Below are 56,175 nucleotides of genomic sequence, written 5' to 3'. Positions count from 1 at the left end.
ATCCGCTGCTGGACAATTTCCAGATATTCGGCTTGGGTTTCCTCGGGCAGGTCGAAATCCTGAAGCATCTGGATATAGCCTGATGCGGAGGTAAGAGGGGTTCGCAGGTCGTGTGAAATGCTTGTAATGCTGTTTTTAAAGCTGCGGTTGGCCTGGGTCATACGGATTTCAAACTGGCGGTGAGTTTCGAGAAGGGTGTTGATGCTTTCGATCAGGGCCTCCACCTCTTTATCCGGCATGGCGGCTGTAATGGGCAGGTTGGTGTCCTCGTTTTGTATAAAATGATTTTGCCGTATGATATCCCGGAGCTGCTTTTTTAAAAGCAGGATATGGGTGACGGCAATGAGAGCTGCCGCCCCAAGGATCGTGCAGAATATAATGAGTGGTGCTTCCATAAAAACCTCACATAATGTCTCTTTTTTTGAAAACAGCAATGCCCAGAAGTGTGGGCACCAGGATATAGACCACCATAAGCGAAATGGTCTGAATCACTACCAGACTGTTAACCGTACTAAAATCAAGGCTGTTCAGTGCCTCGGCGATCCAGAGGGTGATCAGGTTGAAGTCTGTGCCATGAAAGGTATTGCCCACAGATAAAAAGGCAGTGACAAAGATGAGCAGGCAGATATTGACGGCCACAGCGGGGCCGGTCTGCCTGATGAATACAGCGGTCATAACAAAGAAAGAGGCCAGACCCAGGTGCAGCAGGGTCTGTAAAAAGAGGCGGTAGGCCAGCAGGCAAACAGCCTGCGGATCCAGAGAGCCAAAACCCCAGCAGATACCGCTGAACAAAACCGCGCTCAGTATCACCAATGCGATGAGAAGAAGGGTTGCCGCCATGACGGTGATCAGCTTTGAAAGGTAGATGTCCCGCCTTTTAAAGCCTTTAGACACTGTGTTGCGGAGGGTACCGTCCCTGAAATCTGCGCCGATGTATAATGAAATAAAAACCGCCATCAAAATCGTGGTGACGCTGCCCCCAAGCGCCGTTTCGATGAAGGTGTTGGCGTTGTAATTTTGCATGGCTTCAATGGTTTTCGCCAGATTTTCTGAGTTGTTTGACAACCCAAAACGGATACCGAAGCGGTTGTTTTCTTCAATACGATTTTCAGATTCCTGTAGAGCGGCAGGGGACATACTGGAAAAAAGATCAGCGGAATAGAGCTGTCCAACCGTGACAAAGGCCATGAGCGCTACACAGAGAATCATACAGACCCTGAAGGATTTGGCTTTAAAAAGTTTGAAAAAGTCAGAACGCAGCAGGTTAAGCATGATCTTCGCCTCCCATCATGGACATAAAATAAGCCTCAATATCCTGGCCGACTGGCGTGATGGATTCCACGAGAATACCGTTTTGGTTGAGCTCCCGGTTGACAAAGCCGCTCTGGTCCACATAGTCAAAAAGACGGATGGTATTTTCGGGTAAAATGTCATAATTATCTGTACCCAAAAGAGTTTCAATGAGCATCGCGGCTTTTTTGGGTTGATCCACCACGATTTTCAGGCAGCGCTGACAGCGTGTTTCCAGCTCCTCCCGGTTAAACTCGTCGATGAGCATGCCCTCGCGCATGATGCCGTAGCAGGTGGCCAGCTTTGACAGCTCGCCAAGGATATGGCTTGAAATCAGGACGGTCACCCCCCGTTCCTGGCTGAGGCGTGTCAGGACAGCGCGGATTTCCGCAATGCCTCTGGGATCAAGACCGTTGGTGGGCTCATCCAGAATGAGAAAATCCGGACTGCCGAGCAGGGCAATGGCAATGCCCAGGCGCTGGCGCATACCCAGGGAATAGTGCTTGACCTTTTTGCGGTCTGTACTGCTCAGGCCCACGGCCTCCAACGAGTCGGCGACAGCCCTGCTGCTGGTGATGCCGAGTAAACGCCGGTGGGCTTCCAGATTATCCGGGGCACTCATGTTGCCGTAAAGCCCGGGCGCCTCAATAATACAGCCTGTCCGTCTGCGGTGCCGCTCCAGATCTGGGCTGTCAAAGAGTTTCAGCGTCCCGTCGGTAGGGGGCATAAGGCCTGCGATCAGGCGCATGAGGGTGGTTTTTCCCGCGCCGTTTCGCCCGATAAGACCGTAAATATCACCCTTTCGGATGGTCATATTCACATGGTCGACGGCGTGCCGGCCCTGGGCTTTTCGTTTTTTAGGCCAGCTTAATCCCGCCGGTGGGAAAACTTTTGTAAGGTTGTGGGTTTTCAGGATAGTGGACATGGGTTTGCATCCTTTTCTATTTTTATTCAGAAGGCTTTCAAGGATATTGTAGCATGCTGTTTTTTAAATTCTGTAAGCCAATCCTAAAGAAAAGATAAAGATTGCCCTATTTCATTTTAAAACCGATGCCCCAGACCGTTTGGATATAAGCTTCATCGGGGTCAATTTTCGCCAGCTTCTGGCGGAGATTGCTGATATGCACGTTGATGGCGTTATCTTCGCCGAGGAATAGATCGTCCCAGACGGTTTCGTAGATAACATTTTTGGAAAAAACACGCTGTGGGTTCTGCATCAGAAGCTCTAAAATTTTATATTCCCTCTTTGTCAGTGACAGGGGCTGTCCATTCAGATAAACCTCGTAGGTGGAGGGATTAAGGGTGAGCCCCTTATAGGCCAGCGTTTTGCCTGAAGCGCCCGCATTTCCCGAATTACGGCGTAAAAGCGCCTCGATACGGGCCAGAAGCTCTTCATTGTTAAAGGGCTTGGTGATGTAGTCATCGGCGCCGCCCTTGAGCAGGTTGATCTTTGTAGAGGAATCGTCCTTTGCGGAAACGGCGATGACCAGGGTGTCCGAGGTTTGTCGCAGGCTTTTGAGGACCTCCTCGCCGCTCATTCCGGGGAGCATTAAGTCCAGAAGAATTAAATGATAGCTCTTTTTTTCAAGACACAAAAGGGCCTCGGTGCCGGAGTAGGCAGTATCCGCCCCATAGCCGCTGTGCGTCAGCAGATCCATGAGCATGTTACTGATGTTGACATCGTCCTCGACGATTAAAATATTGATGGATTCCATTTCGTTTGTCCTTTTTATTTAAATAGATTGATTTTCTTAAGCTGCCGGTACAGAAGGTCGGCCGCCACTCCCACCACAATCCCTGTCGGGACGGCGAGCAGCATGAGAAAGGGCAGGTAAGACCAGAACAGGTTTATGTTCTGCACCACCGCGGCCGCCACGATCAGCTGGCCCAGATTGTGGGAAACAGCGCCGAGTACACTGACGGTGATGAGGGACAGCTTTTTACCAGCGGTTTTCAGGAGCAGGGTCATTACTCCCAGGCTCAGGTAACCTCCGGCCAGAGCGTAGAGAATGGCACTCATGCTGCCAAATAAAAAGCCGGATAAAAAGATCCGCGCAGTAATAATGAGCACGGTCAGCGGAGCGCCCAGCGTTAACAGCGAAAGAAGCGTAACAATGTTGGGCAGTCCTACCTTTGCCCCGGGCACCGGCATGGGAATGGGCACCAGGGATTCCAGATAGCTGAGAATCAAAGCCAGGGCAGTGTACAGGGCAATGATGACCAGGCGGTGCGTTTTGTTTTCCATTTTAAGGCTCCTGTATGATTTCGAGAATCAGCCGGTGGGGCAGGCAGGCGATGGTTTCACCCGGAGCTTTGATGGCCGGGCTGTGCACACACACCTGGTTATCACAGTCTGCACTTTCGACTAGAGCGCTCTGGTCTTTAATGATAATGGTGTTGCTGCCAAGCGCAGTGGTGATGGTTTCGGTATGGTCCTGATCCAGCGGCAGGGTACGGATAACCTCGCCATTCTGGCTGACCCGGAGCAAAAGGCCGGAGCCTTTATTATTCATCAGGTGAAAGATGCCGAAAGCCACGAGGGCAATGGCCACGACCCCGGCGATAATGATCAGATCATGTTTTTTCATGTTTTTATCCTTTGGTTCATTCTAGACTCCATTTTAACGAAAAAAACAGTCTTGGTAAAGAGCAACTTTTTTGATATAATCACTTTTTAAGACGGGAGGCAAGAATTTTATGGAAAATTATGAGGATATCCGGCAGCTCGAGGTGACCACTGACGGCTATGTGGGAGAAGGCTATTCGGCCTGTATTGATTTTGAAACAGGTATGGCTTACTGGTCCACCAGCGCGCTTTTTTATCAGCAACCCAAATATCTGAAAACATTGGATAAAGAGGCTCTTGAAGCCTTTAGAGCAGGTGTGGAAACGGCAGGTGTGCTGGAATGGAAGAAAAAATACTATGACCTGAAATGTCTGGACGGGCCGATCTGGGAGATGCGGCTGATTTTTGAGGATTCTGAGAGACGGCTTGGCGGCACAGCGGCCTATCCTGAAAGCTGGAACACTTTTTGCGCCCTGCTCGCTGAAACGCTGGGAAAAGCTTTTAAGTAATGGAGAATGAAAGATTCTCCATTTTTTATTTGGGGAAAATCAGTTAATGAAAGGGAGAGGTGTAAGAGGAATGATGGGGACAAAAAATAAAAAAGCAGATGTTATTTTAACATCTGCCTGATCACCAATTAAATGGTGCGAGAAACGGGAGTCGAACCCGTACGTGCGTAGCACACACGCCTCTGAAACGTGCTTGTCTGCCAATTCCAACACTCTCGCACATCGCTCGTTTTCTTTGAGCGGCGACTCATTTCCTGAGTGCTTGTATATAATAACTTTTTTTGTCCGCTTTGTCAACACTAATTTTAAAATTTTTTAACTTTTTTTTCGAAAAAGCTTTTTTGCATAAAATAACATGATTTTTGTGCGTCTTAGCTTCAAAAATAAAGCGTTGTATTTGAAGAAAGTCAATTAGTAATTGTAAAGCAGAGCAAGCTGCGATAAAATAACCTTATAGCAAAAGGGGGAGATTATCATGAAAAAATGGGAAGATTCTTTTACAAGAGATATTTTAGATAGTGGCTATGACCTTTTTAAAAGCGACCAGGTTCTTGAAGCGGTGCGCTGTCATAACGGTTATGAGGCGGTCGTGCGGGATACCAAGGATTACCGGGTGGTGATCGAAACAGAATTTGGCGAGATTACTGCCATGCGTTGCGATTGTACCTTTGCGTCGGAGGGGGCGCCCTGCAAGCATATGGCAGCGGCCCTTTTTGCCCTTACAGAAAGTGTGGCGGACGATTTTAAGGACCCGTGGCAATATGAAAACACAGAGCTGTACGCCCTTGTGCAGGGAGCGCGGGAAAATGAGCTCAGAGATTTTATCTATGAGCTGGCCTGTGACGACAGGAACCTTTCAAACCGGCTTTGGCTGAGGTTTTTCAAGGGAGAGAGTATCGAGGAGCTTCGCCCGCTGGAGCGTTCTTTAAATGCGATTTGTAAAAAATACCTTGGCCTGGAACAGTTTATCCCTTATTGGGACGCCACGGACTTCTGTGATGAGATCGAGCAGTTTTACTCCGATAATCTGGAAGCCCTTATGGACAGAGAGCATTACGGGAGCGCTTTTGATTTCACCACCATGGTTTATACCAAGCTGTGCCAGCTCGAGATTGACGATTCGGAAGGCGATGTTGAATACCTTGCCGAGGAGTGCGCTGATGGCTGGATGAAAATACTGTCAAACATCGATGATGAGGCGGAGGAGCGCAGAATGCACCGGTGGTTTATGAATCATCTTGGCGGTGACACGCTTTACTATCTTGAGGATTATGTGTTTGACGTTTTTATAAAATGGAACTGGAGGCCTGTGCTGCTCACAGAGAGCATTAAAACAGTGGACTGGCTGATCCGGAACGCGACACCGGAGCGGCTTGAATACTGGCTTGAGACCTACGCGGTCTGCCGGGTCCAGCTGATGGAAATGCTGGAGCTGCCAAAGGAGGCCATCGAGGCCTATCAGGAAAAGTACTGGCACTTTTCAGGCATCCGGAACATGGCCATTTCCATGAAAATCCAGAACGGCGAAATGGATCTTGCGGTCAGGCTGATTAATGAAAGCATGGAAATGGATAAGGACGATCCTGATAAAATCAGTGAATACCAGCGCGTGCTGGTATGGCTTTATGAAAAACTGGGCAAACCCGAAGCGCTGAAAAAGGTGCTGGCGGACAGTCTGGTGGGGGAAGACTTCGTGAATCTGAAGGATTTCAATAAGCTGAAAGCCCTCTGTCAGGAGGAAGAATGGCGTGAGCTTCGGGAAGCCATTTTCAAGGGGATTGACTATGATCATAACCTGCGTGACCTGTATCAGGAGGAAGGGCTGAGCGAACGCCTTCTGGAAAGCATCCGCAGCCAGGGAGACCTCTCCGATCTGGCCTGTTATGAAGAAACATTGAAGGCAGGGTGCCCTGAGCGTACGCTGGAGCTCTATGCCGAGCTTTTAAAGGATATGGTGAAAAAGGCCACAAACCGGCGGAAATATCAGCAGATCGCGGATCATCTGAGAAAAATGCAGGATTATCCCGGAGGGCCTGAGAAGGTTCGTCTGCTGACCGCAGACTGGCGTCTCCGCTATGCCAAACGGCGCGCGCTCATTGAGGAGCTTGGAACACTATAACCAATTAAAAAAGTCATGACGCCACCCTTGAAAGGAACGCCATGGCTTTTTTGTTTTTTATAGAAACCATTCCGGTTCGGCCCGGCGCTTCAGCCCCTCCTCGAGCTCATGCTTGTGGTAGAGATAACCGGCGTCGTCATAGTAACGGGCATGAACCGGACATTTTTTGATACATGCGCCGCATTTTATGCAGATTCCGGTATAAATCCGTACATCGTCGTGGTCGATCGAGCCCATTGGGCAAACCTCAGCACAGAGCTTACAGTCCGTACAGGTGTCGTCTGTAAGCGGTTTTACCTTTCGGATATCCACCGGGTTACCCTTGCGGTCCCTTGGCTGGTAATATTCACGGTACGGGTTGGGGGTGCCTTTGATATGAAGCCGCGAGGTATCCTGAATATCGGTGACAGCCGCTGCCTTTTCGTAGGTTAAGCCGGCAAATTGACGGGCTTTTTCCATATCCCGTTCATCGGGCCGGCCGGATGCCAGTGTATCGGAAAAGGAATGCTCCCCGATAAAGGCTCCGGCTGTGAGAGGATAAAAGCCATCCTTTTCAAGAATATCGCGGAGCTCAATGAGGGCATCGTCGTAGTCGCGGTTGCCATAGAGTACCAGCGGGACGGCCATGGCTCCGTTACCCTCCAGGGTCAGCAGGTATTTCAGCAGCACGTTGGGCACACGGCCCGCGTAGACAGGCGTGCCAAATACGACCAGATCATCAGGCTCAAAGCTTTTGGGAGCTTTTCTTTCCTCGGGCAGTGTAAAGTCAAAAGACTCATAGGCTACTCCGAGCTTCTGTGAAAGCGTGGCGGCGACCTGCGTTACCAGCTTCTGGGTGGTTCCCGTAGCGCTGAAATAGACAGCCCATACTCGATTGATTTTCATTTTTTTCTCCCTTGCGTAAAAGAGTGGTCTTAATGCCTTAACTATATCAGAGGGTGTGATGGTTTTCAAGGGGGGAGTTGAAAAAATACGAGATGCGCAAAACGGCGTATCTGCGCCGCAGGTTATCCACAGATCAGAGCTGTTGTGAAAGCTGCCCGGACACACAGATATTTATGACAGCACATTCCCATAAAGAGACAGAACCTCAAGTATTTGAACTTTTAAAAAATCTGGGAACCCTATGGAATTTTTGACGAGTATATTAAGTGCGGAGCCGAATATAAAAAGAGTTCTGCTGTTTTCATTACAGCCAGCGGATGTTATAATACAGGTAAGCTCAATTAACGATTGAAGGTGAAAGGAGCAGTACCTATGAAAATGCCAAATGAGATTGATCCTGCCATGTTTGCCCCGTGCGGAATGAACTGCATGGTCTGCTACAAGCACTGTTACCATAAAAAGCCCTGTGCGGGCTGCCTGAACGGTGATAAAGGAAAGCCTGAGCACTGCCGGAAGTGCCGGATCAAGGCGTGCGCTCTGGAAAAGGGGGGTCAGTACTGCTTTGAATGCGAAGCGTATCCCTGTAAGCCTGTTAAGTCCCTTGAAAAAAGCTACAATACCCGTTACCATGCCAGCCTGATAAAAAACAGCCGTGTGGTTAAGGGGTCAGGTCTGAAGGTATTTATGGCACAGCAGAGGCAGCGCTTTACCTGTCCGGACTGCGGCGGCGTCATATCACTACACGACGCCGAATGCAGCGAATGCGGGCGAAAGACCGAAGAACCGGACTGGACATAAAATGAAAAAACGGACGATCCGGCAATGGGAACAGTCCGTTTGAAGATCAACCTGCAGCATACGCGTCAGCTGGGTTTGCCTGTAAAGGGATTTCGACCTTTGACAAAGCAGAAAATAATGTGGATCATGCCCAAAACAATGCCGGCAATGGCAATGCCCTCGGCAAAACCAAGCCAGAAATCAGGCAGCAGCCAGCTTAAAAATAAGGACAGGGTAAAACACAGCAGCCCTACCAGGTACAAGGCCATCACAAAAGAACAATACCCCTTTTTTTCAAAAAACTTCATCCAAAAATCCCTTCCTTTCCAGCGTTCCTTCTACTAAATATTATTATAGCATAGGGCCGCTCAAAAGTCTAAAGCGATTTCATCGGGATATTTTGGGTATTTTAACCAATAATAAATACGTGATATAATCAATCCAATTAAAAAAAGTAAAGGAGATCAAGTGATGACAGGTGTAGAAATTGATATGGTGGTAAATGACAGTCTGAAGGCCCTGGAGGTGTATGAAAAAATATTTGAGGTCAAGCGTATAGAAGTGACTGATTACCCGAAGGGAAGCAATGAAGCAGTCTTTACCATTTATGAAACCCGTTTCCACATGCTGGATGAAAACCCGGAGTACCAGCTGGCTGCGCCACAGCCGGGCCAGCCCCAGTCCATCTGGTATAATGTTCTGGTGCCGGATATTCTCGCAACCTATGAAAAGGCCATGGCGGCAGGATGTACCCCGATCCAGCCCATTACCGAAATGCCTGAAATGGGCGCTTCCAACGCCATGTTCGCCGATGCCTTCGGCTATGTCTGGATGCTCCATCAGATTCACCGGGAAGTCCGCTTTGAAGACCGGTGCAAAGCCATGGAGGAAATGCACAAATAAGCAGAATTTAACGGAAAGCAGCCGGGACCCGGCCGATTTTCAGGTTTGGAGATCGGCTTTTTTGTTGGCAAAAATGAACCGGCTGCCAATGACGGCAATGACAGAGGCCAGAAGCACATAGGCCAGGCGAAGTTCAAAAACCTCGGACTGTTTCATGAACAGAGTGCTGAGGGCAATGGCGTAGCAGGTCATATAGGTGGCGCGGAACAGGTAGTTGTTTACCGCATAGCCCAGGAAGGTGCCGATGGAGAGAATGATCATGTGTCCGGTAAAGCCGGTAACATAGTGGAGCAGAATGGCGGATATGAAAACTCCGGCGATGTTGCCCCCCACACGCTGTTTGATCTTGACCATGCTGTCCTCATAAAAATTGAGAGTCATGATAAAAACATTGAGGGGCAGCCAGTAGCCCTTTGGAATATTAAAGACCCGTTCCAGGAAAAAGCTGAAGGTGACCAGCAGAGAAATCCGGATGGCAAAGCGGGTAAGGCGGAAATCAAAGGTACCAGATTGGAGGGGCTCCGAAGGGTCCCAGAACAGATGAAAGCGCAGCATGGCCGCCAGGTTTTTAAAGGACCGCGAAACGCCTTTCAGAAAGTCCAGGGTTTTGCCGCCAAGACGGACAAAAGGATTGAAAATCTTCAGGTCAAGCTTAAAGCCTGTCTTTCTGCGTGTCACAAAATACATGATGACAAGCCCCAGAGTGGCGATGACGCTGGAGACGGCGATGGACATAAAGCGCAGCCTGAGCTCGGGCAGAGTGGTGGAAAAGCTCTGGTACAGCACAAGCCCGAAGCCGTAGCTGTAGTAAGCCTTTGAGGTATCGGAATCGGTGAGAAGAAAGACCATGAGATAGGTGGTGACAAAGTCCACACTCACGCAGAGCCAGACGTTCATGCTGGCCAGGTGGGCGGCCACGGCTAGCAAAAGGTTGATGAGCATCACGCTGTAGGGGTGCCAGCGCTCCGGCGAAAAATCCTTGAGACGGTTGAAAATAATGGTGAGTGGAACAGCGATGACCGCGTTCTTATAGCCAAATAAAGCCATGTTCATAAAAAAGAGCAGCAGACAGAGCGTGGTGGCCGGAATGGATTTCTTAGTGCCCTTCCAGGCAGACTGGCCCAAGTGCTTAAGGTTCAGGCGTTTTATTTTTTCACTCATTGGCAGGCTTCCTTTCATCATCATCGCTACCATAGTTTTTACCCAAAAAGGGAATTTTATTCGATTTATGTGCGTTAAACAGGCGGAATTGTGGTACAATATTTAACGGCCCCTTTTTATGGGAATCCAAGCATCATTGATTGTAAAAGGAGATATTGAACATGCAAAATACAAACGATATTCCAAAAGGCCCCTTACAGCGGGTGGCCGCGATTCACGATATATCCGGCTTTGGGAAATGCTCCATGACCGTTGTGCTGCCGATTTTATCCGCAGCAGGTATCGAGGTGGTCTGTATGCCCACCGCAGTGCTGTCCACCCATACCGGCGGCTTTGAAGGCTTTACCTACCGTGACCTCACCTCAGATCTTCCGGCGATTACCGAGCACTGGAAGTCTCTGGACCTGCACTTTTCATCGATCTACAGCGGTTTTTTGGGCTCACCGGAGCAGGTGGACATTGTATCCCATTTTATTGATACCTTTAATTCTGACAGCACACTGGTCTATGTGGACCCGGTAATGGCTGATGAAGGCCAGCTTTACAGTGTGTTTGACGACCATATGGTAGATAAAATGCGTGAGCTGTGTGAAAAGGCCGACCTGCTGCTGCCAAACATTACCGAAGCCTGTTTTCTGCTGAAACAGCCCTATCATCCTGGCCCGTATACCAGGGACTATATTGAAAAGCTTGTGCGCGATTTATCCGCCATGGGGCCGGAAAAGGTTGTGCTGACCGGTGTGTATTTCGACGATGAAAAGCTGGGCGCCGCCTGCTATGACCGCGCAGAGGACAAGGTGGCGTACGCCTTCTCTGAAAAAATACCCGGACAGTTCCATGGAACCGGCGATATTTTCGGCAGCTTCTGTCTGGCGGCTCTGCTGAACGGCGAGTCACTTCTGGATGCCACACAGTTTGCTGTCGATCTGACCACGGCCTGTATTCTCAGAACGGTTGCCCGCGAAACCGAACGCCGCGAGGGTGTGGATTTTGAAGGTGTGCTGCCGCAGATGATGAAACGGCTGGAGCTGCTCTAGGCAGCGGCGGAGATTAAAAAAGCAGGTGCGTCGTTTCGACGCACCTGCTTTTTGTATGGCGCATAGCGCTGCTTTGTTTATTTTTCATCGAGCGTTTTGATCAGGGGGATCAGCTCGCTCAGGTCCTGAATAACATAATCTGCGCCGGCATCTCTGAAGGTTTTGGTTACCCTGTTGATGGCGGCGGCCTTGTCGTCGTCACAGAGCTGGTTGAATTCATCCTCGGTCAGCCCCATCTCAGAGCTGCCGCATACTACGCCGATGGAGACCACACCGGCGTTTTTTCCCTCCAGAATATCGGAGACTGTATCGCCGATTTTTACAGCGTTATGGACAGAATGCACACCCAGGGTCTCCAGGTTTTTAAAGAGCATAAAGGGGTAGGGGCGGCCATAATTTTCCACAGCGTTAGGGCTGTACCAGCAGTCCGGCGCGTAACCCTTTGCGGCCGCGATGCGGGTAACCACAGCCATCATTTCATCGGTATAGCCAGTGGTTGAGCCAATCTTGAGGCCCAGGCCGCGCAGTTCTGCCACAATATCCAGCACATGGGGCTTGGGATCGGCAAACTGGTCCAGAATACTCATGAGCTTTTCCTCAAACTGGGCGTACATGGCGTCAATATCCTCTTCGGTGTAGCTACGTCCGTACTTTTCCTGCCAGAGGCTGCTGATCCGCAGCATATCCATCATGGTGCGGATATGGTCGCGTTTGAGCATACCCATGGGCTTTCGGGTTTCCTCTATGGTAGGCTCGATGCCGAAGCCTTTAAAAACCTCCATAAATGCCTGTACCGGGGCAAAACATCCGTAATCGATCGTGGTACCGGCCCAGTCAAAAATAACAGCTTCAATCTTTTTCATCATCATGGCCTCCTAAGCGCTCTGTTTTAAATAATCATAAAAGATATTATAGAGATTTTCAATATCTTCTTGATATATTTCTCCGATATTGCCCATGCGGAAGGTGTCCACCCTGGTCAGCTTGCCGGGATAGATGGCATAACCGCGGGCCTTGACAAAGTTATACATGTCGGTAAAATCAAAGCCCTGCTGTGGGTAGAGGAAGGTGGTGATAATGGGCGAGCGGTAGGGTTCGTCAATATAGGCATGGATTCCCAGCTCCGCCATTTTTTCGACTAAAAGCTTATTATTGGAGGCATAACGCTGATAACGGGCTTCGACGCCGCCGCGCTCCTCCAGCTCATCCAGAGCCTTGGAAAAGGCCAGGACCGTATGTGTAGGGGAGGTGAAGCGCCATTTTCCATCCCTGTTCATGGTTTCCCACTGGTCGTAAATATCCAGTGACAGACTTCGTGCCTTGCCCTTCGAAGCCTGAAGGGCAGCGGTGCGGGCAATGATAAAGGAAAAACCCGGTACGCCCTGGATACATTTGTTGGCACTGCTGATCATAAAATCGATGTGGTGCTCCTCAACCGGGATGTCGATGCCGCCAAAGCTGCTCATGGCATCGACAATATAGGTTTTGCCAAACTGCGCGCAGAGTTCGCCGATGGCGTGAATGTCGTTGAGAATGCCCGTAGTGGTTTCACAGTGAACCATGGCCACATGGGTAATGTCCGGGTTTTCCTCCAGAAGGGAACGTACTTTAGCAGCATCGGGGATCTTATCGTACGCTTCGTTATAGGCTAGGCTCTTGAGACGGTGATAGCTGGCAATGTCCAGCATACGCTCGCCATAGGCGCCGTTTGTGATGAACAGCACCTTATCCTCATCGCCGATTACACTCGAAAGCACGGCTTCAACGCCAAAGGTGCCGCTTCCCTGCATGAGAATGGCAGTGTGGGTATCCTCGCCGACGTGGGCGATTTTTAGCAGCTGCGCCCGGATTCTCTGGGTGATGGCTTTATACTCATTATCCCAGGTGCAGTGGTCAAAAAGCATTTCGGCCTTTACCGCATCACTGGTTGTCAGGGGGCCGGGGGTCAATAATTTATATTTTTCCATTAATTTTTTATTCTCCTTATATTTTTTGATTATTTATTCAGCTTACACGCCACTGAAAACTCCTGATGCCTTTGTAAAAGATCCACGGTCAGAGCTTCCGGGAAAATCCTGGGATTTTTAGTGCACAGGACGGGATCGGCGGTTTCTCCGGGATACAAGGGCAGCGGGTAGGTGTTGAGCAGCTCGGTTCGGGCATTTTTCACAATACACTCTGCCATCTCCATGGCTTTGGCGTTGGACTGATTGCCTTTATTGATAACGGCAATGGATTCAGTCAAAGAATAGCTGCCTTCGGACGGATCGATGTAGTCGATGGGAAGGCCCTCGTTTTTAGCGGCTACAGCCTGATGGCGCAGGCCGAAGGCCAGGGCAACCTCGCCGGCCTTTACCTTTTTAAAGGGGCCGGAACCGGAGCTTTCCATATGCGGGCCGGCATTTCGGATAATTCCGGTCATGATTTCCGCGCCCTGCGTTTCGCCGTAAGCGCCGATGACCGCCTGTACCAGCAGCCAGCCAGTTGAGGAACCCTCGATATCCGGAATGGATATCTGTCCCGCGTATTGTGGATTGGCCAGGTCCTTAATGGAGGCAGGCGCTGGCAGGTTTTGCGCTTTCATCACCTCGGTGTTGACCATGATGGCCCCTTCCTGGGCTGTAATGGGCGAGGAATAGGCGGGCGAATCACCACTCAGGGTGGTGTGGTCAAAGCTCAGGTCAGAAAATATTCCAGATTCCTTCTGGGCGGTATCCAGATAATAAGTGCTCATGGTCACCAGGTCGGCTTCAATTTTGGCGCCTTCGGCCATCATCCGTCCGCCTAGTTCAGAGGTGGCAAAGCTCTGGATAATGTACTGCCCTTCGTAGCCCCCAGTAGTCAGCGCGTTTTCCATGGCGGTCAGGGCTTCGTCATCGGCATTGGAGTAGATAACGACCCGGTTGTCTGCGCTGGCGGTGCTGCATCCCGCGGCGGTTAGGGCTGTGGCGGCAATGAGCAGCCCTGCAGTGAGTGCTTTTACGAGTTTATTCATCAGGCGGCCTTCCTTTCTGTTTTTTTTGATAAGGCTTTTAGAATCATCTTGACAGCCAGGTTGGTGGCAAGGATGAGCAGGGATAAAACAAAAATCTGCTCAAAATCGCCAAAGTGCTGAAGCTGTTTGATTTTGGTGGTGACAACCATGGTGCGGGCCCCCACAATAAAAATGACAGCGGAAATGGTGACCATGGCATTGATAAAGTAATAGCTGAACATTTCAAAAACCGTGGACCAGGAGTTGGGGATCACAACTCTGAAAATGGTTTTTGTCCAGCTGTCGCCCATGAGCATGCCCGTGGTTTCCCAGGAGGCGTTCATCTTGGACAAAGAATTTTTGATCATCAGGTAGGGGGTCGAGAAATAATGGATAATGTTGCAGATGATCAAAATAATAAAGGTACACTGAAGGCTGGTGCCGGAAAAAGCCAGCAGAAAGGCGATGCCGAGCACCATACCCGGTACGGTGTTGGTGGTCTGGACCAGGCCGTCAATGGCGGCTTTGGAGGGCTTGCCCATCTTGCTGCGGGCTGTGACCAGCGCACTCAGGTAAGCGACGGCTGTTCCCAGCACGGCTGTAAGGGCCGCCACCCATATCGAATTGAGATACACACCGGCCAGCTGGCCGCCAAACAGAGTTTCTTTGATATTATCCAGCGAAAAGCCAAGCTCATAGGGCCAGCTTTGAACAAAGGGAACAATAAAAATAACCGCGAAGATGGACAGAATGCCGATCATGACCAGAGCGGAGAGAATGCTGAACAGTCCGTCGCGCCCTTTGTTTTTTGTGAGCTCGATCTGCGAGATCTTATTGTACCGAAAATTGTATTTTTCCAGGTAGCGCAGCATCAGAATGCTGAAAACCGAAGGGATGAGCATCATCATGGCCACTACCGCGCCCTTGCTGAAATTGGGAATGGAGCCCAGCATCTGGTTGTACAGCGTGGTGGCGACCACCTTGTACTCGCCGCCGACCGAGGCAGGAATCCCAAAGTCCGTAAAGCTCAGGAAAAAAGCCTGAATAAAAGAAGCCCCCAGGGTGGCGATCAGCGGTTTAAAGGTCGTGGTGAAAAAAGTTTTAAAGCGATTGTCCCCGAGCACACGGGATACCACAGAAAACTTCTTGTCAATGTACTTAAATGTATTGTTGATGAGCATAAAGGCAATGGGCACTGTATAGATCACATAGCCCAGCAACAGTCCGTTAAACCCGTAAATTTCAAAGGGCTGAAAGCCCAGCAGCTTGGTGATAAGGCCCTGCTTGCCAAAGGAATAGATGATGGCAAAGCCGTAGGTAATGGTGGGCAGGAGCATGGGCAGCACAGCCACGCTGGAGACAGCGCTCTTATACCAGCCGGGTACGTTGGTGCTGTTGACCGTATAGGCCAGCATAAAGGCAATGACGGTGGTGACCAGCGCGCTGACGCATGCGATGACAAAGCTGTTGAGCAGAGCGTTTAAAAAACCAGCGCTGGTTAAAACAGCGGCGTAGTTGGCTAGGCTGAGACGGCCGTCTGCATTGAAGGATTTGATGAGCAGCAGTACCAGCGGAGTGATAAGAAATACCGCAAAGATGACAATGATGATCCAGAAAATAACCTTCAGCTCCAGAGGGGTGCCGGTGTTCGCCCGGCTTCTCAGCCGTGGACGGGCCTTTTCTCCGGCGGAATTACTGGGCATAGCATTCTCCGAATAACGAAAAGATATTGTTGCGTTTGATGATGAGCTGATTCAGAATAAACTCCTGAACAAAGCTGTTGCCAGGGCGGGTGATGATTTCCTGAGGCTCAGCATACTGTGAAATTATACCGCCGTTTAAAATGAGCACCCGGTCCGATAAGGTAAGGGCTTCTTCAGGGTCGTGTGTTACAATGATCGTTGTCAGATCAAATTCCTTGGCAACGGTTTTGATCCGGTCCTTGATAGATTCCTTGATCACGCCGTCAAGGGCGCTCAGCGGTTCGTCTAACAGCAATACCTTTGGCTTCATTACCAGGGTGCGGGCCAGAGCGACACGCTGCTTCTGACCGCCTGAAAGCTGATCGACAGGCTTGTCCAGGTGTGGCTTTAAATCCAGAAGGCCGATGAGTTCATCCACCTCATCCTGGGTGGAAATCCCCGGCTTGTTTTTGAGGCCGTAGACGATATTATTGTAGGCGTTCAGATTTGGGAAAAGGGCATAGTCCTGAAAAACAATGTTGAAATCGCGCTGTTCCATAGGCACGCGGGTAATATCCTCGCCGTCGTATAAAAGCTGTCCTTCATCAATATCGGTGATGCCGAGGATCAGATTGAGCAGTGTGGTTTTGCCGCCGCCGGATGGGCCTAAAATGGAAACAATTTCGCCCTTTCCGATGTCCAGGGTGATACCTTTCAAAATTTCTACGCCGTCATAGGCCTTTTTTACATTTCTTAAACTTAACATGTGTTATACTCCTTTGTATTTTAGTTGAGATAAATAGCGGATTGAAAAACAGGGCTCTTTTAAAAGCCTAGGCGTATTTTAAATCTAAAAATCGTTCAATTCAATAGACTTAACAAAGAGTTAACGGAATTTAACCGAAGCTTTACACAATCATTGATTTTACAAACAGCGGCCCGATTGGTATAATATTAAAAGAATGAGAGAAAAGAATGGAATCTAAAAAAACCGCTATGAAAAATAAACAAACTATTTGGTGGAGCATCCCTTTTCTGGCTGCTCTGGCGGTGGTCTTACCACTGTGTCTAAAGGAGGGGATTCCCTTTGGAAATGATGCGAGCTTCCATCTTTCCAGAATTGTTTCCATCGCGGAGGGGCTTAAAAACGGTGTTTTTTTACCAGGGGTCTATGCCGATTACTTTAACGGCTATGGTTACGGCAATGGGCTTTTTTACCCGGATTTGTTTTTGTATATTCCAGCCCTGCTGATGCTTTCAGGCATACCATCTATCACAGCCTATAAAATTTTTTTGGTAATACTCACAGGCGCCATGGCCTGCACCATGTATTTTTCGGTCAAAACAGTATGGCGCTCAGACTTTGCGGCATCGGTTTCCACGGTGCTGTATCTTCTGTGCTCTTTTCATACCACGGATTTGTACCAGCGGTCATCGGTGGGGGAGCTTCTGGCCTTCGTATTTCTGCCGCTGATTGTGGCCGGCTTCTGGGAGGTGGTTTACGGCGCTCCTGAAAAGTGGCCATTGCTGTTTGCCGGCTTTACCGGCCTGGTGCTGTCACATGTTCTGACCGCTGTGATGATGGGAGTGTTTTCCGCTGTTTTTCTGCTGTTTAGCTTACCGGCTCTGGTCCGTGAACGGCAGCGGCTGGCAGCGTTTGGAAAAGCAGTGCTCTGGAGTGTTATTCTAACCATGTTTTTTCTGCTTCCAATGCTGGAACAGATGCTGCTTAACCCCGTTTGGGGTGACACCGGATTGCTCGGCAGCATTTCGGACTGGGCTGTGCCATTTAAAGATTTGATTCTGGCAGTCCCTCAGAGCGTCGGGGAAAAATATGTCCCTCCGGCGGGTATCGGCCTGGCCCTGACCCTGCTGGTGACAGCCGGCTTGTTTGTTAACAGGTCAGACAAGCTGGTACGGCTGCTCTCGGTGTCCGGGCTGCTCTTGCTTTTCTGCGCTTCGGCGTACTTTCCCTGGCACCTGCTTGAGGGAGTCCTGTCAATCCTTCAGTTCCCGTGGCGGCTCTACTTGTTTATTTCGGTTTTCTGGTGTTTTGCCTCGGGCAGAATCGTTGAAGGAATCGCGGAGAAAAGAGAAAATCAAGCGGTCATCGCAGCGGTGACTGCGGGAATTATGCTGATTGGCTATTTTGTAAATGTTGCCTATACTTATAAAAATTATGCTGAAATGTTGGTCAACACCTATCCTGCTTTTGCGGCTGGATGCGAGTATCTTCCTGAGGATGTTACCTTGTCACATCTTCAGGAAGTACAAACAAATCCCCGGAACATTGCTAAACGCACTAATTATAATTTGTATAGCATGAATTTAGAGCGAAACGCTTCTTATGAACTGCCGCTTATTTATTATAGCGGTTATGAAGCAGTGCTAAACGGAGTGCGTGTCACGGTCAGTCGAAATTCAAATGGCATGGCAGAAGTAGCGGTTAATGAAACTGGAACCTTGATGGTCCAATACAAAGGGACTCTGCTCAGGCGTGTCAGTGAGACGGTCAGTCTCCTGGGCGTCATCGTCGGAACGGCCCTGCTTGTAAAAAACAGAAGAAAGGAAAATGATCAGAATGACAGAAAAGTTTTATCATCTGAGTAAAAAGGAAATCATTTTTCTGGTAGCGGTAATCCTGATTTACGGCGTTGTAGGCTACTGGAATCTGGGCTCCAGAGTTGAGCCCCAGACCTATTATGATATGGAGGAGGGGACACCTGCCGCAGAATTTGAGCTTCAAAAACAGCCGGTCTCCATCGCGCTGTATCCGACGGTCAATGATTCCTCAAAATATGTGGGCATCGAGATATTGTGCTCGAGCGACGGAGTAAACTGGACACAGGCCTTTGATACACGTGACGACGACACCGACTACACGGCCGCCATGATCTGGTACCACTATCCGTTGAAAACGGATGAGAGAACCCGCTACATCAAAATTAAAAAATTGGACACCGCCAACCGCTTAGTCTTAAGCGAGGTGGCCTTTTACGATGAAAAAGGGAACAGGCTGGCGGCAACGCCCCTTAACGAGGGCTCCGCGCAGCTTCTGGATGAACAGGACACTGTGCAGACCAGCTCAGACCGCCTGAACAGTGCATACTTTGATGAGAGCTATTTTCCATCTTCGGCGCTGGAGATGCAGGACGGACTAAGTGTGGCCGAAATGGACCACCCTCCGGTAGGCCGTCTGATCATTGGCCTGGGAATGGACCTTTTTGGCAGAACACCCTTTGGCTTCCGCTTTATGCAGGTACTTTTCGGCATCGCCATGCTGCCCCTGCTCTATTTCTTTGGTAAAGCTCTGTTCAAATCGCCCCTGTGGGCTGGTATCGCTACGCTGCTGCTGGCTTTTGACTTTTTACACTATGCCCAGACACGGATCGGGACCCTGGATGCCTTTCTCGTCTTTTTTATTCTGGCCATGTACGCCTTCTTGTACTTTTTCCACATCAGTACTGCCAAGCCTGCCCGGTACGTGTTTTTACTGCTCAGCGGGATTTTCACCGGCTTTGCCATTGGCACAAAATGGTCGGGCTGTTACGCGGCCCTTGGACTGGCGGTTCTGTATTTTTACTGGTTCATCCGTGATATGGTAAAAGGGGACAAAAGCGTCCGGCGTCAAAGACTGGGCGAGTCCTTTTTCTGCTGCCTGGCTTTTATTGCGATTCCTGTGACCATCTACACACTGTCCTATATTCCTTACGCAGGCACTATACCGGAAAAAGGCTTTTTCGAGGTGTTTTTCGGTCATCAGCAGCAGATGTTTGGCTATCATACCGGGGCGTCAACCCACTACCACCATCCCTATTCCTCCAAGTGGTATACCTGGCTTCTGGCTCTGAAGCCAGTATTTTACTATTATCAAAAAGCGCCGGAAACCATTTATCTTTACGCGACAGGCAACCCGATGGTCTGGGGAATCGGTCTTCTGGGTACGACCTTTGCGCTGGTGCACGGGATATGGAGGCGCCACTCTGCGGGCATCGTCATCGGGGTCGGGTACTTTTCCCAGATGATCCCCTGGCTTTTTATCACGCGGGATACCTTTTTGTACCACTACTTCCCCATGATTCCTTTCCTGATGCTGGGAGTGGGCTACCTGTTTAAGTACATGGGCTGTACACCCCAGGCAAAGCCCTGGAAAAAGGCGTACATCGAGCTGTTTATGGTGCTTGCCGTCTTTTCGTTTATCTGCGCTTTCCCGTTTATTTATGGTAGCCCTATGAAGTGGGAGACGGTGCTGTTTATGCGCCAGCTGTTCATGGTATTTGCCGGTGTGATGGGTGGCGCTCTGCTGCTGCTCATGGTCTATGACGGCTATCATCTGCGGCGCATAAAAAAAGAAACCAGTCTGCCGGATGAAAATAATGGAGATGTGCTTTAAGACCGGGCCTGATTATGTTATAATGCAGTGGGAACCATAAACAGGAGGAGACAATGCAACATAAAATTCAAAATAAGCTTTTGGGCTTTGTACGGATACTGGAGATTTTTATCGCCATCCTCATCGCCATTGCCATTATTATTTCAGCCCTTGCTCTGATTCCCGATCTTTGGCAGTTTATTGGAAATTATGGCGACTCGCAGGCCTTTAGGGTGTTTTTGGGCTATGCCTTTAACACGCTCATCGGGATTGAGTTTCTCAAAATGCTGATCAAGCATTCGACAGCGTCGGTTATAGAGGTTTTATTGTTTGCCATTGCCAGAGAATTGATCGTTGAGCACACCACGCCCTTCGAAAATTTATTGAGTATCATATCCATCGCCATCCTGTTCGCCATCCGGCGTTTTCTGTTTGTCACCACCTTTGACGACGGGGAATGCAAAGATGGCGTGTCCCAGGGTGGACTGATGTGGTTTAAGCACCGCTTTAAAAAGCGTGAGGCCCCGTCAAATGATAGCATTTTAGCGGTTTCTGAAGGTCCGGAAAACATTTTAAGTGACGACAAAGGAGAAAACAACCATGAAAACAAAAGTAGCAACTGATAAGGCTCCGGCGGCCCTTGGCCCATATTCACAGGCCCTGGTAGTGGACGGTACCCTGTACGCCTCAGGACAGCTGGGCATCGACCCGGCAACGGGTGAAATGCCGGAAGCCTTTGAGGCTCAGGCAAGGCAGGTGATGGTCAATATGGGCGCGGTTTTAAAAGAAGCGGGATACCGTTACGCCGATGTGGTCAAAACCACGATTTTTGTCGATGACCTTGCCAATTTTTCTGTGCTGAATGACATTTACGGCGAGTACTTTACAGAAAATCAGCCCGCCCGTTCCTGCGTACAGGCAGCCAGAATACCAAAGGATGCCAAGGTTGAGATCGAGTTTATCGCGGTAAAATGACGAATGGGAGAGCTGCTGCACAGGGTGCGGCGGCTCTTTTTTAACTGAGAAAGGAAGGAAGCTATGACCCGCTTACTGATACGCCTGTTTGTCAAAAACAGTGATAAGACCGCAGATCCGGATGTCCGTCAGGCCTATGGCATACTAAGCGGCAGCGTGGGCATTGCCTGCAATCTGCTGCTGTTTTTGGGAAAGATTATACTGGGCTTCATGACTGGCGCTATTTCCATTGTAGCCGACGCGGTCAACAATCTGTCCGATGCCGGTTCCTCCATCATCACACTACTGGGCTTTAAAATGGCAGGAAAGCCTGCTGACCACGGACACCCCTATGGGCACGGCCGCATCGAATACCTCAGCGCGCTTTTTATCTCCATTGCCATAATCCTTATGGGGTTTGAGCTGCTCAAATCATCTGTCGATCGGATTTTAAACCCGGCGGAGACTTCAGTAAGTCTTGTGGTCTTTGTTATTCTGGCCGCTTCGATTTTAGTGAAGCTCTGGATGTTCTTATTTAATCGGAGGCTTGGCCGAAGCATCAATTCCTCAGCCATGGAGGCCACCGCCTTGGATAGTATAAGTGACAGCCTGGCCACGCTGGTGGTGCTGATCGGTATGGCCATCAATTATTTTACCGGTTACGATCTGGACGGCTACATGGGCATGATCGTGGCCGCCTTTATTCTGGTAACCGGCATTAAATCCGCCAAGGATTCGGTCCAGCCCTTAATTGGAACGCCGCCGGATGAAGGCTTTGTCGAAAAAATTCATCGTATCGTCATGGCGCATCCAGAGATCAGAGGCGTGCACGAGCTGCTCATTCACGACTATGGCCCGGCCCACGCCGATGTCTCTCTTCATGTGGAAATGTCCAGCCAGCTGGACATGGTGACCGCCCATGATATTATTACCAGTATCGAGGATGAGCTTAAAAACCAGTGCCATTGCGATGTGACGATTCATATTGATCCGATTGAGGAGAATAAGACAAATGAACAATAGGCTCATCACCGTGGGAGACACGCCGTTTTGACATATCTGTTCTGGCGCCCTTGACTTTTAAAACAGCTTAAGCTATGCTTAACCAATAGAGGAGGGAGAACGTTGAAAAATCCACGATTGGAACAAATTGTTCAGCTATTGCAACAGCAGGGAACGGTTAGCGTTTCCCAGCTCAGCGAAATATTTCAGGTTACCACAAAGACCATCCGCAGAGATTTGGAGCTTTTGGAATCCGAAGGCGAGCTTCTGAGAACTCACGGAGGGGCACAGCTGGTCAAGGAGGATATCCTCAGAGAAAAGCCTCTGGAGCTTCGTCTGAATATTGAGGCAGATAAAAAGAAGCGGATGGGGTTAAAGGCCACAGAGCTTATCGAGCATGGCCAGAAGATTTTTATCGGCGCAGGCTCATCGCTTTATCATTTCACAGAGCATATTGACAATACCAAACGGCTTTATGTAGTGACCGACTCTGTCACGGTAGTCAACCAGCTCAACAGCCGCAGTGAGATTGGTATTTTTCTGGTGGGTGGAGAAATCACAAAGCATACCCTCAGTACCTCGGGTACCATTGCGGAAAACACATTGCGTGATTTTTATTTTGACCTGGCTTTTGTATCCGCCACAACAGTGGATGAGCAGGGAAACCTGTTTCACCGCGGCCCGGCCGAGTATGGCGTGTACCGCCAGCTGGCGGATCATTCCAAAAGACTTGTGGCGCTGATGGACTCCGGTAAGCTCTTTAAACGTGATTTCATCAATGTATCAACACTGCGGCCGGGCGATGTCCTGGTGACCGATTCGGAGGCCAATGAAGAAATGGTGAAGCATTACAATGAAATAGGTTTAACGGTTATGATCGCTGAATAGCCATTTGTTAAACCAGTATGGGAAAACACAGAATTTCCCATACTGGTTTTTTTAGTGCAAAAAATCTTAAGAAATGTTCAAAAAGGAAATACAAATCAAAAAAACCTTGACAAAAAAGATGAAATGTCCTAATATGTCCTTAAAAATAAACCTAAATGGACACGAATGGCTGATCTGGGAGAGAAAATATGAACAGCATAAAAAACGCAGTGGAAAAAGAAATTACAAAGCAATTTTCCGGGCTGGATATTAAGGTTTCTGTCGATGGACGGAAAATTGTAACACTGGCCGGAGAATGCGGGGACTGGCAGCAGTTAATTGATGTGGGGCACATGGCAGCCAATGTGCCGGGAGTAAAGAATGTCGTCAGCGATATGTGGGTAAAGGGACTTGAAATTCCCCAAAAAGATTATCAGACCGGAATAGAAAAAGGCTTTGAAGCTGGCCTTGCAGCAGAGGCCGATGTGGTCATTGCCGGAGCAGGGGTAATCGGCTGTGGAATTGCGCGGGAGCTGGCGAAATATCCGCTTAAAATTATCGTTGTCGAAAAGAATGACGATGTCTGCACAGGTGCGTCAAAGGCCAATAATGGAAATATCCATCCGGGTCACGCGGCTAAAACAGGAACCCTTAAAGCTAAGCTCAATATATTGGGAAATCGGATGTATGACAGGTGGGCCGACGAGCTGGGCTTTGTCTTTCAGCGTAACGGCCTTATGTATATTGCGTGGGAGGAGGCTTACATCCCAGCCCTCAAGGAGCGCTATGACAAGGGTGTGGAAAATGGTGTGGACGGCATAGCGATGCTTGACGGAGAACAGGCAATGGCCATTGAGCCGGAACTCAGAAGGCTGGATAATCCGCCCATCGCAGCAGTCTGGCTGCCGAGTCTGGCCCATGTGGAACCCTATGATGTTACTGTGGCTCTGGCTGAGAACGCGGCCCATAACGGTGTGGAATTCTGGTTTAACACGCCAGTCTGTGATGTGCTGAGACATGACGGCAGGGTTGAAGGCGTGGTCACGCCAAAGGGGATCATCGAGGCCGGCTATGTCATCAACTGTGCTGGTGTTTACGCCGATGACCTTTCAGAAATGGCTGGAGACCGCTCCTTCACCATTCATCCCAGAAAGGGCACCATCGCCATTCTGGATAAGGCCAGGCAGTATCCCTACAAGCCGCAGATGGGCTTTGTAGGAAGTGCCCTTGAAAACCGGATGAAAAATATCAAAAATGTTGAATCAAAGGGCGGAGGCTGCTGCAAAACGCCAGAGGGAAACTACCTTCTCGGTCCGTCAGCCAAGGAGGTCTGGAACAAGGAGGACACCGCGACTGATCCAGACGGCCTGGAGTATGCAATGAGCTGCAATCAGCATGAGAACGTAAGCCAGCGGGACCTGATCCGTGTTTTTACAGGTGTACGGGCAGCGGATTTTAAAGAGGACTTTATCATTGAGATGTCTCCGGTGACTGACGGATTTATCAATGTGGCAGGTATCCAGTCGCCCGGGCTGGCTTCGGCGCCGGCCATCGCTAAAATGGTTGAGGACATCGTGCTGGAGGATTCTGAGAAGAAAAACAAGAGTCTTAAAGTCCGCCAGGACTATCAGCCGCGCGAAAAGCCAAAAACCCTTTTCAGAAAGCTGCCACCAGATGAGAAGAGGAAGCTGATCGAAAGAGAACCTTCCTTTGGGAGAATTGTCTGCCGCTGTGAGACCATTACAGAGGGTGAGATATTGGAGGCGCTCGACAGCCCGGTTATGCCGATGTCCATCGAGGCCATAAAGCGCCGTACGAGAGCGGGCATGGGCCGTTGTCAGGGAGGCTTCTGCCAGCCGCGCGTGATCGAAATCCTCGCCAAAAAGCTGGGCAAGGACTGGAGTGAGATCAATTTTTCAGAACAGGGGACCAATTTTCTGAAAAAAATGCATGAATAGATACAAAAGCATGAGGGGTAAAGAGTAATGGATAAAAAATATGTGGTAGGTATTGACAGCGGGACACAGAGCACAAGGGTGATCATTTTTGATACCAGAGGCCAGAAGGTTTGTATGGGGACAGCGGTCCACCCGCCGTTGATTGCTGAAAAGGCAGGTTATGCGGTACATGACTATGAAGATTTATGGAACGGCCTCTGCCATGCCTGCGACGATCTGTTTTCGAAGTTCAGGGGAGACAAACGTGAAATCGCTGCAATCGGTCTGTCCGGACAGCGGGGGACCACTTTTTTTGCCGGCGAGGATAACCGGCAGCTTTGCAGGCCCATTAGCTGGATGGATTTGCGGTGGCGCGAAAACGCTGATCATTTACCACCGTCCACTGATGAAATAGATCCCTGGTGTGACTATCTGAGGAACTATTCAAGAATGAACTGGATGAAAACGAATTCTCCAGAGACTGCCGAAAAAATACACAAATATCTGACAGCTCCGGGCTATATGGGCTACCAGCTTTTTGGCGACTATGTGGACACCCTGGCCAACAATCTGGGGATGCCTGTAGACAGGGAGCACTGGGAGCTGTATGAGGACGATGAAGTCTTTGAAAAGATGGGGCTGAAGCGCAGGCAGCTGGCGAGGTTTGTAGAGCCGGGTGATGTGATGGGCCATGTCACAGCAGAGGCGGCAGCACTTACTGGTTTTCCGGAGGGCTGCCCTGTGGTGGCCTGTGCGGGCGATAAGCAGTGTGAGGTTTTAGGCTCTGGCTCCATCATCGACGGGCAGGCCTACATCACTCTGGGAACCTTGAGCGGCCTGGACATTGTGGGAGAAAAATACATCCCGGACGCCTATAAAAGGCTGAAGCACCGCACCTATCTGGCGTCTGTACCTGGCACATGGCACGCTGAGGCGGCCATATCCAAGGGCTTCTGGCTGGTGTCATGGTTCAGAGACAATCTGGCCGAAGGACTTGATGCCAGGGCGGAGCAGCTTGGCATGACTATTGAAGCCTATCTTGATCAGGAGGCGGAAAGCATTCCAGCTGGCAGCGAGGGGCTGGTGACCATTCCAGACTGGAAATCCAACTGGGACAAACCTGCCGCCAAGGGCATGTTCATTGGCTTTGACCACCGTCATAAAAGGGCGCACATGTTCCGCTCGCTGATCGAAGGCATTGTGATGCAGCTTAAGGTGAACACCGATGAAATGTGTGGCATCATTGGAAAATCCATCACAGAGCTTCGCGTGGGAGGCGGAGGGAGCAAGAGCGTCACAGCTGTGCAGACCATTGCCGATGTGTTCAATATCCCGGTTAAAAAATCTGTCGAAACCGAAACCTGTTCCTTGGGCTGTGCTATCTGTGCAGCGGTTGGCGCAGGGATCTTTCCGGATTTTCAGCAGGCTGTCGCAGCCATGGGGCAGCAGACCGAAACCTACACTCCGATTGCAGAGAATCACATGGTGTATCAGAGACTCATGGACCGAGTGTTCAGCCAGTGCTACACCATTAATGAGAAATTATTAAAGGAAATCGCTCAAATAACGGCCTAGCCGTTTTAAATAAAATACATAACAGATTGGAGAAAGTGCATGAAACAGGAAGAGATGATTTTAGGTCTTAAAAAGGTGGTTGGCGATGAGCGGGTAATCACAGATGACGCCAGTATTGAGGTAGCGTCCAGAGATTATATTGGTTTTCGCCGTTACCACCGGTCCGATGGAAAAATATGGGTGCCGAAGGCCGCCTGTGTTGTAAAACCCGCCGACACCCAGCAGGTCTCAGAGGTATTAAAGTTTTTGAACACAAACAAGGTCGATGTGGTGCCCAGAACCGGCGGTTCCAGCGTTACCATGGGCTTAGAGCCAGTGGAGGGCGGCGTGATTTTAGACGGCTCAGATATGAATGAGATCATTGAAATTGACGAGGAAAACCGGATTGTAACCGCCAAATGCGGCACCCCTCTGGAATACCTTGAAGAGGTGCTGAACAAAAAAGGCTTTACGACTGGTCACTATCCGCAGTCACTGCCCCTTGCCAGTCTTGGCGGTCTGGTGGCAACCCGAAGCATCGGCCAGTTTTCAACCCTTTACGGCGGTATTGAGGATGTGATCGTCGGGCTGGAAGCTGTGCTGGCAGACGGCACCGTTGTACGTATAAAAAATGTGCCAAGACGCTCCACAGGGCCGGATCTCAGGCACCTGTTCATCGGTAGTGAGGGGATGCTGGGCTTTGTGACAGAGGTTTCCTTAAAGCTGTACCCCTACAAGCCTGAGAACAGGTGGATGCACGCTTATGGTGTTATCGGCATGAAGCGGGGCCTGGATTTTATCCGGGAAATCATGATTGCAGGCTACAAGCCGGCAGTGGTGCGCCTTCATGACAAATATGAGGTAGCAGAACGTATGGGGGCGCCCGCGCCAGAGGGTTATGCCATGCTTCTTTTTATCGCGGAGGGACCGGCGGAAATCGCAAGGGTTACAGGTGAAGCCATTGAAAAGCTGGCAGGAGAGTACGAGCTCTTAGACCTCGGTACTAAGCCGGTAGAGGTCTGGCTGGAAACACGAAACGATTCCTGCCCGAACATTGACAAGCCCATCAACTACAATAAGGGACTGGTTTCAGATACGACTGAAATAGCCGCTAACTGGACTGAAATCGGGGAAATCTATGAAGCAATGATCGAGAGAATTCAGAATGAAATCAGCAATATTTCTTTTGTAGGTGCACATTCCTCGCACAGCTACCTGACAGGGACAAATATTTATTGCCGGTTTAATTTCTTAGCGGACAAGGGGGTCGATGCCGTACAGAAAGATTATATGGACTTGGTCAGCATTATTATGGAAGAAACACTGAAGCGAGGCGGGAGCATTGCACATCATCACGGTTCCGGAAAATACCGGACAAAATGGATGCCGCAGGAGCACGGCTCATCCTACGAGTTGATGTATCGCCTCAAGGATGCGCTTGATCCAAACCACATTATGAATAAGGGCGTTTTGTTAGTCGAAAGATAATTTTAGGGGTAAAATTAAATATTTATATGAGGAGAGATAAAATGGGGAAATATGTATTAGTAATTGATGAAGGCACCACCGGCACCCGGGCTTTGATTTTTGATTCAGATTTCAATATTGCCGCGCAGGCCTACCAGGAATTTACGCAGTACACGCCGCAGGAAAATATGGTCGAGCATGACGCCATGGAAATTTACGCCAAGAGCGTGGGTGTCTGCCGCGAAGCCATCGAGATGGCAGGTCTCAGCAGTGAAGATATTGCCTGTATGGGTATTACCAACCAGCGGAATACCTGCGTTATCTGGGATAAAAACACCGGCGAACCGCTGTACAATGCCATTGTATGGCAGGACAGCCGGACCGGGCAGGCCGTGGATGCCATTAAGCAGACCGAATGGGCGGATAAAATTTTGAATGAGACGGGCAAAGTCATTGCACCGCATAATAACGCCCTGATCATCAAATGGTATATGGACAATGTGCCGGAGATTAATGAAAAAATCAAAAAGGGCGAGGCCCTGTACGGCACCATGGATACATGGATGATCTGGAAGCTGACTGGCGGGAAAACCCATGCGGTCGCCTGCTCTAACGCTTCCAGCAGCGGTTGTATTGATCTGCGGACCGGGGAATGGCACAAAGCATTTCTGGATTATGTTGGTGTTCCGATGGATCTTTTTCCAGTTATTCAGTCAGAATCCTCCGATTATGGAACCACCGAGCTTTTTGGCAGTCCGATTCCAATCACCGGCGCGATCGCGGATCAGCAGTCCGCGCTGTTTGCCCAAGGCTGTCTTGAGCCCGGGACTATGAAGTGTACCAATGGCACTGGCAGCTTCATGGATATCAACATTGGCTCAGACTTTAACATTGCCTCAGGCGGAGTGGACAACCTGATCGCCTGGAAGATTGGCGATACCATCACCTATGCGGTTGAAGGTTTTGTGTCTGTTACCGGATCAGCAGTCCAGTGGCTGCGCGACGGCCTGAAAATCATTCGCAAATCATCAGATATTGAGGCGCTGGCGGCTTCAGTTCCAGATACCAACGGCGTTTACTTTGTACCGGCCTTGGTGGGGCTGACCACACCGCATAACGATCCTTTTGCCCGCGGTATGCTCATCGGCATTACCCGCGGAACCACAGAAGCCCATATCGCCCGCGCGACCCTTGAGTGTATTGCTTTTGGCATCAAGGATATTTTAGATGTGGTGGAGCGGGAATGCAGCGTTAAAATTGAGGAAATCAAAATCGACGGCGGCGCTTCTGAAAACAATCTGCTGGTTCAGATGCTGGCAGACTACTGTGACGCCAGAGTTTCGCGCCCGGATACCCTGGAGGCCACCAGCCTTGGAGCAGCGCTGATGGCAGCACTGTACGTGAACATGATCGGTCTGGAGGATGTCAAAAATGTACTGAACACAGACCAGGTTTTTGAGCCTAGAATTGATCCCGTGCTTCGCGATACCCGCAGTATGGAGTGGAAAGAAGCTGTAAAACGTTCGCTGAACTGGATTAGACACTAACACTTAACCCCTGTTAGTATTTTATATAAAAAGGTTCCTTCCGGTTAATCGCCGGCAGGAACCTTTTTTAAATTGTTATGTTCAGGACGAGCTGCATCGTTTCGACGTAGCTGTCTATGCTGTGACAATATCCCGCTTTGTCAGGCGGCGGATTGCCAGCCTTGTGAAAATAAAAATATACACATCGCAGAGGATAAAGAACAAAGTGAGCTCAAAGAGGCTGAGTGCTGTCTGGTTTAGAGCGCCAAAGCTTTTGACCAGCAGGGAAGTGGGATAAAGCATCCACAGGCCAGTGACGCAAAGCCCCAGACCCAGCACACAGGTACCCAGACAGATGCCGATGGGCAGGGCAAAGCTTTTAATGACCATGGATAAGTAAAGCTGTACACTCGCCACTGCGAGGGAGGCCGTAAAGCCACAGAGGCAGAAATTTAAAATATCTGGTGGAAAGCTGCCTTTTACACCGAGCAGCAGTCCGGCTGTCAGATAGAGTATGATCAGAAAAGCCTGGACAATCAGGCTGATGACACCAATGATAATAAGCTTTGACAAAATAACCGTTCCTGGGCAGACTGGATAGGTCATGACCGCGTTCCAATTATGATTGTTCTTTTCAAGCCGCATGGTGTACGCACAACAGATGGAAATAATGATGGGATAAAAGAAATAGCCATAGAACAGCGCGACCTGTGTCCAGAGACTGTACCACCCATTGGTAAGCTCGTGAGGATTGACAGCGTAGTTCCCGCTGCCAAGCAGAACACTGATCAGCGGCAAAAGGATTACTGGCAAGGCGACTTTTGAACCCTTAAGCTTCAGGCCTTCAGCTAAAACAGCATTTTTTAACATGACAGACTCCTTTCAAAACTCTTTTTTACAGATATAGTAACGCCCGGTAAAATAAATGATAAGCCCCAGAAAGAGTGCAAGGGCAAAGGGCCAGACTGGCACTGCTGTCAGCAGGATTTCCCCTGATGGATAGGCCATGGCGGCAGGAGACAAATCCAGATAGTAGCAGGAAAGAATCAGATGTCTCAGAGCATCGGGCAGAAGACTGCCCATAATGCCCAGAAAGCCAAAGATAATACCAGCCACCATCACAATCAGCTGGTTTTTAAAATACAACGAAATCCCCTGAAAAAGCGTAATCAAGGCCGCGTTAATGATGGCTGTCCCGATAAGGGCAGTAAAGAAGGCCGCGGCGGGGAACGGTTCCGCAAAGCTTCTAATGAAAAAGCCATAAATACCCAGGCTGACAAAGGTGACGAGTGAGGACAAAAGCAGCAGCAGGTTGCTGACCGCAAATTTCGCGAGGTAAAGTCGGCTCCTGGTTTCAGAGGTGGTTTCCAGCCATTTCAGCGTATTGCCCATATGTTCAATATCGCATATCCGACTGCTGAGCACAGCAGCGGCAATAGGAAAGAAAATCACCTGCATGGAGGCAAAGGTCATGAGCAGGGATTCCCAAGGATAATCAAGCATTCGCCCCTTTGCCAGATACTGGTCTGTGGCGGCAATGACCCAGACAGCCTGGATTAGCAGAATGGCCGTAGTGGAAAGAAAGACCCTGCGGCGTTTCAGCTTGTAGAACTCCAGTTTAAGATAGGTCATCATAACGCGCCCCCTTTGCCGGTAAGCTTCAGGAAAATATCCTCGAGGCTCAGTGCGTGTTCCTCAATGCGGTAGACGTCAATCCCCTTTTCCAAGAGCAATCGGTTGATCCGGGCAGTCATGTTATCGTCAATGCCCCGGATGAGAACAGCATCGTGCTCTATCTTTGGCTTCATACGGTGCAGCAGTGCCTCTGTCCCGGCTGGATTGCTTGTTTTAAAGGATACACTGGCGCTGCTGTAGGCGTGCAGCGACTTTAAGCTGCCCTGAAAGATAAGCTCTCCATGGTTGATGATACCGCAGGTGGTGGCCATCTGGTCGATTTCGCTGAGAAGATGGCTTGAAATCATCACGGTGATGCCGTATTTTGCAGGAAGGGATTTGATCAATTCACGGATTTCCTGGGTTCCGGCTGGGTCAAGGCCGTTAGTGGGCTCGTCGAGAATCAAAAGCTTGGGGAACCCCGCGATGGCCATGGCAATGCCAAGGCGTTGTTTCATACCAAAGGAAAACTGGCTGACTTTTTTATCCAGCTGGTTGTCAAGCCGCACGATGCGCAGAGCCTCGAGGGTGTCCTTATCAGAAACATTTGAAAGCTTTTGTAAAATGTGCATGTTTTCGCGGGCAGTCAGATGCCCATAGTAGGATGGGGACTCGATGAGAGAGCCGGTGTGATTTAAAATATCCAGTCGATTCTGGGCTGTAAAGGGCTTGCCGAAAACAGTGATATCGCCAGAGGTGGGGCGCACAAGGCCCAGAAGCATCTTCATGGTGGTGGATTTTCCGGCGCCGTTTGGCCCCAGAAAGCCATAAACCTCTCCCTCGTGCACTTCAAGGCTTAAATGATTAACACGATAGACCGAATCATATTCCTTGCAAAGCTGTTTTGTTTCAACAATGTTTTTCATTTTTCTGTACTCCTTTTTCTAAGCTGTTTATACTTTACCACCTTCGCTTTACACCTGCTTTACGTCTGGTCTACTTTTAGTCTACTTTTTTGTCTGTGATGCCAGCAGTCACTGAAAATGTGGTATAATCCCTTTAGAACGGGAGGTAAAACGATGGATTACATTAAGGATAAAGGCATTCTTCTGGTCGATGATGAACCAGAGTTTTTAAAGCTGGTGCTTAAGATACTGAACAATGAAGGCTTTGTAAAGGTCTATACAGCGTCGAGCGTGGCCGAGGGAATGACGGTTTTTCTGGAAGAAGCCCCGGATATGGCCGTTCTTGATGTGATGCTGCCAGATGGAGAAGGCTTTGAGCTACTCAAATTTATCCGGGCATCCTCCGATATCCCTGTGCTCTTTTTATCGGCCAGAGGTAATGCCGAGGACCGGTTCACGGGCTTTGGCCTGGGAGCAGATGATTATATCATCAAGCCCTTTTTACCCCAGGAGCTTGTATTCAGGATCACGGCTATTCTAAAACGCGTTTATAAAAATGAAGCGCCAACCTTTACGCTGGCTGACGCCACAGTCGATCTGGACCGCGCTGAAATTATCAGGGGAGGGGAGAAATTGCCCCTTACTGCCAAGGAGCATGCTATCCTTCAAAAGCTTTATGAAAATGCAGGGAAAATCGTGACCATCGGCGCCCTCTGCGATTACGTGTGGGAGGGTGACAGTTATGGCTATGAAAAGCCGCTCATGGCGCATATCGGGCGTATCCGGGAAAAAATAGAGACAGACCCCAGCCATCCCAAATCCCTTGTGACGGTCAAGGGGCTGGGCTATAAGCTGCTAGTGAATAAATAGAGGAGCAATAGCATGTTTAAGCATATCCGATTTTTTTTCAGACGCTGTGTGGTTTTGATCATACTTTCCATTGTCGTCCTCTTTGTCCTTAATCTGTACTTGGGCTACGCCATTGCTGTCAACCCGGCGACAGGAGACTTGAAGGAATCGCCAGGCACAATCATCGAAAAAGTATCCGAAGGGCTGGTAAAAAGTGAAAGTGGAATGCTGGAACTTTCAGAGGAAGGAAAAACATTGCTTACAGACAGTGGTGCGTGGGCAATACTCATTGACAATACAACCAGTGATGTCGTCTGGGGTGATTATGTTCCGCCAGAGATACCGAGCCATTTCACCCCAACAGATATCGCCGGTTTTTCCCGCTATTATCTGAAAGATTATCCGGCATTTACCTGGGAGCATTCCAATGGTCTGCTGGTTTTGGGTTTCCCGAAAAACAGCTATCTGCGACTTGGGGATAAATATTACAGTATAGCTGTGCTTCAGAAGACCATTACGCAGGCCCTGCCCATTATGCTGGCGCTCAATCTGCTGGCGGTGATGGTGATCTATATCATCAGTGGAACACGGATGATGCGCCCTGTCAAGAATGTGGTAGCAGGGTTAGAAGCACTTTCCAGAGATCAGCCTGTCTGGCTAAAAGAAAAAGGCGCTTTTTCAGAAGTATTCGCAAGCATTAACCAGACCTCGTCTATTTTGTCCGAAAAGAGCGAAGCACTCAAGAAAAAGGACAGCGCCCGTGCTAACTGGATTGCCGGGGTGTCGCACGATATCCGAACGCCTTTGTCCATTATCCTTGGCTATGCCGAGGGTCTTAAAACAGACAGAGATACCGAAACCCGGCAGGCAGGGGAGATTATCAGCCATCAGACGCTGCGGATACGATCACTGGTCAATGATTTAAATCTGGCGTCTAAACTGGAATATGAAATGCAGCCTGTGGACCTGGAACCTGTCGACGTACTGGAAAGCCTGCGACAGGTCATCAGCGACACATTAAACAACGGGCTTCCAGAGCAGTATACCATCGACTTCAGCTACAATGATAACTGCCGCGGATGTCTTGTAAAGGGAGACGCCAGACTGCTTGAACGAGCTCTGGTCAATCTGATTCAAAACAGTATCCGCCATAATCCAGAGGGCTGTGACATTCTGGTGAAGCTGCAAAGAAAAATGGGTGAGCTGGAAATAATAGTTTCAGATAACGGTGCAGGAGTGGACACAGAAAAGCTCGAGCAAATTCGGAATGCCACACACTATATTCAGAACGAGGAAGAAGGCCGCATACAGAGTCATGGACTTGGCCTTTTTATTGTCAAGAAGGTCGTGAGCGCTATGTCGGGCAGAATAGCTTTTGAAAGCGAAAAAGACAAATGCTTTTTGGTCAGAGTAACACTGCCGGTGCTTTCCGGTCAACAGGCGGAATAGCATTCATTATCAGAGAAAATGAAACATAAAAAAAGAACGCTGTAGAGAACAGGCTGTACAGCGTTTTTTTCATTATTTTTCTTCTGTAATACGCACATAAAAGTGACGGTTTCTGGGGCCGTCGAACTCACAGAAGTAAAGATCCTGCCAGGTGCCCAGCAGTAAATTACCACCCACCAGCATAACCGTCTCACTCACACCGAGGGTGCTCGATTTTAAGTGTGCGGTGCTGTTGCCCTCCGCGTGCCGGTATTCAGGAAGATCGGGATAGGTATGGCGCAGGCCGGCGAGGATATCGTGAACCACATCCGGGTCAGCGTTTTCATTGATGGTGATGGCCGCTGTTGTGTGTGGTGCAAAGACCGTTACAGTACCGTCTTTAATACCGCTTTTTTGAACAGCCTCCCAAACCTGAGGCGTAATATCATGCATGTTTTCACGGTCAGTTTTAAGTTTAAATTCGTAGAGCATTGTCAAAACCTTCTTTCATCATTAATGATCCGTTCACTTTTTCAGAATTTATATATTTCTGAAATAAAATAACTTTTTAATATTATACAGGGTATTCTTAAAAAATATCTTTAGAATGATCCGTGATTTTTTCAGGAAAAAAGAATTGACATCTTGAGTAAAGTAGATTAGGATATTATAAGATAAATTTTGTCTGGAGAAGTATCGAAGTGGTCATAACGAGCCGCACTCGAAATGCGGTTGCCTTCCGGGGCACGTGGGTTCGAATCCCACCTTCTCCGCCAACAGCAAATTGAAACGCCTGAAGCCTGTCTAAACAGAAGGTTCCAGGCGTTTTTTTGAGTTGTCTTTCGGGTCAGCTTCTTAAGCCGAACCCTTTTTCAATCAAATACCAGCAAATGGTGTAGAGCGCAATGATGAACAGGATAAGGATTATCAGAGACCATACAATTGGGACATCTGTTACGCCGAGAAATCCAAAACGGAAACCCGAGACCATATACACAATGGGATTCACCTTTGAAACGGCCTGCCAGATCGGCGGCAGCATTGAAATGGAATAGAATACCCCGCCCAGATAGGTTAAGGGCTGTAGTACAAAGGTTGGCACAATGGAGACATCATCAAAGGATTTTGCGAAGATCCCGTTCAGCAGACCGGCTAAAGAAAACAATACGGCGGTCATAAGCAAGGTAATGATAATGATGGACCAGGAAAAGACATGAAGGGGGACAAAAAATAATGAAATCCCAGTGACAAGGGCACCGACCATGATGCTGCGCCCCAGTCCACCAGTGACAAAGCCCAGGATAATGACCTGAGTCGGTACCGGTGCCACTAACAGCTCCTCAATATTTTTCTGAAATTTTTGAGAGAAGAAGGAGGACGCAACGTTAGTGTAGGAGCTCGTGATGACAGACATCATAATGAGCCCGGGCACGATGAATTCCATATAGGAAAAGCCACCCATTTCTCCGATTCGCCCACCGATCAGGTTTCCAAAAATGACGAAATACAGTGAGGTGGTGATGACTGGCGGCACCAGGGTTTGTACCCAGATGCGCAGATAGCGGTTGGTTTCTTTTGCGGACAGACGTTTTAGTGCAGTAAAATAAAGCTTAAACATTTTTTTCCTCCGATTGATGTTTTACATCGGTAATTTTTAAAAACAGTTCCTCTAACCGGTTGGATTTGTTTCGCATAGAAACAACTTTTATGCCCTGGTTTGTGAGTTGATCAAAAATATTATTGATACCCTGGTCACGCCGGATTTCAACGACAAGGGTCCTGTCATCCTCAAGATAATTTTTATATCCGCTGATGACCGGTCTGTTTTCAGAAGGCTCTAAATCAAAAATAAAAGTCTCGAACTGTAACTTTGACAAAAGCGTCTTCATGCTCGTGTTTTCAATTAGTTCACCTGACTGGATGATCCCGATATGGCGGCAGAGCATTTCTGCTTCTTCAAGATAATGAGTTGTCAGGATGATGGTCGTTCCTTTTTCATTCAAGTCCCTCAAAAAATCCCACATTTCCCGTCTCAGTTCAATGTCTACGCCAGCGGTGGGTTCGTCTAAAATAAGCAGACGCGGTTCGTGCATCAACGCTCGCGCAATCATCAAACGCCGCTTCATCCCGCCGGAAAGCATTCGTGCCCGTTCATGTCGTTTTTCTAACAGGCCGGACTGCTTCAGATATTTCTCACTGCGCTTCAGCGCTTCCTTGTGCGGGACGCCGTAATAACCAGCCTGATTGACAACGATCTGTTCCACTGTTTCAAATGGGTTGAAGTTGAACTCCTGGGGAACCAGGCCGATCTGCTGCTTTGCCTGCACAATATCTGTATCCAGGTCATAACCGAACACCTTTACAGTTCCAGCCGTTTTATTGACCAGTGAAGTAATGATTCCAATGGTGGTGGATTTTCCTGCGCCGTTTGGGCCAAGGAGGGCATAAAAATCTCCCTGTTCCACCACTAAGTCAATGCCGCGTAAGGCCACGACCCCCGATTCATATGTTTTCTTTAAATTTTTTAGTTCAAGTGCAACTGTCATAGTATTTTCTCCTCATTAACAAGCATTCTGCTCTATCAACTATAATTCACAGGATGCAAGCCGTCAAGCAAAAAATACGTTTCGCTTTCCACCCTTATTCTAAAAGATTACAGAAGACAATCAAAAAACTTTTTTTGGAATTGTTATTAGTTAAAAATATATCCTATTTAATAATAGACAAGATTTACAATCGGTGCTATAATGATATCGTTAAAATGTGCGTTGAAAAGCGAAGGAGGAACAATTTTATGAAGATTAATATGGACAAAGCGATCGTTGAATTTATTCCGGAAAACCCGATTGAAACTGCTGAATTAGAAGCCTTATGGATTAAGATGGGAAACTGTGTGGGGGATAACAAAAAATTATCGCCAATTGGCGTCTATATCCCGACGGAAAATAATGTGGCTCGCTTTCATATTGGTGGATTAACGGATGCAGAAGCAAAGGCAGCACCGGAACTTCGGGCGCCGTTCGACTGTAAGGTTTATTGCTTAACCTGTAATAAAATCCAGACAGTAAAAGAAGGAGAGCTGATTCCTTTCTGCTGCGGAAAACCAATGGAAATCATGGATTAATTTTTATAAAGCCATTCTGAATGAAAGCGATTTGTGCTTCATGGAGGAAAGGCTTTTTTATTGGGGGAGTTGTGTTAACTGAAGATAAACGCTATAATTAAAAGAACATCGTTTAACCAGATCAGCATTGAAACAACTTTATGGAAAGCTTTAGCACTGTGAGAACAGAAGAGGGTGTCGTTATATTAAGACACATCGCCAATATTATATTGATAAAGAAATTATAGTGCTTTGCGAATAAGAACAGGGAATCGGAAAGGGCAGGGATGAAGAAAATGGCGGTTAGAGTACAGTATTCAACAATGATTGTTAAAAGCCTGGATGAATCTGTGAAATTTTACAAAGATATATTGGGTTTTAAAGAAGGATACCATGTAGATCTTGCCGGTGGCGGCAGCATTACTATCATGGAAAGCGAAGGCGCAAGTGTGGAGCTTATTGAGAATACAAACTTTCCGGTAGGGCTGTATTCGATCGGGACAGATGTCGATGATATTGATGAGACAATCAGACATTTGGAGGAAAATGGTTATCAGACAACCGGCCCCATAATGCCTACTACAGTAGGAAAACAGACCTTTGTGCTGGACCCGAACGGCGTTCGCATCTGTCTGATCGAGCATACACATGAGTATAAAGAAAAATATATGCTAGAGGATTAAAATAAAGCAGGACCAGTCTTTTCAGGCCGGTCCTGCTTTTAAATCACAGAATTCTTACAGAGCGTCGAGTCCAGCCTGGGCAACACTTTCATCCTCTGCGACACTGCCTCCGCTGACACCGATGGCACCAATAATCCGATCGCCTTCCTTAATGGGGAAACCGCCGCCAAACGTGACGATTCTTCCCTCACAGCAGTTACCAAGGCCAAAAAGTTCACCGGCTTCTTTTGCAGCATCCCCTGCGACTGAACTCGGCATTTTCAATGATGCAGCTGTGTAGGCCTTGTTTTGTGCAATACTGATACTTGCAAGAAGAGAATCCTCCATGCGGTGCACCAAAACAGTATTGCCGCCAATATCACATACCGAAATAACCATCGGTACATCAATTTCAACAGCTTTTTTTTCGGCTGCTTCGGCCATCTTTTTGGCCATTTCCAATAGTTTACCTGTCTGTGTCATTTTTAATCTCCTTTTCTAATATAATCTACCAATTTGCCAAACAGATATCGAATTATTTATATTATATATTGTTTGTCGTACGATTACAATTCTTTTCAACGCGTCTTAAGTATTCTGAGGATATGAACGCAGCAGCTTAAATAAAATAAGCGCTGCCTATACATATAAAAACACTGGTTTTGAATCTTTATAAAAAATGGTATAATTAGATTTATAAATTTGGTGGTGCGAAGGGGAAAGCGAGAATGTACAATATATTAGTCGTTAATGACAGAGAAGTTTTTAGAAGAAAGCTGAAACGCATGCCTTATTGGGAGGAATGTAGTGCGAAATTCAGGATCAGCGACGAGGCCTCCAATGGGCTGGAAGCCCTTGAGCTTCTCAGAGAACAGGATATTGATCTGGTGCTGACAGATATTCGGATGCCGCTGGTTGATGGAATTACACTGCTTAAGCAGATTAAACAGGAAAATCTTTGCAACTGTGTTATCCTGCTGAGTGAATATGCTGAATTTTCATACGCGCGCGAAGGTATTTTAAACGGTGCTTTTGACTATATTGTAAAGCCCATCGATAACGCCAAGGTTGAGGACTGCTTTGAACGGGCATACGTCTTTCTCAGCAGCACTAATGAAACGGCACGGGTCAGCGTGCACCATACCGAGGCTTTAGCAGACTACATGTTGAGCGGAAACCTGGACGACGCCATGGTCTATGCAAGACATGTCGATGCTGAGCTGGAAGTCGAAACAGAGGGCCCGGAGTCGAGCGTTATCCGCATGAACGAACTGCTGAAAAAGCTGAAGGCAATCATCCGCGCTAAAAAGCCATATCTGGAAAAATACTTGATGATGGACGATCTGTTTCAGATTGACCTTCGAAAAAGCGCATGTAAAACGGAGGTAATCACTTTTTCAGGGTGCATTGCCAGAATTTTTGAACAGCTGAAACCCTTCATGCTGCAATCTGATAACAAGATGGTCCAGGAGATGTGTATACTTGTGCTGGAAAAGCCGGAGGAAAGACACAGCCTGGCCGGTCTGGCCAACACTTATTTCGTCAACCAGAAATATCTGGGGAGTTTATTTAAACAGGAGATGGATCTCAGTTTTTCACAGTATCTGACTTTTTTAAAAATGCGGCGGGCAGAAATACTGTTGGCGGATAAAAGCCTGAAAATCTATGAAATAGCTGAAGGGCTGGGGTATGAGGATGTGGAGTATTTCAGCCGGATTTTTAAAAATACAGCCGGCCGGTCGCCGAGTAGCTACAGGGAGAGTCTGACAAAAAAAGAAAAGAACACCGTAAAAAAATAATCCAACATAAAAGCAGTTTCTGGAAAAAAGACAGATTTTACATGGAATTATTTCCAAGATTTTTCCTGCGCCTGTCTTTTTGAAATAATCCTTTGCCCAAACTGCATTCACTTTTGATAACCTTTCCAGTATCATTTAACCATAAGAAGAACACTGGTTATTTTGTTTTTATCATTCAGGAGGTAATTAAAATGTGTGATACTTTTGTAGCGTTGTCTGATATTTCGGCCTTAAATTCAGTTATTCTGGCAAAAAACAGCGACCGTCCGGCCTTTGACTGCCAGCCGATGGCTTATCATGAGGAAAAAACCTTTAGCGGCGGCGAGAAGCTGCAGCTTGCGTATGTAACGATTGATCAGGCTAAAAAAAGGTACAGAACCTTTGGTTCATCACCTTACTGGTGCTGGGGATATGAAGAGGGCATGAACGCGTTTGGCGTGACCATCGGCAACGAAGCGGTTTACACCAAGGATCTGACGGAAAACACAGAATCAGAGGAGGCCGGAAAACCGGTCGAGCGGGGAATCCTGGGTATGGAACTCATCCGCCTGGGACTTGAGCGGGGAAAAACCGCAGAGGAAGCCCTTGAGGTTATGACAAAGCTGGTTGAGACCTACGGACAGTGGGGCTCTGGCGTGCCAATGTCTGATACCATTTCAGGTTCATATAACAATTCTTATATTATCGCCGATAAAAAGGAAGCCTACATTCTTGAAACCGCTGGTAAGCGCTGGGCTGTCCGTAAAGTGGAAAAAGGCTACGCGGCCATCTCCAACGAAGTCAGTATCCGTACCGACATGACAAGGGGCTGTGAAGATCTTGTCGATCATGCGATTGAAAAAGGCTGGTGGCCAGAAGAAAAAAGAGATGCCTTTGATTTTGCAGAAGCATATATTAATCAGAACAATCCGCGCCAGGTTTCCCATATCCGTGTTCAGCGCGCGCGCCAGCTGCTTTCTCAGGCGGCAGGACGTGACGAAAAAATTGGCGTTATGGAAATGAAGCGTATTCTGCGCGACCATTATGAGGATACCTTTTTAGAAGGGCCGTATTTTAACGCATCGTCACCGGATTTTCTCACAATCTGTATGCACGACTCAACACCTGGTTTCACCTGGGGGAATACAGCCTCCTCGATGGTAGCAGTTTTACCGGACAATGATCAGAAGCTGCCAGTTATGTGGTGGGCGCCAGTGGTTCCGTGCTGCAGTATCTATATTCCGTTGTTCATTGATGCCAAGGGTTTGCCGGAGTACTTACAGAAGGCGGGAACCTTCGGAAAGACCATGTGCGCGCCGTCAGATGTTGACCGCGAAGATACCTATAAGGAAGGCTCCTTCTGGTGGGATATGCGTTCGCTGCTGGATGAAATTAACGGTGACGCAGAGGGCGCAACCTATGAACAGCGCCATGCCATAGTGAGAAGCCTGTTTGATGAGCTGGAAAGCAGATGGCTGACAGAAGTCGATGCGGTTGAAGCACGAGCCGTTGCGCTGAAAAAGGAAGGTAAAGAGCAGGAAGCGGCCGATATGCTTTACGCGTATACCGAAGCATGTGTCAAAGAAGCGCAGACAGCTATTGAGCGCTCTAAAAAGATGTTTCGCATTTAAGCGAGGCCTTTAGCTTTATAAAACAGTAAGACAGTCGTGGCAATCCGGAAATGTCCAAAATAAAAATAGAGGTTAAGAAAATGTCAAGTATCAGAGAAGACGCAGATTATATCATAAAAAAATCAATTAGCGCCGTTTTGCCAGACGAAGCGGTCAAAAGGGCACTTGAAAACAAGGATTTTGGAAATGGCCGGGTTCGGCTGGTAGCAGCAGGCAAGGCGGCATGGCAGATGGCACAGGCGGCAGACAAGGTGTTGGGAAAACGCATTGAGTCAGGAGTGGTCGTCACAAAATATGGCTATGATAAGGGCCCCGTCGCAGCCTATACCTGTATTGAAGCAGGACATCCCGTTCCGGATGAAAATTCATTTAGGGGAACGCAGGCGGCGCTGGAGCTGGTACAGGGCATGACACAGGAGGATACGGTTTTGTTTTTACTCTCGGGGGGTGGCTCAGCTTTATTCGAGGACCCGGTGATCCCTGGAGAAGAACTGGCTGATCTTACTGAACAGCTGCTGGCCAGCGGCGCAGACATTGTCGAGATGAACACACTCCGCAAGCGTGTGAGCCGGGTAAAGGGCGGGCGGTTTGCGCTGGCCTGTATGCCGGCGCAGATATACTGTATTGTGCTGAGCGATATTGTGGGCGACCCTCTTGATATGATTGCCAGCGGCCCGGCTTATCCCGACTCCTCGACAGCGGCAGATGCAAAGCGCGTGGCCCGGAAGTACAGCCTCAAGCTTTCTCCCGCTGTATGGGATGCTCTGGAACAGGAGACACCAAAATGTCTTGACAATGTTGAGACAGTGATAACCGGAAGCGTGCGTGAGCTCTGTTCTGCGGCAAAAATTGCTGCGGAGGAACGCGGATATAGAACCGAGCTCTTAACCGATCATCTTGATTGTGTCGCGCGGGAGGCAGGGACAATGCTGGGGGACATTGCCCTCACACATCAGGACACGGCTGAAAGCCGCGCCTGGATTGCCGGTGGAGAGACAGTGGTCCGTCTGACCGGTAAGGGCAGAGGCGGGCGCAACCAGGAAATAGCACTGTCGGCAGCGGATAAAATTTTCGTTTGTCGTGATACGGCTGTTTTCAGTGTCGGCTCAGATGGCACAGATGGCCCGACAGACGCGGCAGGGGGCTTTGTGGATGAGCACACAAAGCCGGCGTTAACGGCGCTGGGAATCTCGATTTTTGACATCCTTCAGGAAAACGACGCTTACCGCGCCCTTAAGGCCTGCGGCGGTCTGGTCATGACCGGAGCCACCGGTACCAATGTCAATGATGTCGCGATGGTTTTGGTAAAACGTTAAGGTGGCCTGTAAAATCTTTGTTTAAAAACAGTAAGTGGTTGCCTGTAAACATGAAGCGTGATAAAGTATAGTCAGGACTTAACAGCCTGAAGAAACGGTGCCGGCGTTAAGCCGGCATTTTTTTATTTTATTCTAAGGGTTTAATCATGTGATTGACAAAGTATATGGAGATATAAACCATGGAAGATAAAAAACAAATGGATGAAAAAGCGGCTGAACAGCTGAATTCGTTTATTTATACCGTAGCCCATGAATTAAAAACACCAGCCCGCGAAATCAGCCTGTATGCGGAGTTTATTGAGGAGGATAATAAGGAAAGGCTGGCGCCTCAATCCATTGAGGACCTTCATTCCATCCAGAAAACCTGTGAGGGAATGACCGATATGGTGAGTCGGCTGATGGAATACTCTAAAGCTGATCTTAAAGATATCGACCGGATACGCATCAATACACAGCTGCTTATCCGCCAGTGCTTTGAGGAACTGATGCGGGCCGCGCCGGATCGCAGGGTCACTTTAAACATGGCAGATTTGCCGGAGATTACAGGTGATATGTTTCTGATCAAGCTGATGGTTACCAATATTCTTTCAAACAGTATTAAGTTTACCCGAAACAAGTCAAGGGCGCGGATCAAGGTTTTTGCCACGTACCATGATGGCTGTGTGGCATTTCATTTTCGCGATAACGGCATTGGCTTTGATATGAACTATGCAAGCCGGATATTTGAGGCGTTTGAACGGCTTGGGAGCCATGAGGCATATGAGGGAAATGGCATCGGTCTGGCCACTGTGCGGCGTATCGCGGAGCGTTTTGACGGTAAAGCCTCGATTATGGGTCAGTCGGGAAAAGGCTGTGAGGTTACCATTTGCTTTCCGGAAGAAATGACCTATCTCGATGTGAAAATCCGACAGGACCGTCCCGTCATTAAAATTGGCATTATCGGAGATCTGACGGGTATTGCTTCAAAAGAAGAGCGGAGCAAGCAGGCCGCCTACCAGCTGGCAGTGAAGGAAATAAATGAGGCGGGAGGCGTTGATGGAAAACAGATTGAGCTGCTGATCCGAGACGACCGCTCACAGTCTGACCGGACCACCAGGGCAGCGCTTGAGCTTACGCAGCAGGAGCATGTGGATGTATTGATGGGCTCAACGCTGTCGCCCTCAAGAGATGTTATGCAGCGCTGCGCTCAGAAGACAAAAACCCTGTACCTTAATACGCAGCAGACTGAGGGCGGAGTGTCAGGTCATTATGTTTTTTGTCTGTCTGCGATGCCAGAGCAGCAGATGGAAAAAATGCTGGCTTATCTTTTTAAAAAGCACGGGCCCAAGTGTTATATTGTAGCCGCAGACTACAACTATGGCATTTTATCTGCCGAGTGGGTAAAATACCTTGTCCCCAAATTAGGCGGTGAAGTGGTGGGAATTGAATATCTGGATGAAAAAATGATGGATTTTACGTCCGTTATTGACCGTATCCTCCAGGTGCAGACCGATGTACTGTTTTCCATGTGTGTTTACCCAAACCAGGACCGTTTCTATCTTCAGTGGCATGAGCGCGGTTTAAACCATATCCCCAATGCAACTACACAGGTCGCTGCGGAGTATCCGTTGAATGTGGAGCTGAAAGCCCCGGTGCTCAAAAATATGTATGTAATGGCTTCGTTTATCGAAGAGCTTAAGACCCCCAAGGCACAGCAGTATGTAAAAAAATTCCGGACTCTGTACAATCACCGGAATGTCCCGTATATGAATATGGATACAGAAACAGCCTATACGGCCATGTATTTATATAAGCGGGCTGTCGAGATGGCCGGGACAACAGAGACTGAAGCGGTTATCTCGGCGCTGGAAAGCGGAAACGTTTATTATGACGGTCCCGGAGGACGAGTCACTGTTCGGGGGGAGGATCATCACACCACCCGTACCATGTCCTGCTTCCGAATAGATAAAGACCATCACGCAGAAGAAATTTTCCGGACAGAGCCTCAGCATTCCGATTATATTGAGTCAATGATCAAAAAGAATACTGGCGTGCAGGGAGGCATTAAAGCGCTGGGAATCAATGCTGAAAACCTTCAGTACAATATGCTCTTAGACAAAATCCGTTAAAAATACCATTGCAATGATCTTCTCTTGACTTGAAGTGCACTCCCAGTGATATAATGACAAAAAGTTTTCTGTCGTTTTGTATTTAAAGCATGAAATGAGGTTTACCAATGAACAGGATTGAGCAAATTTTGTTTGAGATCAACAAAGTAGTGGTGGGAAAAGAACCTGTAGTCAGAAAAGTTCTGATGGCAATTTTGGCAAGGGGACATATCCTTCTTGAGGATATTCCTGGTGTGGGAAAGACCACCATGGCTCTGGCCTTCTCCAGGGCAATGGATCTTTCCTATAAGCGTATGCAGTTTACGCCGGATGTAATGCCTTCTGATGTGACAGGCTACACAATGTTTCACAAAAAAGACGAACGATTTGTCTATATTCCTGGCGCGGCCATGTGCAATCTGTTTCTGGCGGATGAAATTAATCGTACTTCCAGCAAGACTCAATCAGCTCTTCTGGAGGTTATGGAGGAGGGGAGGATGACAGTGGATGGCGTGGCGCACAGTGTACCGCAGCCATATATTGTCATTGCCACTCAAAACCCCATCGGTTCTGCCGGAACACAACCCTTACCCGAATCCCAGCTGGATCGTTTTATGGTTCAGCTTTCACTGGGGTATCCGGATAAGAAGAGTGAGATAGACATGCTGCGCCGCAGACAGGCGGCTGTGCCGTTGGAACAGGTAAAAAATGTCCTTTCACATGAGGATTTATTGATTATGCAGCAGTCGGTTGATGCGGTTTTTGTCTCGGAGCCCTTGTATGACTATATTACAGATTTGGTGATCTGGACCCGCTCACAGCCCCTTATCCGTCTTGGTGTCAGCCCGAGGGGGACCATTGCGCTGTTAAGCATGGCTAAGGCATGCGCTTTTTTGCACCAGCGAGATTTCGTGACACCAAAGGATGTTCAGACTGTTTTTTCAGTAGTTTGCCGCCACCGCCTTTTGCTTGACGCTCAGGCACGGGCAGCGAGTATCGGGAAAATGCAGCTTCTCCAAAAGGCTTTGGAGGAGGTAGCGGCTCCCTCAATGGTATAGGATAATGAAAAAACAGCGCTTTTCCTATTTCCTTTTTCTGATGGCTGCCCTGGTCTTCCTTGTGTACTATCCAGGGTATATTTCACACCTTTTGTTTATCGTTATGCTTGTTTTGCCGTTTTTTTCTTTACTTTCGGTTCTGCCCGCCTATTTTGATCTGGAGTTTGATTTAACATTTGAGTCGGCAGACGCTGCAAAGCATGAGGATATTCCTTATGCTTTAACGATCCGCAACACCTCTTATTTTCCATGTGCTTATGTGTGCCTGATCTTATTTTACGAAAATGTGCTGGGCAGTACTTCTGGATCTGGCGTTCTTGAGTTGACGAAAAGCATCGCGCCGCTTGAGACCGCCGTGCTGCATTCAAAGCTTAGCTTTCAGTATTGTGGTAAAATCAGGCTTTTCGTAGAGAAAGCAAAAGTTTATGACCCGTTGCGGCTGTTTGCGCTCCCGGTTCGGCCGAAATCACTTTCCGGGGTTGGGGCATCAGTTTATATTATGCCGAATATCTGTGAATCTGATTATTTAAAGGTTCCTGCCGGATATACAGATTCTGACCAGAATACCCACGCTCTCTGGAAAGCCGGGTACGACCCGGGAGATATTTTTCAGCTGAGGGATTATCGGGCAGGAGACAGGGTTCAAAAAATCCACTGGAAGCTCAGCCAGCGTCTTGATACGCTCATTGTAAAAGATTTTAGCCTGTCAGAGGATTATTATATAAATTTTCTGATTGATTTTGGAAAAAAGACAACGATTGAAGCCATTGACCGGATATTGGATGCTTTTGCGACGGTTTCGGCGTCCTGTCTTGAACAGCAGATTCCTTTTACAGTTACATGGTTAGAAAAAGAGCTTTTGATAACAGAGACTGTTACAGAGACTGAGGCCTTTGTGCCAGTTTTATACTGTTTGCTGGAAGCACAGGCAACAGAGCAGCACGAGGTGATCAGACTGTTTGACAGCGCTGCTCCGGAGCATGCGGGAGGATACCTGATTGCTGTTATGGACGGTACCATAGGTGATCCGGCACGCGATAGGATGGCGGCAGACTGCCTGTCGGCCATTCTGCAAAAAAAACAGTACCGGTCAATCACAGCGCTGATGGCTGGGCCCAATCCAGAGCTCGTCAAAGCTTTGCGCGCTTCCGGCTGTGCGGTTTTCACACTGGAGGACAATATCGGTGAAAAAGAAGGGAGGCGCGAATAAGATGAAGCAGCAGCTTAAACTAATCTCTGGCCTCTATCTGCAGGGCATGATCCTCTTGCTTGCCTTGTTCGGCTCTTTGTATTCATTTCTGTGGAGCTTTGAGCTTCCTGTGCGTACGGGCGTGCTCAATATGGTTTTAGTGCTGTATGGACTGGTATTCCTTTTAATCTATTCTACGAAGAAATGGTGGATGGCCCTGACAGCGGCAATGGCGGCAGGGGCTGTTTGGACTTTTTACCACGTCAATGAGCTGGAGTGGGGCGCTCTCAACCTTTTCAGACAGCTGTTGCTCCAGTTTGATGCGCATTCCACCTGGTCCTTTATCCACATTCCAGAAACTGGACTCGAAGCGAGTGTTCAACTGCAGCTGGATACTCAGGCGGTTCTGTTTGTCCTTTTCTTTGTGGCGGCCATTTCAGGCTATTCAGTTATACGCCGCCCCAGCCTGATGGGTCTGCTGCTTTTAACCCTTCCCTTTGCCGTGGTGCCTATGATCTTTATGATTGTGCCGCCATTGCCGGCGTTGGGTTGTTTGATAGCGTCCTATGTGATGCTTTATGTATTCTGTATGAATACCGGGATAAGCCCGTTTCTAAAAATCAGAAGAAAAAGCAGGAAGAAGGATACGATTATTCTTTCCCGGGCGCAGCGCATGGCGGTATGGATGATGCTGCCGGTGGTTTTGCTATCCCTGGTATTTTCCTCTTTTATATTGCCACAGCAGGATTACAGTCGTCCTGAGAGTATTGACAGGCTTCGCAGCCGTGTGGATCATTTTGTTTTTGGCGGCTCGCTGGGAGGCGGGCTGCGAATGGGCAGCTTAAATAATCTGGGCAGTCTGCGCTTTACGGGAAAGACCGTACTTAAGGTAAAAACAACAAATGAAAGTCCGCTGTATCTGAGAGGCTACGCAGGCTCTGTATATAACGGGGAGTCCTGGGTGATACCTGCAGAAGAAGATTATGAACAGGCAATGGAGTATCCGGTATCGCTGAATCCTCAGAACTATTATGCTGAGGACCACCTGTTTATGGCGAGTATGTCTGCCAGTTCGCTTGGGAAACAGAGAAATACAGCCTACGAGCTGTCCGTCAAAAATCTTTCTTCTGACAGGAGTGCCCTTTTTCTGCCAAATGGATTGATTACAGATGTGAGCGAACTTGGAAATGCCCACTTTGTTCAGGACGTTTATGGTGCTGCTGGTCCCTTTAATGACGCAAACGGGTATACGGTCCGTGCCTTTACAGTAGCAGAGGATCCCCCTGATATTAAATTCGGAAGTGACGGCGAAGAGGATATGGACTTAGAACAGCTGTATTTAACGCCGTCACAGGCAGGAGCGGCCTCAGAGACCTATCGGGCGCGAACGGGCAGTGACGGCCTTCCGTACAGTGATTTCCGGCAAATGCAGCAGACCTATCGAAGGTATGTTTATAATACCTATACAACACTGCCGGAGGAGACAAAGCAGTCTGCTGAAGCCCTGTGTGCTCAGTATGGCCTTGACCCTGTGTTTTTAGATGACAATACAGGCCTCGGTCTTGATTTAAACCAGACCTGTCATCGGGTCGCCAGTCTGTTAGACGAACGTTGCGATTATACCAACCGTCCTGAGAAGATACCTGAGGACAAAGACTTTGCGTCCTATTTTCTAAATGAAAGCAGAGAGGGATATTGTGTTCATTTTGCGACAACCGCCACTGTTCTGCTGCGAGCGATGGGAATACCGGCCCGCTACGCAGAGGGCTATGTGATAACAGAGTCTGACTATAAAAAAGACCGCGACAGCGAGGGATATATTTCCATTGCGGATAGCCGCGCACACGCCTGGGTGGAAGTTTTTAACCCAGTACAGATGGAATGGTTTCCGGTTGAGATGACACCTAGTTTCAGCACCGCTGAGGGCCTTGGCACAGAAAATGACCGCTTCAATCGTTCCTCCTCATCCACTACGCAGCCTTCCACACATGAGGAATGGCCTGTACCCTCCGCGCTGCCAGAGCCTGTCCTGGAAGCCGAGGCACCAGAGGTTAAAATACCTGAAGCTGATACTGCTATTGGGCGTAAAGCGCTTGCCGCTTTTGGGGTGGCTGGTCTCTTTGCGGGAATTCTGTTCGCAGTTTGCCTGCTCAGGAGAAAGCTGATCTGCAGCCGGAGGCAAAGACTTACACATCAGGAGGATATTGACAGCGCAGTGCTCGAGGCAAGCCGTTGGATTCTGGCAATGCTTCGGTTTGCGGGATGCCCTGATATCAATAATCTGGATTCGCCGGAGGATTATACGGACGCTGTCAGACAAAAGCTTCCACAGGCCGACGCCTCCGGGCTTTTGGAAGTTCTGCTCTCAGCGCAAAAAGCCCGGTTTTCAAACACAGGCTGCAGCGAAGTCGAAAGGCAGGCCGTAATCAACTTTGGAAATAATTTGCTTAGACAGCTGAGCAGTAAGCTTTGCCTGAAATCGCGGCTGAGGTTTTACTATATCGAATGTCTTGGCTGAGGCCTGGTAGAAATCTGCATTTGACAAAAACAGAAAATCATAGTATACTCTCTAGCTAGCTGGAATTTGTACTGCAAATTTAGTTTAGGAGGACATTTATGAAAATTGAAAAGATTATGACAGACGAAGCGAACATTGCAGTTGTTTCCAGTGAAGCGAAAATAATTGTAGATACAGGGTCTGCATTGGATTTAATTATGACCGTACAATATGAAACCGGTGCGGACAGAATCGCCATTGATAAGGCGGCTGTTTCGGAAGAATTCTTTAGATTGAGCACAGGAATTGCCGGCGAGATTCTTCAGAAGTTCATTAATTACCGGATCAAAGCAGCCATATTTGGTGATTATTCAAAGTATACCAGTAAGCCCTTAAAAGATTTTATTTATGAAAGTAACCACGGCAGGGATTTCTTTTTCGTGGCAACGAAAGAGGAAGCCATTGATCGGCTAAAAGGTTACTTATAGGATTAAGTACAGATTCCAGAGTGTTTTAAGGACAGGGGCCAGGCCCAGGAGGAAAATATGGCGTATATTATTTCAAGTGAATGTATAGCCTGCGGCGGCTGTGTATCAGAGTGTCCGGTTTCGGCCATATCTGAAACAGATCGCCGGTATAGCATTGACGCAGATGAATGTGTGGACTGCGGTGTGTGTGTGGAAACCTGTCCAACCGGCGCTATTCTGACTGAACAGGAATTTTTGACACATTAAACGGCGCAGAAAAATTAATGGAGAGCCAGTCAAGCTATTGACAGTTAAAATAAACCGTGCTATACTACAACACAATTGAATAAACATCTTCAGGGCAGGGTGCAATTCCCTACCGGTGGTACAGCCCACGAGCCGCAAGGCATGATTCGGTGAAACTCCGAAGCCGACAGTACAGTCTGGATGAAAGAAGATAAACGATGGTTATGTTTAGTTTGCTCTGGAATGATTTTATCATTTCAGAGCTTTTCTATTTCTTAAAATAATCTGGATACAGGAAACTGTTTTTTTAGATGCCTTGAATGATTTTATTCAAGGTATTTTTCTTTTTCAGGAGGTGTTGAATTTGACCGATCAGCATTATATGCGACTGGCTCTTGAGCAGGCATGGAAGGGCTGCGGCTTTGTTAATCCCAATCCTATGGTAGGGGCCGTCCTTGTAAAAAACGATCATGTCATTGGAAGAGGAGCGCACGAGCGCTATGGCGGGCCCCATGCAGAGCAAAATGCCATTGACGACTGTTCTGGTAACTTAGAGGGCGCCACCCTTTATGTGACCCTTACACCGTGCTGCCATTTTGGCAAGACGCCCCCCTGTACTGAGGCGATTTTGAAAAGCGGTATAAAACGTGTGGTTGTCGGCGCTCACGACCCCAATCCACTGGTGGCAGAAAAAAGCATTGAGATGCTCAGGCAGCATGGTGTGGAGGTCGCAACTGATGTTTTGCGTCAGGAATGTGATGCGCTGAATGCGGCGTTCTTTCATTTTATCAGAACACGCACGCCCTATGTCATTTTGAAATACGCGATGACCATGGACGGGAAGATCGCCACAGTATCGGGAAAATCGAAGTGGATTACAGGGGAGACGGCAAGAGAGAGGGTTCACCAGGACCGCAAACGCTACACCGCTATTATGACTGGAATCGGAACCATCATGGCGGATGATCCGCTGCTGACATGCCGGATACCAGAAGGGAGAGACCCTGTCCGAATTGTATGTGACACAACACTGCGCATCCCATTAACTGCAAGGGTGGTAAAGACAGCACACCGGACAAGGACGATCATTGCGACCAGCAGCGACGAAAAAAAGCGGTCCCGTCTTTGTGAGGCGGGCTGTGAGATTCTTATGGTACCGGCTGAAAACAACAGACTTGATTTGAAAGCCCTGATGAAGCAGCTTGGTGAAATGAATATTGACAGCGTCCTGCAGGAAGGCGGGCCTAGGCTTAACAGCGCCGCTCTGGAGAGCGGAATTGTCAACAAGGTGCAGGCCTACATTGCCCCAAAGCTGTTTGGAGGCCAGCATGCACAAACGCCGGTTGGCGGTAATGGCGTCGATTTACCCAGGAAGGCGTGGCATTTGTCCGCACCGGTGATTACACAGCTTGGACAGGATATTCTTTTAGAAAGCGAGGTGCTTCCATGTTTACAGGAATCATAGAGGAAATGGGTACGATCCAGTCCATCCGAAGAGGCGCGGCTTCAAGCGTGATGACACTTGAAGCCGGAATAGTTTTGGAGGACACACAGGAGGGGGACAGCATCGCTGTAAACGGCGTCTGCCTGACCATAACGGATTTTTCGTCCTCGGACTTTACGGTAGACATAATGCACGAGACACTGACGCGCTCATCCCTCAGTACTCTGCGCCCTGGTGACGTTGTTAACCTGGAGCGTGCCATGGCCGCTAATGGCCGGTTTGGCGGTCATATTGTGTCTGGGCATATCGACGGAACCGGAAAGATAACAGATGTTAAAAAGGACGATAACGCTGTTTGGTATACCATTCAGACCAGCAGCGGCCTTTCACGCTATATCGTCGAGAAAGGCTCCATCGCTGTTGACGGTATCAGTCTGACTGTGGCCTCTGTGAAAGGAAACCTATTCAGTGTTTCCGTTATTCCGCACACAGTAAAAAAAACCATTTTATCCCAGAAGGGCGTGGGTGCCTGTGTCAACCTTGAGAATGACTGCATTGGCAAATATGTCGAAAAGCTGTTTGGCACAGCGCCGCACCAGAGCGGCATTACAAAAGATTTTATCAAAAAATTTGGCTATTAAGGAGGCAGAAAATGATTGAATTTAATACAATTGAAGAAGCGCTGGAGGAACTGCGGAAGGGCAGGATTATTTTAGTGACAGATGATGAAGACAGAGAAAATGAAGGTGATTTTGTATGTGCCGCAGAATTTGCAACCACCGAGAATGTTAATTTTATGGCCGTACACGGAAAAGGCCTAATCTGCATGCCGATGGGGATTGAGCTGTGTGAAAAGCTCCGTTTTCCCCAGATGGTTTCAGACAATTCAGATAACCATGAGACCGCCTTTACAGTCTCTATTGATCATGTTGCTACAACCACTGGTATCTCGGCTGAAGAACGTGGCATGACAGCGCGCCGGTGTGTCAGTGATGCTGCAAGGCCTGAGGATTTCCGCCGTCCAGGACATATGTTCCCGCTCATGGCAAAGAAAAACGGTGTTCTGGAACGAAATGGGCATACCGAGGCTACCGTTGATTTAATGCGGCTGGCAGGGCTTAAACCATGCGGTCTGTGCTGTGAAATCATGAAGGATGACGGCTCCATGATGCGCTCAGTGGAACTGGCTGAGCTGGCTGAAAAATGGAATATGAAATTTATAACCATTAAAGCTCTGCAGGCTTACCGAAAAAGGCATGACCGTCTGGTAGAATGTGTCACTTCCACAGATATGCCCACAAAGTACGGCCATTTCAAAGCCTTTGGATACGTGAACAGGATGAACGGTGAACACCATATCGCGCTGGTAAAGGGCGAAATTGGAGAGGGTGAGAATCTTCTGTGCCGGGTCCACTCTGAATGCCTGACAGGGGATGCTTTTGGGTCAATACGCTGCGACTGCGGGCAGCAGTTTTCCGCGGCTATGACACAGATCGAGAGGGAAGGGCGCGGCGTTTTGCTGTATATGCGTCAGGAAGGCAGAGGTATTGGCCTGATCAATAAGCTAAAGGCCTATGAGCTTCAGGACCGCGGCATGGATACGCTTGAAGCGAATCTGGCCCTGGGATTTGCCGGAGATTTGCGGGAATATTTTATCGGAGCGCAGATTTTGCGGGATTTAGGCGTTAAAACTATGCGCCTTTTAACCAACAATCCCGATAAAATATATCAGCTTTCGGATTTTGGCATGACGATTATTGAACGTGTGCCGATCCAAATCGCCGCGACCGACTATGATCGGAGTTACTTAAGGACCAAGCAGACCAAAATGGGACATTTATTAAATGAATCTTTATAAAATAAAGGAGAAAAATCATGAAAGTATTTGAAGGAAAACTCGTATCAAAGGAAATTAAGGTAGGGATTGTGGCTTCACGGTTTAATGAATTTATCACCTCCAAGCTGCTTTCGGGCGCACTGGATGGCCTGAAGCGCCATGAGGTTAAAGAAGAGGACATTGATGTGGCGTGGGTACCCGGTGCTTTCGAGATTCCACTCATTGCGGCTAAAATGGCGGAATGTGGAAAATATGACGCGGTCATCTGTGTGGGCTCTGTTATCAGAGGCAGTACCTCGCACTACGATTATGTCTGTAACGAGGTCTCTAAAGGCATTGCTCATGTGTCTCTAAACAGCGAAATTCCGGTAATGTTTGGCGTGCTCACCACAGAAAATATTGAACAGGCCATTGAGCGGGCTGGTACAAAAGCCGGAAACAAGGGCTTTGACTGTGCCATCGGCGCCATCGAAATGGTTAATCTGATCCATGAAATTGAAGCCTGAGACCAGGGTCATTATCTTTGATTATGACGGTACGCTGCACGACAGCCTCCGTATCTATGCGCCGGCGTTCCGCAAGGGCTACGACATGCTGGTACGGCAGGGCTATGCTCCGGATAGAGCATTTACAGATCTGGAGATCAGCCAGTGGCTGGGCTTTTCAGTATGGGAAATGTGGCAGCGCTTCATGCCAGGGCTTCCTCAAAAGGCGCGGGAAGCCTGCAGCCAGATGATCGGCCGTGAAATGGTTCGCCTTACAGAAGAAGGGAAAGCGGTTCTGTACCATGGCGTTCCAGAAGCCTTGGCGTGTCTGAAAGCAGACTACCGTCTGATGCTGCTGAGCAACTGTAGGCGGAGCTATCTGGAGGCGCACCGCCGCTATTTTAATCTGGACAACTATTTTGAGGCTTTCCACTGTGCGGAGGATTATCATTTTATGCCAAAATGGAAAATTCTGCGCACGGTCCGGGAGAATTCTGAAATAAGCCAGGCTTTCGTGGTTGGGGACCGCTTGCAGGATATGAAGGCAGCACAGAAAAACGGACTGCCTGCCATTGGCTGCGCTTACGGATATGGCAGTAGAACGGAGCTTGCAGGCGCGGATAAAATTGTACAGACTTTTGATGAGCTTCACAAGGCCCTGAAAGAGATAAACCGCCATTGTATTTAATCTGAAAATTAAGATATTCAAATTGATGTGCATTTTCAACCAAGAATCTGTTATAATAAAAATCTAAGAAAGAAGGAATGTTATTTATGAGAAATGCACAAGAGTATAAAGGTTATTATTTAGATATTTTTTACGCCGACGGATTAGTGAACGGCATCATTCAGCAGACTGAGGAAGAGCTCCAGGGTCTCACCATTGAAGAGGTCATACGGGAATTTAAAAGAAAAGTCAACATGATCAGCTGATAAAAGGCTGGAATTTACAAAAAGATATCCGTTACATCAAAAAAGTACTTACACTGCAAATTTTTTTATGCTAGTATTATTATATATAATAATTGAATAAGAGCTAAAACTTTTTGGTATTTATTGGAAACGACACATCTGTATAACAAGCAGATGATAACGAACAACACAGCGGTCGTTTTCAGACTCTTTTTTCATTTTGTCAGAAAAGGAGAATTTTAAATGCCAAAAACAAAATTACAAAACGTTATTTTCACACTTTTAATGGCCTTGGTCATGGTTTACGCCCTGATCTGCTATAATATTGCGCTGGACAAGGGCGCGCTGAGCAATGAGGTATTTTTGCTGGCTTTTCATGAGCTTGTGATCATGTGGCCCCTGGCGGTGGTCCTTGAATTATTTGTTGTCGAAAAGCTGGCGCAGAGGCTGGCCTTCCGGATCATAACGCCTGAATCGGACAAACCGGTCTTTGTTATTCTTACCATATCGGCGATGACGGTCTGCCTGATGTGCCCAATGATGAGCCTGGTCGCGACCATTTTGTTCAAAAATCCCGGGAGTGAAATCATTGCCGCATGGTTTCAGACAACAGCCATGAACTTTCCGATGGCTTTGTTCTGGCAAATCTTTTTTGCCGGCCCCTGTGTGCGTTTCGTTTTTAGAATGCTGTTTAAAAAGCAGCTGGTTGAGGAATTTGAATAAGTGTTTATCTGAGCATCGCGGACCAAAAGGTCCTGCGGTGCTTTTTTTAATGTGGGCGTTCAACAGGACTGTACCCGCTCCGTGAACACGATTCCCTGTAAGTGATCGATCTCATGGCAGAGACATTTTGCCATTTCACCGCTTACATCTAAGTGAACCGCTTGACCGTTCTCGTTCAGTGCCTGGAGCTTGACAGCTCTTGGGCGCAGTGTTCTCAGGTGGCGGCCTGGGAAACTAAGACAGGATTCCATACATTCCTGCATGCCCTCGGTCTCAATGATTTCAGGGTTGATAAGCTTGAGACGATACCCGGCGTAATCAATGACAATGAGCTGAAGAAGGATCCCGGCCTGATTAGCGGC

57 protein-coding genes, 2 tRNA genes and 1 riboswitch (2 of these 60 only partly in view) are annotated in these 56,175 nt (G+C 48.4%); of the genes, 36 read left to right on the top strand and 23 right to left on the bottom strand.

Going from position 1 to position 56,175, the window contains the following annotated elements; all coding sequences use genetic code 11:
* The 6 genes from I2B62_RS05215 to I2B62_RS05190 all read right to left on the bottom strand — a co-directional run.
* A protein-coding gene (locus I2B62_RS05215) for a HAMP domain-containing sensor histidine kinase (RefSeq protein WP_195267894.1) crosses the window boundary here: on the bottom strand, positions 1 to 395 show its 5' portion. The gene continues 517 nt to the left of window position 1, outside the view; 395 of the gene's 912 nt are visible here — the first part of the coding sequence; it begins with the start codon at positions 393 to 395; its stop codon lies off the left edge, out of view.
* Positions 396 to 402: 7 nt separating this feature from the next.
* Positions 403 to 1,272: an ABC transporter permease subunit gene (locus tag I2B62_RS05210; RefSeq protein WP_195267893.1), complete on the bottom strand. Its 870-nt coding sequence runs from the start codon at positions 1,270 to 1,272 to the stop codon at positions 403 to 405.
* On the bottom strand, positions 1,265 to 2,215 hold the full coding sequence (locus tag I2B62_RS05205; protein WP_195267892.1) for an ATP-binding cassette domain-containing protein: 951 nt from the start codon (positions 2,213 to 2,215) through the stop codon (positions 1,265 to 1,267). The genes I2B62_RS05210 and I2B62_RS05205 overlap by 8 nt, the downstream gene beginning before the upstream one ends.
* Before the next feature lie 106 nt (positions 2,216 to 2,321).
* Positions 2,322 to 3,005, bottom strand: coding sequence for a response regulator transcription factor (locus I2B62_RS05200; RefSeq protein WP_195267891.1), 684 nt, complete (start codon positions 3,003 to 3,005; stop codon positions 2,322 to 2,324).
* A 14-nt stretch (positions 3,006 to 3,019) separates the two neighbouring features.
* Positions 3,020 to 3,535 (bottom strand): Gx transporter family protein, encoded by a 516-nt coding sequence (locus tag I2B62_RS05195; RefSeq protein WP_195267890.1) that lies wholly within the window; start codon positions 3,533 to 3,535, stop codon positions 3,020 to 3,022.
* Position 3,536: 1 nt separating this feature from the next.
* Complete coding sequence (locus I2B62_RS05190) at positions 3,537 to 3,878, bottom strand: NusG domain II-containing protein (protein ID WP_195267889.1); 342 nt, start codon at positions 3,876 to 3,878, stop codon at positions 3,537 to 3,539.
* A gap of 109 nt (positions 3,879 to 3,987) precedes the next feature.
* Between I2B62_RS05190 and I2B62_RS05185 the strand changes: the two genes are divergently transcribed.
* Complete coding sequence (locus I2B62_RS05185; protein ID WP_195267888.1) at positions 3,988 to 4,365, top strand: hypothetical protein; 378 nt, start codon at positions 3,988 to 3,990, stop codon at positions 4,363 to 4,365.
* 133 nt (positions 4,366 to 4,498) lie between these two features.
* Here I2B62_RS05185 and I2B62_RS05180 read toward each other — a convergent pair.
* Positions 4,499 to 4,584 (bottom strand) — tRNA-Leu (locus I2B62_RS05180).
* 256 nt (positions 4,585 to 4,840) lie between these two features.
* Here I2B62_RS05180 and I2B62_RS05175 point away from each other — a divergent pair.
* Complete coding sequence (locus tag I2B62_RS05175) at positions 4,841 to 6,484, top strand: SWIM zinc finger family protein (protein WP_195267887.1); 1,644 nt, start codon at positions 4,841 to 4,843, stop codon at positions 6,482 to 6,484.
* 57 nt (positions 6,485 to 6,541) lie between these two features.
* On the opposite strand, the gene I2B62_RS05170 is transcribed toward I2B62_RS05175, so the two are convergent.
* The gene (locus I2B62_RS05170) at positions 6,542 to 7,369 is read right to left on the bottom strand and encodes an EFR1 family ferrodoxin (RefSeq protein WP_195267886.1); all 828 of its coding nucleotides are present in this window, start codon (positions 7,367 to 7,369) and stop codon (positions 6,542 to 6,544) included.
* Between the two features lie 372 nt (positions 7,370 to 7,741).
* On the opposite strand from I2B62_RS05170, the gene I2B62_RS05165 reads away from it, so the two are divergent.
* On the top strand, positions 7,742 to 8,167 hold the full coding sequence (locus I2B62_RS05165) for a DUF3795 domain-containing protein (RefSeq protein WP_195267885.1): 426 nt from the start codon (positions 7,742 to 7,744) through the stop codon (positions 8,165 to 8,167).
* 65 nt (positions 8,168 to 8,232) lie between these two features.
* On the opposite strand, the gene I2B62_RS05160 is transcribed toward I2B62_RS05165, so the two are convergent.
* Positions 8,233 to 8,454 (bottom strand): hypothetical protein, encoded by a 222-nt coding sequence (locus I2B62_RS05160; protein WP_195267884.1) that lies wholly within the window; start codon positions 8,452 to 8,454, stop codon positions 8,233 to 8,235.
* 163 nt (positions 8,455 to 8,617) lie between these two features.
* Between I2B62_RS05160 and I2B62_RS05155 the strand changes: the two genes are divergently transcribed.
* Positions 8,618 to 9,049 (top strand): VOC family protein, encoded by a 432-nt coding sequence (locus I2B62_RS05155; protein ID WP_195267883.1) that lies wholly within the window; start codon positions 8,618 to 8,620, stop codon positions 9,047 to 9,049.
* Positions 9,050 to 9,088: 39 nt separating this feature from the next.
* Here the strand turns inward: I2B62_RS05155 and I2B62_RS05150 are convergent, their stop codons facing one another.
* Positions 9,089 to 10,210, bottom strand: coding sequence for an FUSC family protein (locus I2B62_RS05150; protein WP_195267882.1), 1,122 nt, complete (start codon positions 10,208 to 10,210; stop codon positions 9,089 to 9,091).
* A 161-nt stretch (positions 10,211 to 10,371) separates the two neighbouring features.
* Here I2B62_RS05150 and I2B62_RS05145 point away from each other — a divergent pair, with 161 nt between their 5' ends.
* On the top strand, positions 10,372 to 11,247 hold the full coding sequence (locus I2B62_RS05145; RefSeq protein WP_195267881.1) for a pyridoxamine kinase: 876 nt from the start codon (positions 10,372 to 10,374) through the stop codon (positions 11,245 to 11,247).
* Positions 11,248 to 11,324: 77 nt separating this feature from the next.
* On the opposite strand, the gene phnX is transcribed toward I2B62_RS05145, so the two are convergent.
* Genes phnX through I2B62_RS05120 form a run of 5 tightly spaced genes read right to left on the bottom strand, consistent with a single transcriptional unit; the run spans position 11,325 to position 16,669 of the window.
* Entirely contained in the window at positions 11,325 to 12,110 is a 786-nt protein-coding gene (gene phnX / locus I2B62_RS05140; RefSeq protein WP_195267880.1) for a phosphonoacetaldehyde hydrolase, read from the bottom strand.
* 12 nt (positions 12,111 to 12,122) lie between these two features.
* Positions 12,123 to 13,214, bottom strand: a complete 1,092-nt coding sequence (locus tag I2B62_RS05135; RefSeq protein ID WP_195267879.1) for a 2-aminoethylphosphonate--pyruvate transaminase — start codon at positions 13,212 to 13,214, stop codon at positions 12,123 to 12,125.
* A 29-nt stretch (positions 13,215 to 13,243) separates the two neighbouring features.
* Positions 13,244 to 14,242, bottom strand: coding sequence for an extracellular solute-binding protein (locus I2B62_RS05130; protein WP_195267878.1), 999 nt, complete (start codon positions 14,240 to 14,242; stop codon positions 13,244 to 13,246).
* A complete protein-coding gene (locus tag I2B62_RS05125; RefSeq protein WP_243259409.1) occupies positions 14,242 to 15,924 on the bottom strand; it encodes an ABC transporter permease subunit in 1,683 nt (560 codons plus the stop codon). The genes I2B62_RS05130 and I2B62_RS05125 overlap by 1 nt, the downstream gene beginning before the upstream one ends.
* The gene (locus I2B62_RS05120) at positions 15,914 to 16,669 is read right to left on the bottom strand and encodes an ABC transporter ATP-binding protein (RefSeq protein ID WP_195267877.1); all 756 of its coding nucleotides are present in this window, start codon (positions 16,667 to 16,669) and stop codon (positions 15,914 to 15,916) included. Before I2B62_RS05120 ends, I2B62_RS05125 begins: the two co-directional genes overlap by 11 nt.
* Positions 16,670 to 16,878: 209 nt before the next feature.
* Between I2B62_RS05120 and I2B62_RS05115 the strand changes: the two genes are divergently transcribed.
* The 10 genes from I2B62_RS05115 (at position 16,879) to I2B62_RS05070 (ending at position 29,603) form a co-directional block, all read left to right on the top strand.
* The gene (locus tag I2B62_RS05115; RefSeq protein ID WP_195267876.1) at positions 16,879 to 18,513 is read left to right on the top strand and encodes a YfhO family protein; all 1,635 of its coding nucleotides are present in this window, start codon (positions 16,879 to 16,881) and stop codon (positions 18,511 to 18,513) included.
* Entirely contained in the window at positions 18,485 to 20,296 is a 1,812-nt protein-coding gene (locus I2B62_RS05110) for a phospholipid carrier-dependent glycosyltransferase (protein ID WP_195267875.1), read from the top strand. Before I2B62_RS05115 ends, I2B62_RS05110 begins: the two co-directional genes overlap by 29 nt.
* A gap of 53 nt (positions 20,297 to 20,349) precedes the next feature.
* Positions 20,350 to 20,898 (top strand): phosphate-starvation-inducible PsiE family protein, encoded by a 549-nt coding sequence (locus I2B62_RS05105; RefSeq protein WP_195267874.1) that lies wholly within the window; start codon positions 20,350 to 20,352, stop codon positions 20,896 to 20,898.
* Positions 20,876 to 21,250: a RidA family protein gene (locus I2B62_RS05100; RefSeq protein ID WP_195267873.1), complete on the top strand. Its 375-nt coding sequence runs from the start codon at positions 20,876 to 20,878 to the stop codon at positions 21,248 to 21,250. Before I2B62_RS05105 ends, I2B62_RS05100 begins: the two co-directional genes overlap by 23 nt.
* A gap of 63 nt (positions 21,251 to 21,313) precedes the next feature.
* Complete coding sequence (locus tag I2B62_RS05095) at positions 21,314 to 22,252, top strand: cation diffusion facilitator family transporter (protein ID WP_195267872.1); 939 nt, start codon at positions 21,314 to 21,316, stop codon at positions 22,250 to 22,252.
* Between the two features lie 102 nt (positions 22,253 to 22,354).
* Complete coding sequence (locus I2B62_RS05090; protein WP_195267871.1) at positions 22,355 to 23,119, top strand: DeoR/GlpR family DNA-binding transcription regulator; 765 nt, start codon at positions 22,355 to 22,357, stop codon at positions 23,117 to 23,119.
* Between the two features lie 188 nt (positions 23,120 to 23,307).
* Positions 23,308 to 25,056 carry an FAD-dependent oxidoreductase gene (locus I2B62_RS05085; protein ID WP_195267870.1) on the top strand — a complete coding sequence of 583 codons (1,749 nt, stop codon included), beginning with the start codon at positions 23,308 to 23,310 and terminating at the stop codon, positions 25,054 to 25,056.
* A gap of 27 nt (positions 25,057 to 25,083) precedes the next feature.
* Positions 25,084 to 26,610 carry an FGGY family carbohydrate kinase gene (locus tag I2B62_RS05080; RefSeq protein ID WP_195267869.1) on the top strand — a complete coding sequence of 509 codons (1,527 nt, stop codon included), beginning with the start codon at positions 25,084 to 25,086 and terminating at the stop codon, positions 26,608 to 26,610.
* A gap of 39 nt (positions 26,611 to 26,649) precedes the next feature.
* On the top strand, positions 26,650 to 28,077 hold the full coding sequence (locus I2B62_RS05075) for an FAD-binding oxidoreductase (RefSeq protein ID WP_195267868.1): 1,428 nt from the start codon (positions 26,650 to 26,652) through the stop codon (positions 28,075 to 28,077).
* 41 nt (positions 28,078 to 28,118) lie between these two features.
* Complete coding sequence (locus I2B62_RS05070; RefSeq protein ID WP_195267867.1) at positions 28,119 to 29,603, top strand: glycerol kinase; 1,485 nt, start codon at positions 28,119 to 28,121, stop codon at positions 29,601 to 29,603.
* 114 nt (positions 29,604 to 29,717) lie between these two features.
* On the opposite strand, the gene I2B62_RS05065 is transcribed toward I2B62_RS05070, so the two are convergent.
* From I2B62_RS05065 to I2B62_RS05055, 3 genes are read right to left on the bottom strand one after another with little or no spacing between them, the layout of a single operon-like run.
* On the bottom strand, positions 29,718 to 30,452 hold the full coding sequence (locus I2B62_RS05065; protein ID WP_195267866.1) for an ABC transporter permease: 735 nt from the start codon (positions 30,450 to 30,452) through the stop codon (positions 29,718 to 29,720).
* Between the two features lie 12 nt (positions 30,453 to 30,464).
* Positions 30,465 to 31,217 carry an ABC transporter permease gene (locus tag I2B62_RS05060; protein ID WP_195267865.1) on the bottom strand — a complete coding sequence of 251 codons (753 nt, stop codon included), beginning with the start codon at positions 31,215 to 31,217 and terminating at the stop codon, positions 30,465 to 30,467.
* Positions 31,214 to 32,122: an ATP-binding cassette domain-containing protein gene (locus I2B62_RS05055; protein WP_195267864.1), complete on the bottom strand. Its 909-nt coding sequence runs from the start codon at positions 32,120 to 32,122 to the stop codon at positions 31,214 to 31,216. The genes I2B62_RS05060 and I2B62_RS05055 overlap by 4 nt, the downstream gene beginning before the upstream one ends.
* A gap of 153 nt (positions 32,123 to 32,275) precedes the next feature.
* Between I2B62_RS05055 and I2B62_RS05050 the strand changes: the two genes are divergently transcribed.
* Entirely contained in the window at positions 32,276 to 32,971 is a 696-nt protein-coding gene (locus I2B62_RS05050; RefSeq protein ID WP_195267863.1) for a response regulator transcription factor, read from the top strand.
* Positions 32,972 to 32,983: 12 nt separating this feature from the next.
* Entirely contained in the window at positions 32,984 to 34,399 is a 1,416-nt protein-coding gene (locus I2B62_RS05045) for a HAMP domain-containing sensor histidine kinase (RefSeq protein WP_195267862.1), read from the top strand.
* A 72-nt stretch (positions 34,400 to 34,471) separates the two neighbouring features.
* On the opposite strand, the gene I2B62_RS05040 is transcribed toward I2B62_RS05045, so the two are convergent.
* On the bottom strand, positions 34,472 to 34,870 hold the full coding sequence (locus I2B62_RS05040) for a secondary thiamine-phosphate synthase enzyme YjbQ (RefSeq protein WP_195267861.1): 399 nt from the start codon (positions 34,868 to 34,870) through the stop codon (positions 34,472 to 34,474).
* Positions 34,871 to 35,065: 195 nt separating this feature from the next.
* Here I2B62_RS05040 and I2B62_RS05035 point away from each other — a divergent pair.
* A tRNA-Ser gene (locus I2B62_RS05035) sits at positions 35,066 to 35,154 on the top strand.
* Between the two features lie 71 nt (positions 35,155 to 35,225).
* Here the strand turns inward: I2B62_RS05035 and I2B62_RS05030 are convergent.
* Both I2B62_RS05030 and I2B62_RS05025 read right to left on the bottom strand, forming a co-directional pair.
* A complete protein-coding gene (locus I2B62_RS05030; RefSeq protein ID WP_195267860.1) occupies positions 35,226 to 35,996 on the bottom strand; it encodes an ABC transporter permease in 771 nt (256 codons plus the stop codon).
* Positions 35,989 to 36,924, bottom strand: a complete 936-nt coding sequence (locus tag I2B62_RS05025; protein WP_195267859.1) for an ABC transporter ATP-binding protein — start codon at positions 36,922 to 36,924, stop codon at positions 35,989 to 35,991. The genes I2B62_RS05030 and I2B62_RS05025 overlap by 8 nt, the downstream gene beginning before the upstream one ends.
* 248 nt (positions 36,925 to 37,172) lie before the next feature.
* Between I2B62_RS05025 and I2B62_RS05020 the strand changes: the two genes are divergently transcribed.
* Positions 37,173 to 37,502, top strand: a complete 330-nt coding sequence (locus I2B62_RS05020; protein WP_195267858.1) for a hypothetical protein — start codon at positions 37,173 to 37,175, stop codon at positions 37,500 to 37,502.
* 266 nt (positions 37,503 to 37,768) lie between these two features.
* Positions 37,769 to 38,164 carry a VOC family protein gene (locus I2B62_RS05015; protein WP_195267857.1) on the top strand — a complete coding sequence of 132 codons (396 nt, stop codon included), beginning with the start codon at positions 37,769 to 37,771 and terminating at the stop codon, positions 38,162 to 38,164.
* Between the two features lie 54 nt (positions 38,165 to 38,218).
* On the opposite strand, the gene I2B62_RS05010 is transcribed toward I2B62_RS05015, so the two are convergent.
* Entirely contained in the window at positions 38,219 to 38,626 is a 408-nt protein-coding gene (locus I2B62_RS05010; RefSeq protein ID WP_195267856.1) for a heme-binding protein, read from the bottom strand.
* 245 nt (positions 38,627 to 38,871) lie between these two features.
* Here I2B62_RS05010 and I2B62_RS05005 point away from each other — a divergent pair, with 245 nt between their 5' ends.
* The 16 genes from I2B62_RS05005 to I2B62_RS04930 all read left to right on the top strand — a co-directional run bounded on the left by I2B62_RS05005 (position 38,872) and on the right by I2B62_RS04930 (position 55,813).
* Positions 38,872 to 39,942 (top strand): response regulator, encoded by a 1,071-nt coding sequence (locus tag I2B62_RS05005; protein ID WP_195267855.1) that lies wholly within the window; start codon positions 38,872 to 38,874, stop codon positions 39,940 to 39,942.
* A gap of 191 nt (positions 39,943 to 40,133) precedes the next feature.
* Positions 40,134 to 41,552, top strand: a complete 1,419-nt coding sequence (locus I2B62_RS05000; protein ID WP_195267854.1) for a C69 family dipeptidase — start codon at positions 40,134 to 40,136, stop codon at positions 41,550 to 41,552.
* Positions 41,553 to 41,632: 80 nt separating this feature from the next.
* A complete protein-coding gene (locus I2B62_RS04995) occupies positions 41,633 to 42,868 on the top strand; it encodes a DUF4147 domain-containing protein (RefSeq protein WP_195267853.1) in 1,236 nt (411 codons plus the stop codon).
* A 179-nt stretch (positions 42,869 to 43,047) separates the two neighbouring features.
* A complete protein-coding gene (locus I2B62_RS04990) occupies positions 43,048 to 44,976 on the top strand; it encodes an ABC transporter substrate-binding protein (RefSeq protein WP_195267852.1) in 1,929 nt (642 codons plus the stop codon).
* Between the two features lie 107 nt (positions 44,977 to 45,083).
* Positions 45,084 to 46,013, top strand: a complete 930-nt coding sequence (locus I2B62_RS04985; protein ID WP_195267851.1) for a MoxR family ATPase — start codon at positions 45,084 to 45,086, stop codon at positions 46,011 to 46,013.
* Positions 46,014 to 46,017: 4 nt separating this feature from the next.
* A complete protein-coding gene (locus tag I2B62_RS04980; protein ID WP_195267850.1) occupies positions 46,018 to 47,223 on the top strand; it encodes a DUF58 domain-containing protein in 1,206 nt (401 codons plus the stop codon).
* A complete protein-coding gene (locus I2B62_RS20770) occupies positions 47,198 to 49,720 on the top strand; it encodes a transglutaminase-like domain-containing protein (protein ID WP_195267849.1) in 2,523 nt (840 codons plus the stop codon). Before I2B62_RS04980 ends, I2B62_RS20770 begins: the two co-directional genes overlap by 26 nt.
* Before the next feature lie 98 nt (positions 49,721 to 49,818).
* Entirely contained in the window at positions 49,819 to 50,187 is a 369-nt protein-coding gene (locus I2B62_RS04970; RefSeq protein ID WP_195267848.1) for a DUF4180 domain-containing protein, read from the top strand.
* Between the two features lie 57 nt (positions 50,188 to 50,244).
* The gene (locus I2B62_RS04965; RefSeq protein ID WP_195267847.1) at positions 50,245 to 50,433 is read left to right on the top strand and encodes a 4Fe-4S binding protein; all 189 of its coding nucleotides are present in this window, start codon (positions 50,245 to 50,247) and stop codon (positions 50,431 to 50,433) included.
* 81 nt (positions 50,434 to 50,514) lie between these two features.
* A riboswitch (FMN riboswitch) is annotated at positions 50,515 to 50,629 on the top strand.
* A 147-nt stretch (positions 50,630 to 50,776) separates the two neighbouring features.
* Positions 50,777 to 51,877, top strand: coding sequence for a bifunctional diaminohydroxyphosphoribosylaminopyrimidine deaminase/5-amino-6-(5-phosphoribosylamino)uracil reductase RibD (ribD, locus tag I2B62_RS04960; RefSeq protein WP_195267846.1), 1,101 nt, complete (start codon positions 50,777 to 50,779; stop codon positions 51,875 to 51,877).
* Positions 51,859 to 52,497, top strand: a complete 639-nt coding sequence (locus I2B62_RS04955) for a riboflavin synthase (RefSeq protein WP_195267845.1) — start codon at positions 51,859 to 51,861, stop codon at positions 52,495 to 52,497. Before ribD ends, I2B62_RS04955 begins: the two co-directional genes overlap by 19 nt.
* Positions 52,498 to 52,508: 11 nt before the next feature.
* The gene (locus tag I2B62_RS04950) at positions 52,509 to 53,714 is read left to right on the top strand and encodes a bifunctional 3,4-dihydroxy-2-butanone-4-phosphate synthase/GTP cyclohydrolase II (protein ID WP_195267844.1); all 1,206 of its coding nucleotides are present in this window, start codon (positions 52,509 to 52,511) and stop codon (positions 53,712 to 53,714) included.
* Between the two features lie 17 nt (positions 53,715 to 53,731).
* Complete coding sequence (ribE, locus tag I2B62_RS04945; protein ID WP_195267843.1) at positions 53,732 to 54,199, top strand: 6,7-dimethyl-8-ribityllumazine synthase; 468 nt, start codon at positions 53,732 to 53,734, stop codon at positions 54,197 to 54,199.
* Positions 54,183 to 54,866: an HAD family hydrolase gene (locus tag I2B62_RS04940; protein WP_195267842.1), complete on the top strand. Its 684-nt coding sequence runs from the start codon at positions 54,183 to 54,185 to the stop codon at positions 54,864 to 54,866. The genes ribE and I2B62_RS04940 overlap by 17 nt, the downstream gene beginning before the upstream one ends.
* Positions 54,867 to 54,952: 86 nt before the next feature.
* Positions 54,953 to 55,111, top strand: coding sequence for a hypothetical protein (locus I2B62_RS04935; protein ID WP_195267841.1), 159 nt, complete (start codon positions 54,953 to 54,955; stop codon positions 55,109 to 55,111).
* A gap of 222 nt (positions 55,112 to 55,333) precedes the next feature.
* Positions 55,334 to 55,813, top strand: a complete 480-nt coding sequence (locus tag I2B62_RS04930; RefSeq protein ID WP_195267840.1) for a DUF2798 domain-containing protein — start codon at positions 55,334 to 55,336, stop codon at positions 55,811 to 55,813.
* Between the two features lie 59 nt (positions 55,814 to 55,872).
* Here I2B62_RS04930 and def read toward each other — a convergent pair whose 3' ends face one another.
* Positions 55,873 to 56,175, bottom strand: partial view of a peptide deformylase gene (def, locus tag I2B62_RS04925; RefSeq protein ID WP_195267839.1) — the 3' portion only. The gene runs 144 nt beyond the window's last position; the window shows 303 of its 447 coding nt (coding positions 145-447); its start codon lies beyond the right edge, outside the window; it ends in the stop codon at positions 55,873 to 55,875.

The organism is Eubacterium sp. 1001713B170207_170306_E7 (assembly GCF_015547515.1).
In the GTDB taxonomy this organism is placed as follows: Bacteria; Bacillota; Clostridia; order Eubacteriales; family Eubacteriaceae; genus Eubacterium.
Note: the sequence above shows the minus strand (reverse complement) of the source record. Positions and strands in the feature narration are given on the sequence as shown.

Excerpts from the sequence above, each read along its gene's own strand:
- I2B62_RS05210 (WP_195267893.1), bottom strand. The coding sequence starts at position 1,272 with ATGCTTAACCTGCTGCGTTCTGACTTTTTCAAACTTTTTAAAGCCAAA.
- I2B62_RS05205 (WP_195267892.1), bottom strand. The coding sequence starts at position 2,215 with ATGTCCACTATCCTGAAAACCCACAACCTTACAAAAGTTTTCCCACCG.
- I2B62_RS05200 (WP_195267891.1), bottom strand. The coding sequence starts at position 3,005 with ATGGAATCCATCAATATTTTAATCGTCGAGGACGATGTCAACATCAGT.
- I2B62_RS05195 (WP_195267890.1), bottom strand. The coding sequence starts at position 3,535 with ATGGAAAACAAAACGCACCGCCTGGTCATCATTGCCCTGTACACTGCC.
- I2B62_RS05190 (WP_195267889.1), bottom strand. The coding sequence starts at position 3,878 with ATGAAAAAACATGATCTGATCATTATCGCCGGGGTCGTGGCCATTGCC.
- I2B62_RS05185 (WP_195267888.1), top strand. The coding sequence starts at position 3,988 with ATGGAAAATTATGAGGATATCCGGCAGCTCGAGGTGACCACTGACGGC.
- I2B62_RS05175 (WP_195267887.1), top strand. The coding sequence starts at position 4,841 with ATGAAAAAATGGGAAGATTCTTTTACAAGAGATATTTTAGATAGTGGC.
- I2B62_RS05170 (WP_195267886.1), bottom strand. The coding sequence starts at position 7,369 with ATGAAAATCAATCGAGTATGGGCTGTCTATTTCAGCGCTACGGGAACC.
- I2B62_RS05165 (WP_195267885.1), top strand. The coding sequence starts at position 7,742 with ATGAAAATGCCAAATGAGATTGATCCTGCCATGTTTGCCCCGTGCGGA.
- I2B62_RS05160 (WP_195267884.1), bottom strand. The coding sequence starts at position 8,454 with ATGAAGTTTTTTGAAAAAAAGGGGTATTGTTCTTTTGTGATGGCCTTG.
- I2B62_RS05155 (WP_195267883.1), top strand. The coding sequence starts at position 8,618 with ATGACAGGTGTAGAAATTGATATGGTGGTAAATGACAGTCTGAAGGCC.
- I2B62_RS05150 (WP_195267882.1), bottom strand. The coding sequence starts at position 10,210 with ATGAGTGAAAAAATAAAACGCCTGAACCTTAAGCACTTGGGCCAGTCT.
- I2B62_RS05145 (WP_195267881.1), top strand. The coding sequence starts at position 10,372 with ATGCAAAATACAAACGATATTCCAAAAGGCCCCTTACAGCGGGTGGCC.
- phnX (WP_195267880.1), bottom strand. The coding sequence starts at position 12,110 with ATGAAAAAGATTGAAGCTGTTATTTTTGACTGGGCCGGTACCACGATC.
- I2B62_RS05135 (WP_195267879.1), bottom strand. The coding sequence starts at position 13,214 with ATGGAAAAATATAAATTATTGACCCCCGGCCCCCTGACAACCAGTGAT.
- I2B62_RS05130 (WP_195267878.1), bottom strand. The coding sequence starts at position 14,242 with ATGAATAAACTCGTAAAAGCACTCACTGCAGGGCTGCTCATTGCCGCC.
- I2B62_RS05125 (WP_243259409.1), bottom strand. The coding sequence starts at position 15,924 with ATGCCCAGTAATTCCGCCGGAGAAAAGGCCCGTCCACGGCTGAGAAGC.
- I2B62_RS05120 (WP_195267877.1), bottom strand. The coding sequence starts at position 16,669 with ATGTTAAGTTTAAGAAATGTAAAAAAGGCCTATGACGGCGTAGAAATT.
- I2B62_RS05115 (WP_195267876.1), top strand. The coding sequence starts at position 16,879 with ATGGAATCTAAAAAAACCGCTATGAAAAATAAACAAACTATTTGGTGG.
- I2B62_RS05110 (WP_195267875.1), top strand. The coding sequence starts at position 18,485 with ATGACAGAAAAGTTTTATCATCTGAGTAAAAAGGAAATCATTTTTCTG.
- I2B62_RS05105 (WP_195267874.1), top strand. The coding sequence starts at position 20,350 with ATGCAACATAAAATTCAAAATAAGCTTTTGGGCTTTGTACGGATACTG.
- I2B62_RS05100 (WP_195267873.1), top strand. The coding sequence starts at position 20,876 with ATGAAAACAAAAGTAGCAACTGATAAGGCTCCGGCGGCCCTTGGCCCA.
- I2B62_RS05095 (WP_195267872.1), top strand. The coding sequence starts at position 21,314 with ATGACCCGCTTACTGATACGCCTGTTTGTCAAAAACAGTGATAAGACC.
- I2B62_RS05085 (WP_195267870.1), top strand. The coding sequence starts at position 23,308 with ATGAACAGCATAAAAAACGCAGTGGAAAAAGAAATTACAAAGCAATTT.
- I2B62_RS05080 (WP_195267869.1), top strand. The coding sequence starts at position 25,084 with ATGGATAAAAAATATGTGGTAGGTATTGACAGCGGGACACAGAGCACA.
- I2B62_RS05075 (WP_195267868.1), top strand. The coding sequence starts at position 26,650 with ATGAAACAGGAAGAGATGATTTTAGGTCTTAAAAAGGTGGTTGGCGAT.
- I2B62_RS05070 (WP_195267867.1), top strand. The coding sequence starts at position 28,119 with ATGGGGAAATATGTATTAGTAATTGATGAAGGCACCACCGGCACCCGG.
- I2B62_RS05065 (WP_195267866.1), bottom strand. The coding sequence starts at position 30,452 with ATGTTAAAAAATGCTGTTTTAGCTGAAGGCCTGAAGCTTAAGGGTTCA.
- I2B62_RS05060 (WP_195267865.1), bottom strand. The coding sequence starts at position 31,217 with ATGATGACCTATCTTAAACTGGAGTTCTACAAGCTGAAACGCCGCAGG.
- I2B62_RS05055 (WP_195267864.1), bottom strand. The coding sequence starts at position 32,122 with ATGAAAAACATTGTTGAAACAAAACAGCTTTGCAAGGAATATGATTCG.
- I2B62_RS05050 (WP_195267863.1), top strand. The coding sequence starts at position 32,276 with ATGGATTACATTAAGGATAAAGGCATTCTTCTGGTCGATGATGAACCA.
- I2B62_RS05045 (WP_195267862.1), top strand. The coding sequence starts at position 32,984 with ATGTTTAAGCATATCCGATTTTTTTTCAGACGCTGTGTGGTTTTGATC.
- I2B62_RS05040 (WP_195267861.1), bottom strand. The coding sequence starts at position 34,870 with ATGCTCTACGAATTTAAACTTAAAACTGACCGTGAAAACATGCATGAT.
- I2B62_RS05030 (WP_195267860.1), bottom strand. The coding sequence starts at position 35,996 with ATGTTTAAGCTTTATTTTACTGCACTAAAACGTCTGTCCGCAAAAGAA.
- I2B62_RS05025 (WP_195267859.1), bottom strand. The coding sequence starts at position 36,924 with ATGACAGTTGCACTTGAACTAAAAAATTTAAAGAAAACATATGAATCG.
- I2B62_RS05020 (WP_195267858.1), top strand. The coding sequence starts at position 37,173 with ATGAAGATTAATATGGACAAAGCGATCGTTGAATTTATTCCGGAAAAC.
- I2B62_RS05015 (WP_195267857.1), top strand. The coding sequence starts at position 37,769 with ATGAAGAAAATGGCGGTTAGAGTACAGTATTCAACAATGATTGTTAAA.
- I2B62_RS05010 (WP_195267856.1), bottom strand. The coding sequence starts at position 38,626 with ATGACACAGACAGGTAAACTATTGGAAATGGCCAAAAAGATGGCCGAA.
- I2B62_RS05005 (WP_195267855.1), top strand. The coding sequence starts at position 38,872 with ATGTACAATATATTAGTCGTTAATGACAGAGAAGTTTTTAGAAGAAAG.
- I2B62_RS05000 (WP_195267854.1), top strand. The coding sequence starts at position 40,134 with ATGTGTGATACTTTTGTAGCGTTGTCTGATATTTCGGCCTTAAATTCA.
- I2B62_RS04995 (WP_195267853.1), top strand. The coding sequence starts at position 41,633 with ATGTCAAGTATCAGAGAAGACGCAGATTATATCATAAAAAAATCAATT.
- I2B62_RS04990 (WP_195267852.1), top strand. The coding sequence starts at position 43,048 with ATGGAAGATAAAAAACAAATGGATGAAAAAGCGGCTGAACAGCTGAAT.
- I2B62_RS04985 (WP_195267851.1), top strand. The coding sequence starts at position 45,084 with ATGAACAGGATTGAGCAAATTTTGTTTGAGATCAACAAAGTAGTGGTG.
- I2B62_RS04980 (WP_195267850.1), top strand. The coding sequence starts at position 46,018 with ATGAAAAAACAGCGCTTTTCCTATTTCCTTTTTCTGATGGCTGCCCTG.
- I2B62_RS04970 (WP_195267848.1), top strand. The coding sequence starts at position 49,819 with ATGAAAATTGAAAAGATTATGACAGACGAAGCGAACATTGCAGTTGTT.
- I2B62_RS04965 (WP_195267847.1), top strand. The coding sequence starts at position 50,245 with ATGGCGTATATTATTTCAAGTGAATGTATAGCCTGCGGCGGCTGTGTA.
- I2B62_RS04955 (WP_195267845.1), top strand. The coding sequence starts at position 51,859 with ATGTTTACAGGAATCATAGAGGAAATGGGTACGATCCAGTCCATCCGA.
- I2B62_RS04950 (WP_195267844.1), top strand. The coding sequence starts at position 52,509 with ATGATTGAATTTAATACAATTGAAGAAGCGCTGGAGGAACTGCGGAAG.
- ribE (WP_195267843.1), top strand. The coding sequence starts at position 53,732 with ATGAAAGTATTTGAAGGAAAACTCGTATCAAAGGAAATTAAGGTAGGG.
- I2B62_RS04940 (WP_195267842.1), top strand. The coding sequence starts at position 54,183 with ATGAAATTGAAGCCTGAGACCAGGGTCATTATCTTTGATTATGACGGT.
- I2B62_RS04935 (WP_195267841.1), top strand. The coding sequence starts at position 54,953 with ATGAGAAATGCACAAGAGTATAAAGGTTATTATTTAGATATTTTTTAC.
- I2B62_RS04930 (WP_195267840.1), top strand. The coding sequence starts at position 55,334 with ATGCCAAAAACAAAATTACAAAACGTTATTTTCACACTTTTAATGGCC.